Genomic DNA, 57,455 nt, shown 5'->3' with positions numbered 1-57,455 from the left:
CGCTGAACTGCTTGATGAAGTCGCGCACCTGCGGGTACACGAGCTCGCGCCAGCGGCGGCCGCTGAAGATGCCGTAGTGGCCGGCGCCCTTCACCTCGAAGTGCTTCTGGCGCGACTTGGGCACGTTGAAGCAAAGCTCGTGTGCCGCTTCGGTCTGGCCGGAGCCGGAAATGTCGTCCAACTCGCCTTCGATGGTGAAGTGCGCGGTGGTCTTGATGTCTTCCGGGCGCACGCGCTCCAGGTCGCCCTGTTCGCTGATGACGTCCCACGTGCCGTTGACCAGCGCGAACTCCTGGAACACCACGCGGATGGTCTCGAGGTAGTAGTCCGCGTCCATGTCGAGCACGGCGTTGTACTCGTCATAGAACTTGCGGTGCGCCTCGGTGCTGGCGTCGTCGCCCTTGATGAGGTTCTTGAAGTAGTCGTAGTGGTTCGACGCGTGGCGGTCGGGGTTCATCGCCACGAAACCGGTGTGCTGCAGGAAGCCCGGGTACACCCGGCGGCCGGCACCCGGGAAGCTGGACGGAACGCGGTAGATCACGTTGTTCTCGAACCACTCGTAGCTCTTGTTCATCGCCAGGTTGTTGACGGCGGTGGGCGACTTGCGGGCGTCGATCGGGCCACCCATCATGGTCATGGTGAGCGGCGTCACTTCGCCGCGCGAGGCCATCAGCGACACGGCGGCCAGCACCGGCACCGTGGGCTGGCACACGCTGATGACGTGGCAGTTGCCGTAGATGCCTTGCAGGTGGCGGATGAATTCCTGCACGTAGTTGACGTAGTCGTCCAGGTGGAACTCGCCCTGATCGAGGGGGACGGTACGCGCGTTCTTCCAGTCGGTGATGTAGACCTTGTGGTCTTTGAGCATGGTGCGCACCGTATCGCGCAGCAGCGTCGCATAGTGGCCCGACAGGGGCGCAACGATGAGCACGGCGGGCTGGCCCTTGAGCTTGGTCAGCGTGGCGGGATCGTCGGTGAAGCGCTTGAACCGGCGCAGGTCGCAAAAGGGCTTGTCGACTTCCACCCGTTCGTGGATGGCGATTTCGGTGCCGTCGATGTCGAGGTGCGTGAGGTTGAATTCAGGCTTCTCGTAGTCCTTCCACAGCCGGTACATCAGGTCATAGCTGGCGGAGACGCGTTGCGCCAGCGGGTTCTGGCCGAAGGGCGACAGGGGATTGCTGTACAGCTTGGAAGCCGCCTGCGCAAAGTCGGCAAAGGGCTCCATCAGGGAGCGCTGGGTTTCGTAGATCTGATAAAGCATGTGGTCCCGTCCGTGTTGCAGTGCAATATAGCACTTAGTAACAAAGGCTGGTTAGACGTAGAACTACCAATGTGTGAGGGGAACTTACGGTGTGTAAGTTTCTCCGATTATCGTTATAACTATGAACGTTCTCATATGCGACGACGCGATCTGGTGGGTGCGGCGGCTGGACTGGCCGTGGCGGGAGGGTATTTGATGTCGGAAAGCACGAATGCGGCGGCCCTGGGCCAACTCACGCAACTGAAGAAGTCGCCGCGGATGCCGGTGTTGTTCCTGGGCCATGGCAGCCCCATGAACGCCATCGAGGACAACGAATACCGGCGCAGCTGGCAGGCCCTGGGCGCCGAATTCGGCAAGCGGCTGCCGCAGCCGCAACTGATTCTGTGCGTATCCGCGCACTGGATCACCCGAGGCTGGTGGCTGACGGGGATGGACAAGCCGAAGACCATCCATGATTTCGGCGGATTCCCTCAGGAGTTGTTCGACCAGCAATTTCCCGCGCCGGGCGCGCCGGTGGTGGCGCAGGAGATCAGCCGCGGTTTCACGCAGCCGCCGATCGGCCTGGACAACAGCGAATGGGGGTTCGACCACGGCACCTGGTCGGTGCTGAAGCCCATGTTCCCCAAGGCAGACATCCCGGTGATCCAACTGAGCATGGACTATTCGCGCCCGCCGGCCGAGCATTTCGCGATCGGCCAGCAACTGAAGGCGCTGCGCGAGCGCGGCGTGCTGATCGTGGGCAGCGGCAACATCGTCCACAACCTGCGCGCGACGCGGCGCGGAGTCGCGTCGAACCAGGCCTACGACTGGGCGACCGAGTTCGACACGAAGATCGCGGGCCAGATGGAAAAGGGCGATCTGGCCGGGCTGGTCGACTTCCAGAAGCTGGGCCAGGTGGCGCAACTGGCCCACCCGACCTACGACCACTACCTGCCGTTGCTGTATGCGGCGGGCGCCGTGGACCCCAAAGAGCCGCTGCGCTTCTTCAACACCAACTACCAGTCGGCGTCGATCTCGATGCGGTCGGCGGTCTGGGGCTAGAGCACCTTCGCGATCGACGCGCAGACGTAGTCGATGTTCTTGCTGTTCAGCGCGGCCACGCACATGCGGCCGGTGTCGGTGCCGTAGACGCCGAACTCGTTGCGCAGGCGCACCATCTGGTCCTTGGTGAGGCCCGAGTAGCTGAACATGCCGATCTGCTGGGTGATGAAGCTCATGTCCTGCTTCACGCCCGCGCCCTTGAGTTTTTCGACCAGGGCCACGCGCATCTGCTTGATGCGCGTGCGCATGTCGGCCAGCTCCTTCTCCCACAGCGCGCGCAGTTCCGGCGTGTTCAGCACCATGGCGCAGACCATGCCGCCGTGGATAGGCGGGTTGCTGTAGTTGGTGCGGATCATGATCTTGAGCTGCGACAGCACGCGGCCGGCTTCTTCCTTGTCCTGGCACAGCACGGAAAGGGCGCCGACACGCTCGCCGTACAGGCTGAAGCTCTTGGAGAACGAGGTGGACACGAAGAAGTTCTGGCCCGAAGCCACGAACTTGGCGATCACGGCGCCGTCTTCGGCGATGCCGTAGCCGAAGCCCTGGTAGGCCATGTCGAGGAAGGGCACCAGCTTGCGGGCCTTGACGGCGGCGATCACCTGGTCCCACTGCTCGGCCGTGATGTCGTAGCCGGTGGGGTTATGGCAGCAGGCGTGCAGGACGACCACGGTGCCTTCGGGCGCGACGTTCAGCGCCGTCAGCATGCCGTCGAAGTCGATGCCGCGCTTGGCGGCGTTGTAGTACGGGTAGCTCTCGACCGTGAAGCCGGCCTGGGCAAACAGGGCGCGGTGGTTTTCCCAGCTCGGGTCGCTGATCAGCACCTTGGCGTTGGGGTTGAGCCGTTTCAGGAAGTCCGCACCGATCTTCAGGCCGCCGGTGCCGCCCAGGGCTTGGACGGTGGCCACGCGGCCGGACTTGACCGGGTCGCTTTCGGCCCCAAATACCAGGTTCTTGACGGCGGAGTCGTATGCGGCGATGCCGTCGATGGGCAGGTAGCCCCGGGCCTTCGGGTCTTCCATCATCTGCTTTTCCGCGGCCTGGACGCACTCCAGCAGGGGCAGCTTGCCGTTGTCGTCGTAGTACACGCCGACGCCGAGGTTGACCTTGTGGGGATTGGTGTCGGCGTTGAATTGCTCGTTGAGGCCCAGGATCGGGTCGCGCGGGGCCATTTCGACGGCGGTGAACAAAGACATGGAGTTCCTCGGGAAGTTTGTCAGTAGCTTGGGGCGGGTAACCGTGTGCAAGCGCACGGTCGGCCGGGGTTGCGGTACGCTGTCCGGTTGCTCCCATTTTAAGCCGTTACTCCGGGTTTCCCCCGACAAGGTCCATGCCAGAAGTCTCTGAAGTCATACCGGAAAGCAAGCCCGGCGAATTCATCAGCTTTCCCGATTCGCCGTTCGAGCTGTTCCAGCCCTATCCACCCGCGGGCGACCAGCCCGCCGCCATCGACAAGCTGGTTGAAGGTGTCCGGGACGGCGAGGTTTTCCAGACCTTGCTGGGCGTCACGGGCTCGGGCAAGACGTTCACCATGGCCAACGTCATCGCGCGGCTCGGTAGGCCGGCCATCGTTTTCGCGCCCAACAAGACACTGGCAGCCCAGCTGTACAGCGAGTTCCGCGAGTTCTTCCCCAAGAACGCCGTGGAGTACTTCGTCAGCTACTACGACTACTACCAGCCCGAAGCGTATGTGCCGCAGCGCGACCTGTTCATCGAGAAAGACAGCTCGATCAACGAGCACATCGAGCAGATGCGGCTTTCGGCGACCAAGAGCGTGCTGGAGCGGCGCGACACGGTGATCGTCGCCACGGTGAGCGCGATCTACGGCATCGGTGCGCCGGAAGACTACACGCAGATGCGGTTCATCACGCGGGTGGGCGACAAGATCGGGCAGCGCGACATCATCAGCCAGCTGATCCGCATGCAGTACAACCGCAACGAGCAGGACTTCTCGCGCGGCACGTTCCGGGTGCGCGGCGACACCATTGACATCTTCCCGGCGGAGCACAGCGAGCTTGCCATCCGCGTCGAGTTGTTCGACGACGAGATCGAATCGCTGCAGCTGTTCGACCCGCTCACGGGTCGCATCCGGCAGAAGGTGCCGCGCTTCACGGTCTACCCGTCCAGCCACTACGTGACGCCGCGCGAAAAGGTGATGTCGGCGGTGGAGACGATCAAGATCGAGCTGGCCGACCGGCTGAAGGAGTTCGTGTCCGCGGGCAAGCTGGTCGAAGCCCAGCGCCTGGAGCAGCGCACCCGCTTCGACCTGGAGATGCTCAGCGAAATCGGCCACTGCAAGGGCATCGAGAACTACACGCGCCACCTGTCGGGCGCGCCTCCTGGCGCACCGCCGTCTACGTTGACCGACTATTTGCCCAAGGACTCGCTGATGTTCCTGGACGAGAGCCACCAGATGATCGGCCAACTGGGCGCCATGTACAACGGCGACAGAGCGCGCAAGCTCACGCTCGTGGAGTACGGCTTTCGCCTCCCCTCGGCGCTGGACAACCGGCCGCTGAAGTTCGAGGAATTCGAGGCGCGCATGCGCCAGGTCGTCTTCGTATCCGCCACCCCAGCCGACTACGAGAAGACCCATGCCGGCCAGGTGGTCGAGCAACTTGTCCGGCCCACCGGCCTGGTCGACCCGGAAGTGGAAGTGCGCCCCGCCACGCACCAGGTGGACGACGTTCTGCAGGAGATTCGCATCCGCGTCGAAAAGAACGAGCGGGTACTGATCACCACGCTGACCAAGCGGATGGCCGAGCAGCTCACCGATTACCTGTCCGACAACGGCGTCAAGGTGCGCTACCTGCACAGCGACATCGATACCGTCGAGCGGGTGGAAATCCTGCGCGACCTACGGCTCGGCGCTTTCGACGTGCTGGTGGGCATCAACCTGCTGCGCGAAGGCCTGGACATTCCCGAGGTGTCACTGGTGGCCATCCTCGACGCCGATAAGGAGGGCTTTCTGCGCGCCGAACGCTCGCTGATCCAGACCATCGGCCGCGCCGCGCGGAACCTGAACGGCAGGGCCATCCTGTACGCCGACCGCATCACCGAGTCGATGAAGAAGGCCATCGGCGAGACGGAGCGGCGCCGGGCCAAGCAGCTCGCTCACAACATCGAGCACGGCATCACCGCGCGCAGCATCAAGAAGGAAGTGCGCGACCTGATCGACGGCGTCTACAGCGCCAAAACCGGCCGCGAAATGGAAAAGCAGGAACTGCAGCGCGCGATGGTGGAGGACATGTCCGAAAAGGACATCGCCAAGGAAATCAAGCGGCTCGAAAAGCAGATGCTGGAGCACGCGCGCAACCTGGAGTTCGAGAAGGCGGCGCGGGTGCGCGACCAGTTGGTGGTGTTGAAGGAGCAGGCTTTCGGTGCGGTGGTGCACGACAACGTGATTCCGATCCAGGCCGGCGCCAAGGGGTGATGCGATGGCGATCAAGTATTCGGTCTTGATGGCCTGCATGGGAAACATTTGCCGCAGCCCGACGGCGGAGGGCGTTCTGCGCCACCTCGTCCGCGAAGCCGGCCTGGAAGACCAGGTACACATCGACTCGGCCGGCACGCTGGACTATCACGTGGGGTCTCCGCCGGACGGGCGCAGCCAGAAGCACGCGCTCAAACGCGGCTACGACCTGTCGAACCAGCGGGCTCGGCAGGTCAGCCCGCGCGATTTTGAGAAATTCGACCTGGTCCTGGCCATGGACTGGCAGAACCTGGAAGAACTGCGCGAGCTGTGTCCGGCCCAGCATCTGCACAAGCTCAAGCGCCTGATGGAATTCGCCCCGCCGGGCATCTCAGATGTGGTGGCTGACCCGTATTGCGGCGGCCATGACGGCTTCGAAAGCGTGCTCGATCACATCGAAGTGGCGTGCAGCGGCCTGCTGATCCATATCCAGGCCGCGCTGCAGCGGGGCTGATAGGCCGAATGCCCGGAGTACCCGAGCGATCCGGTGGGGTTCTGCTATACTTGACGGAAACACTCAACAACAACTCCAGAGAAACCCTTAGTCATCAATGAGTTAGCTCGTCGGTGGGGCGGTAGGAAGCCGAGAAATGGGCAGGGAAGGGCTTCGGGGCACGCCCCGGAAGTGGATTGAAGGTAGCCAAGCATTAAGGAGCTTGCCATGCGACTCACGACCAAAGGCCGCTTTGCGGTCACCGCGATGATTGATTTGGCTCTGCGCCAGAACAATGGTCCCGTCACGTTGGCGGCGATCAGCCAGCGTCAGCAGATTTCGCTTTCGTACCTCGAACAGCTGTTCGGGAAACTGCGCCGGCATGAGCTGGTGGAGTCCACCCGCGGCCCGGGCGGCGGCTACACCTTGGGCCGCAAGGCCACCGAGATCACCGTGGCGGACATCATCGTCTCGGTGGACGAGCCGATCGACGCCACCCAGTGCGGCGGCAAAGAAAATTGCCAGGGCGACGGCGGCCGCTGCATGACGCACGAGTTGTGGGCGGCACTGAACCAGCGCATGGTGGAGTTCCTGGACTCCGTCACGCTGCAAAAGCTGGTCGATGACCAACTGGCCAAGGGCATGCAGATCGAGGACAAGCCGGCGGTCAAGCGCGCCATCTCGAGCCAGCCGGTGGTCAAGCCGATCCGCGTCAACGCACCGAATTCGGTGTTCGCGCTGGGCAACTCGTACGCCAAGTCCTGAGTTCCGTGAACCGCTTGCGTGCATCGTGGGCGGTCCGGGTTTCCTGAAGCTTCATTGTTTACTTGCACCATGGACATGACCCCGCATTTCCCGATCTACATGGATTACGCCGCCACCACGCCGGTGGATCCGCGCGTCGTCGACGCGATGATCCCCTGGCTGCGCGAGCATTTCGGCAATCCGTCATCCCGCAGCCACGCCTGGGGCTGGGAAGCGGAACAGGCCGTTGAAAATGCGCGCGGCCAGGTGGCCGACATGATCGGCGCGGACCCGCGCGAGATCGTGTGGACCAGCGGCGCGACCGAGTCCATCAACCTGGCCCTCAAGGGCGCGGCGCAGTTCTACAAGACACGCGGCAAGCACCTCATCACGCTCAAGACCGAGCACAAGGCGGTGCTCGACACCATGCGTGAGCTCGAGCGGCAAGGCTTCGAGGTCACCTACATGGACGTCCAGGAAGACGGCCTGGTTGACCTGGAAAAACTGAAGGCGGCCCTGCGCCCCGACACCATCCTGGTCAGCGTGCTGTTCGTCAACAACGAGATCGGCGTCATCCAGGACATCCCGGCCATCGGCGCGATGTGCCGCGAGAAGGGCATCCTGTTCCACGTCGACGGCGCGCAGGCCACGGGCCGCGTCGAGATCGACATGGCGACGCTGCCCATCGATCTGATGAGCATGACGGCGCACAAGACCTATGGCCCCAAGGGCATTGGCGCGCTGTACGTGCGGCGCAAGCCGCGCGTGCGGCTCGAAGCGCAAATCCACGGCGGCGGGCACGAACGCGGCATGCGTTCCGGCACGCTGCCCACGCACCAGATCGTCGGCATGGGCGAAGCCTTCCGCATCGCCAAGGCCGAGATGGCCGAAAGCAACGCCAAGGCGCGTGCGCTGCAGCAGCGGCTGCTGGACGGCCTGAAGGACATCGAGCAGGTGTTCATCAACGGCAACCTGGAAAAGCGGGTGCCGCAGAACCTGAACATGAGCTTCAACTTCGTCGAGGGCGAATCGCTGATCATGGGCATCAAGGGGCTGGCGGTGTCGTCCGGCTCAGCCTGCACATCGGCGTCGCTCGAACCGAGCTATGTGCTGCGCGCCCTGGGCCGCAGCGACGAGCTTGCGCACAGTAGCCTGCGCATGACCATCGGCCGCTTCACGACCGAGGAAGAAATCGATTACGCCATCTCCACCATCAAGCAGAATGTGGCCCGTCTGCGCGAGCTGAGTCCGCTGTGGGAGATGTACCAGGATGGAGTCGACATCTCGACCATCCAATGGTCCGCTCATTGAAGCATTAGAGATTTACGAGGTACCCGAAATGGCCTATTCTGAAAAAGTCGTTGACCACTACGAAAACCCGCGCAACGTCGGCTCGTTCGACAAGGGCGACGAAAGCGTCGGCACCGGCATGGTGGGTGCACCCGCCTGCGGCGATGTGATGAAGCTGCAGATCAAGGTGAACCCGCAAACCGGCGTCATCGAAGACGCGCGTTTCAAGACCTATGGCTGCGGCTCGGCCATCGCGTCCAGCTCGCTCGTGACCGAATGGGTCAAGGGCAAGACGCTCGACGAGGCCGCTGCGCTGAAGAACAGCCAGATCGCCGAAGAACTGGCGCTGCCGCCGGTCAAGATCCACTGCTCCATCCTGGCCGAAGACGCCATCAAGGCGGCGGTGGAAGACTACAAGAAAAAACACACGCACTGATCGTCCGGTAGCAATGAGCATCTCTCTGACAGAAGCAGCAGCACGCCACGTCACCCGATACCTCGGCAAACGCGGAAAAGGCGTGGGCGTACGGCTGGGCGTGAAGACGACAGGCTGCTCGGGCCTTGCCTACAAGCTCGAGTATGTGGATGAGATCGCGCCCGAGGACGTCGTGTTCGAAGACCACGGCGTCAAGGTGCTGATCGACCCCAAGAGCCTGGCCTATATCGACGGCACACAACTCGACTTCGTGCGCGAAGGCCTCAATGAAGGCTTCAAGTTCAACAACCCCAACGAGCGCGATCGCTGCGGCTGCGGGGAATCTTTCAGAGTGTGAATCTTCAATCGAGCGACTTCGAGCTGTTCGGCCTGCCCGAGCAGTTCGCGCAGGACCGGGCCGCCATCGATGCGCGCTGGAAGGACCTGCAGCGTGAAGCACATCCCGACAAGTTCGCCGCGCAAGGGCATGCCGCCCAGCGTGTCGCGCTGCAGTGGTCCGTCCGTATCAATGAGGCGTATCAACGCCTGAAGGACCCGCAGAAGCGCGCCGCCTATCTGTGCGAGCTGCGCGGCTGTCCCATCGACGCCGAGAACAACACGACGATGCCGGCTGATTTTTTGGTCGAGCAGATGGAATGGCGCGAAGAGCTGGACGAAGCACGCAGCATGGCGGACCTCGACGTCCTGGAGGGCGAACTCGACCGGGCACGCAGCGACACCCTCCAGCGGATCGCGCGGATGCTCGACGACCAGGCCGATGCAAGAGGCGCGGCCCAGCAGGTCAGAGCCCTTATGTTCATTGAGCGCTTTGGCCGCGATGTCGAGAATCGCGTCGAGCAGCTGGGACAATAGAACGTATGAAACCCCCACGCTCATTTTATTCGCTGCCCCCCGAGGGGGCGTCAGTGCCCTACGGGCGGCCGGGCGGTCACTGATGGCCTTATTGCAAATTTCAGAACCCGGGCAATCCCCCGACCCGCACCAGCGGCGCATCGCGGTGGGCATCGACCTGGGCACCACCCATTCACTGGTCGCCGCTGTGCGCAACGGGGTGGCCGAATGCTTGCCGGACGGGCAGGGCGGTGTAATCCTCCCTTCGGTCGTACGCTACCTCGAAGGCGGTGGCCGTCAGATCGGCCATGAAGCGCACGCCGCGCAGGCCGACGACCCCGAGAACACCATCGCGTCCGTCAAGCGTTTCATGGGCCGGGGGCTCGCTGATATCGCCAATCGCGACAAGCTGCCTTACACCTTCATCGACAAACCCGGAATGGTGGCGCTGCAGACTCGCGCCGGTGAGAAGTCGCCGGTGGAGATCAGCGCCGAGATTTTGGCGACACTTCGCTATCGCGCGGAAGACACGTTCAACGACGATCTCTACGGTGCGGTCATCACTGTGCCGGCTTACTTCGACGAAGCCCAGCGCCAGGCGACGAAGGATGCCGCCAAGCTCGCCGGCATCAACGTTCTGCGCCTGATCAACGAGCCCACCGCGGCCGCCATCGCCTATGGTCTGGACAACGCCAGCGAAGGCATCTACGCGGTGTACGACCTGGGTGGCGGAACTTTCGATATCTCGATCCTCCGCCTGACGAAGGGTGTGTTCGAAGTCGTCGCTACGGGTGGCGATTCGGCGCTGGGCGGGGACGACTATGACCGTGCACTGGCCGATGCGATGCTTGCGAAAGCCGGCATGCGGGCCACGAACGCCGGCGACAAAGCCGCGATCAAGATGGCGGCGCGTTCTGCCAAGGAAAAGCTTTCCGCGCAGGAGTCGGTTTCAGCGCAGTTCCGCGTGGGCGATGCCGCTGCCGAGGTGTCTATCTCGCGTGCGGAGTTTGAAACACTGACCGCTGACTTGACAGCGAAGACGATGCTTGCTGTGCGCAAAGCCTTGCGTGACGCCAAGCTGGCGAAGGATGAAATCCAGGGCGTTGTGCTGGTGGGCGGCTCCACCCGCATGCCGCAGATTCAGCAGGCAGTGGCGGAGTTCTTCGGCCGCGCACCGCTGACCAATCTGAACCCGGACGAAGTGGTGGCGCTGGGCGCCGCCGTACAGGCCAACCAGCTGGCCGGCAACAACGAGGCAGGAGACCTGCTGCTTCTCGACGTCATTCCGCTCTCGCTGGGCATCGAAACCATGGGTGGCTTGGTCGAGCGCATCGTGCCGCGCAACGAAACGATTCCCACGGCGAAGGCGCAGGACTTCACGACGTACAAGGACGGCCAGACGGCGCTCGCGTTGCATGTGGTGCAGGGCGAACGTGATCTGGTCGCCGACTGCCGCAGCCTCGCGCGCTTCGAACTGCGCGGCATTCCACCGATGGTGGCGGGCGCGGCGCGCATCCGCGTCACCTTTACCGTGGATGCGGATGGCCTGCTCAGTGTCAGTGCGAAGGAGCAGGGCAGCGGCGTCGAAGCGCGCATCGACGTCAAACCCTCCTATGGCCTTTCCGACGACGAGATCGCCCGCATGCTGCAGGAAAGTTTCACCACAGCAGAGCAGGACATCCGGGCCCGTGCATTGGCCGAAGCCAAGGTGGATGCCGAGCGCATGCTGCTCGCCACGCAGACTGCGCTGAGTATCGATGGCGGCCTGCTGTCCGCCGAGGAGCGCGCGCACATCGACGCGCTGATGGACCAGTTGCGCAATGTGGCCGCGGCGAGCCACGATGCCGGCGCGATCGAAGCCACAACCAAGGCGCTGGCGGACGGCACCGAATCCTTCGCCGCCGAGCGCATGAACCACAGCATCCACCAGGCGCTTGCCGGCAGGAACGTGGAAACCCTCTAGAAGAACGACATGGCCATCATCAAGATCCTGCCGCACCCCGAGTATTGCCCCAAAGGCGCTGAGGTCGACGCGCCCGCCGGCACGTCGATCTGCGAGGCCCTGCTGGATCACAAGATCAACATCGAACACGCTTGCGACATGAGCTGCGCCTGCACTACATGCCATGTGATCGTGCGCGAAGGCTTCAGCTCCCTGAACGAGATGGACGAGAGCGAAGAAGATTTGCTCGATCGCGCGTGGGGCCTGGAGCCCAACTCGCGCCTGTCGTGCCAGGCCATCGTGGCGCAGAAAGACCTGACCGTGGAGATCCCGAAGTATTCGATCAACCACGCCAAAGAGAATCACTAGAGCGCCTCTACAATCGGGCGCACCATGCGCCAGATCGTTCTCGACACCGAAACCACGGGCCTGTCCGCCGAAGGCGGCGACCGCATCATCGAAATCGGCTGCGTCGAACTGCTCGCGCGCAAGCTCACGGGCAACAACAAGCATTTCTACCTGAACCCCGAGCGCGACAGCCACGAAGACGCGCTCAAGGTGCACGGCATCAGCAACGAGTTCCTGCGCGACAAGCCGAAGTTCGCGGCGGTGGCTGACGAATTGATGGAGTACCTGGCCGGCGCCGAGATCATCATCCACAATGCGGCTTTCGACGTGGGCTTCCTGAACAAGGAACTCGAACTTCTCGGTAAGCCGCCCTTCAAGACCTGCGTGGGCCAGGTCACCGACACGTTGGCGATGGCCAAGGAGATGTATCCCGGCAAGCGCAACAGCCTTGACGCGCTGTGCGACCGCCTGGGCGTCGACAACTCCAGTCGCACGCTGCACGGCGCACTGTTGGATGCGGAGCTGCTCGCCGACGTCTACATCAACCTCACGCGCGGCCAGGACGCGTTGCTGATTGATATTGCCGACAGCAACACGGCCGGCGGCATCGTGACGCGAGTGGACCTCACCGCGTTCACGCTGCCGGTCTTGCTGGCCAACGACCAGGAAAGCGCCGCGCACGAAGAGGTTCTCAAACAGCTCGATAAGGCCAGCGGCGGCAAGACGGTGTGGCGTATCCAGACCGCGCCCGGGCCTGTGGCATAATTCGAGGCTTTCCTGCAGAGCATCGGCTCGCGGGAAGGGGTGATTAGCTCAGCGGTAGAGCACTGCCTTCACACGGCAGGGGTCGCAGGTTCAAACCCTGCATCACCCACCAGATTGCACAAAGAAAAAGCCGGCCTCGTGGCCGGCTTTTTCGTTTCCGATGAGGGTCGTATTCAGACCTGCGGCGTCGCCACGACAGTCCCATTGCGGAACGCGACGTTGGCCGGCGCGAAGTTCAGGGGGATGCTGCCGATGCGTCTGCCGGACAGAGCAACGACGGCGATCTCGTTGCGGGAAGCATCCGCGACATACGCGTACTTGCCGTCGGTTGCGACGTCCCAAGGGAGCACCCAGCCGGAGCCCAGTTCGCCCTGCACACGGCCGCTCGCGCCAAGCAGGAGAACTTTGCGCAGGCCCGGGTCAGCGACCAGCACGTTGGAGCCCAGGACCGTGAGCCCGCGCGGCGCGCTGAGGGCACCGGCGCCCAGGACGCGCGTGATGCGGCCGTCGAGGGAGAAGCCGACGATGCGCGAATGGCCCGAGTCCGAAACCAGTATCTCGTTCAGCCCCGCGGCGATCCCGTTGGGATAAAGCAATTCGCCTTCGCCGATCAATTTTCGTGAGGCACCGCTGGAATCGAATACCTGGACACGATGGTTGCCGGTTTCCAGGACGTATGCCAGACCGTTGATCACCACAACGCCTGCCGGGAAGTTGAGCTTGCCCTGTGTCTTGCCGACACCGCCGTAGCGCCTCAGCCGGCCATCGGTGCCGGTGATCGCCAGCGAATGCGTGCGGGCCACCGCCCGGAACTGCGGGCCGCTTGTGGAGGCTCGCATGGGCGCCTCGGCGTCGGCGACGGCAACCGACGGCATTTCGTCGTCACCGCCTCCGCCGCCGCAACCAGCCAGGGGGAGCAGGCCCAGTGCGGCAGCACCGCCGCCCAGGGATAAAAAAGAACGCCGGTCAATGGAACTCATTCACAGATTCTAGGTGCCATTCACACCTTGTTTCAAGAACAATTCCGTGGCATGCGTGGATAAGTAACGCTTTTGGCTCCGGCACGGGCGTGCGGCAAATTCGAGTGTGCGCATGGGCAGACATGGCCCGCCTGTTCGCTGCCGGGGTTCGCAGTGCGTGACAATCGCTTCATGAGCCTGCAGGTTGCAACCCTCGCGGGCACCACGCCGCTGGTGCTCGATTCGCCCCATAGCGGCGTGGCCTACCCTGACGATTTCCGCCACGCTTGCGATCCGGCTGCTCTGAGGCAGGCGGAGGACACGCACGTCGAAAAGCTGTACGACTTCGCGCCCGCGCTGGGTGTGGCGTGGGTCGAAGCGCTGTTCCCGCGCAGCTACCTGGACGTCAACCGGAACGTCACGGAGATCGACGTCGCGCTGTTCGAAGAACCGTGGCCCGGCCCGGTCGAAACCGAGGCGAAGGCACTGTCCAAAGTGAGGCTGGGCAAGGGACTCGTCTGGCGGATCACCGATGAGGGTTTGCCGATCTACGACCGGCCGCTGTCCGTGCGGGAGGTGCAAGCGCGCATCGAGCGCTGCTGGCAGCCGTACCACGATGCGGTGCGCGCGGCCATCGACGCGGCGCACGCCCGCCACGGCTACAGCATCCACCTCAACTGCCATTCGATGCCGGCCGTGGCGGGGGACTATTCCACGGACTTCCCGGGGCTGGTCCACGCCGACTTCGTGGTCGGCGATCGCGACGGCACCTCGGCTTTGCCGGCACTGTCGCGCATGATTTGCGATCACTTGAGGGCGCTCGGCTACAGCGTCGAATACAACCACCCCTACAAGGGCGTGGAACTGGTGCGGCGCTACGGCGACCCGGCGCATCACAGGCACAGCATCCAGCTCGAGATCAACCGGCGGCTCTATATGGACGAAGACACTTTGGCCTTGAATTCAGGATACGGACCGCTCAAGCAGAACTTGCGCTCGCTCGTTGAGCTGCTGCTGAACATCGACCCGCGCCGGAAATCCTGATGGACCAGGTCGATGCCATCGTCATCGGCGCCGGCGCCGTCGGGCTCGCCGTGGCTCGCGCATTGGCGCAGGGTGGGCGCGAGACCATCGTGGCTGAAGCGCAGGCTGCCATAGGGCAGGGCGTGAGCTCGCGCAACAGCGAAGTCATCCACGCCGGCCTGTACTACCCACCGGGCTCGCTGAAGGCGCAGCTGTGCGTGCGCGGCAAGGAACTGCTGTATGCGATGTGCGCGAGCCACGGCATCGGCCAGCGCAACTGCGGGAAGCTGGTGGTGGCGAACAGCGATGCCGAAGCGGCGGCGTTGCGCGGCCTGCAAGAACGTGCCGTGGCGAACGGCGTGCCGGTGCAATGGCTCGAAGCGGGCGAAGCGCAAGCGCTCGAGCCCGCGTTGCAGTGCACGGCCGCGCTGTTGTCGCCCACCACCGGCATTGTCGACAGCCATGGGTTCATGCTCGCGCTGCAGGGCGACCTCGAGAATGCCGGGGGCATGGTGGCGTTCGGGTCCGCAGTGGATTCCGCCGTGCTCGGGCGTGGCGGCGCGCCGCACGTCGTCCGCCTGGCAGATGGCAGCGAGGTGGCGGCCCCCGTCGTCGTCAATGCGGCGTCGCTTCACGCGTGCGCATTGGCGCGGCGCTTCGACGGACTCGATTCGCGCTTCATTCCCCGCGAGTACTTCGCCAAGGGCAGTTACTACGCGCTCGCGGGCCGGGCGCCATTCACCCGCCTGGTCTATCCGGCGCCCGCCGATGCCTGGCTGGGGGTGCACCTCACACTCGACCTGGGCGGCCAGGCCAAGTTCGGACCGGATCTCGAATGGCTCGAGGCCGACCGGCCGGAGAACATCGACTACAAGGTCGATCCTCGGCGCGCCGACGGCTTCTACGCCGAGGTGCGCCGCTACTGGCCCGCCTTGCCCGACGGCGCGCTGCAGCCCAGCTACAGCGGTGTGCGGCCGAAGATCTATGGCCCTGGCGAAAAGGCGCCCGATTTCAGAATCGACGGTCCGCAGCTGCACGGCGTCGCCGGGCTCATCAACCTGTTCGGCATCGAGTCGCCGGGCCTCACCAGTGCGCTCGCCATCGCCGAATACGTGGCGGCATTGCTGGAGCCCAAGCGTCAATGAAGCGGGTGGGCAGTTACGCCTTCTGAGCGGCCCCGCGCGGGCCCATGGCCTTGATCGCGCGAGCAGACTGGCTCACCAGGTCCGGGCCGCGGTAGATCAAGCCGGTGTAGATCTGGACCACGTCGGCACCCGCGCGGATCTTGCTCACGGCATCGTCCGCGCTCATGATGCCGCCCACGCCGATGATCGGAAACTTCGGGCCGAGCGCCGCGCGCAACAAGCCGATCACGCGGTTGCTGGCTTCCAGCACCGGGCTGCCGCTCAGGCCGCCCGCTTCGCCGGCATGCGGCAGGCCCTTGACTGCGTCGCGGCTGATCGTGGTGTTGGTGGCAACGACGCCGTCCATCGCATGCCGCTTCAGCGCGGCGGCGATCACCTCGACTTGCGCTTCATCCAGATCCGGCGCGATCTTCACGAAAACCGGCACCTTGCGGCCATACTGGCGCGCCAGAGTCTCGCGCCGCTGCGCGATCGCGCCCAACAAGCCTTCGAGCGCCTCGTCGCCTTGCAGCGAACGCAGGTTGCTGGTGTTGGGGCTGGAGATGTTGACGGTGACGTAATCGGCATGCGGATAGACACCGTCCAGGCCTACGAGGTAATCGCTCGTCGCGTTTTCGATGGGTGTCGCGGCGTTCTTCCCGATGTTGAGGCCCAGGATGCGGCCCTTCTTCCGGAACGACGACCGCTTGACGTTGGCGACGAAGGCTTCCAGGCCGTCGTTGTTGAAGCCCAGGCGGTTGATCAGCGCATTGGCCTTCGGAAGGCGGAACATGCGGGGCTTGGGGTTGCCCGGCTGTGGCAGCGGCGTCACGGTGCCCACTTCGACGAAGCCGAAGCCCATGGCGCCCAGGCCGTCGATGCACCGGGCGTTCTTGTCCAGCCCCGCGGCGAGGCCGACCCGGTTGGGAAATTTCAGCCCCGCGAGCTCGATGGGGTCGTCGACCATGCCGCTGCAATAGGCCCATTCCAGTGGCGTGCCCTGGACGCGCGCGAGCGAGTGCATGGTGAGCTCGTGGGCGGTCTCGGCGTCCAGGCCGAACAGGAAGGGACGCGCGAGCGAGTAGGGCAGCAGGGGCATGGATAATTTGCGGTTGAACTACCCAATTGTCTCAAATGACCTCAATGACCCAGGATGAACTGAAAGCGCTGGTCGGCCAAGCTGCCTTGCAATACGTGGTGGGCGGTGAAATCGTCGGTGTGGGAACCGGTTCGACGGTGAACAAGTTCATCGACGCGTTGGCTACGATAAAGAGCAGCATCCCCGGCGCGGTGTCCAGTTCCGTCGCGTCGACCGAGCGGCTCAAGGCGTTGGGCATCCCGGTGTTCGACGCCAACGACGTCGGCGAGATCGCCGTCTACATCGACGGTGCCGATGAGATAGACGCGCGCGGCAACATGATCAAGGGCGGCGGTGCGGCCCTCACGCGCGAGAAGATCGTGGCCGCGCAGTCGCGCCGCTTCATCTGCATCGCCGACGAGTCGAAGCTGGTGGAGGCTCTGGGCCGCTTTCCCGTGCCGGTGGAGGTGATTCCGATGGCCTCACAGCGCGTCATCCGCCAGTTCCAGGCCATGGGCGGGCAAGCGCGCGTTCGCCTGAAAGACGGGCAGCCCCTGGTCACGGACAACGGCCAGCACATTTTGGACGTGAGCGGCCTCTCGATCACCGAGCCGCTGCAGTTCGAAAGCGATGTGAACCAATGGCCCGGCGTGGTGACTGTGGGCGTATTCGCCCATCAAAAAGCCGCGGTGTGCCTGCTCGGCACCACCAGCGGCGTCAAGACGCTCGCGTTCTGATCAGAACTTGATGCCGGCCGGATTCTCGGCGGGCGCAGGCGCTGGTGTCGTCGCGGCACTGGGGCTCTGAGCCGCCGGAGCGGGAGCGCGAGGCGCCTGCGCTTCCTGCGCCGCGACCAGCGGAGAAGCCGGGCGCTGCACGTAGCCGGCAGGCAGCTGAGAGGTTGCCGGATAGCCGGCAGCATCCAGGAATTGCACCCATTCAGGCTGCGAGTAGCCCGTGATCTGCTGGCCGCCGATGGTGAGGAAAGGCAGGCTCGTGGCGCCCATGCGCTTGAGTGCCTCAATGTCTTCGCGCGACGTGACCGTTCTTTCGGAGAAGGGGACGCCGCGGCCGGAAAGCATGCTGCGCCCAGCGCCGCAAGGCCCGCAATCGGGCGCCGTATACAAGACTACCGGGTACCGGGTGGCGGCTTGGCGAAGGGCAAACGGCAGGGCTGCGACATCGGTGCCGCCGCCGCCGGGCAGGGCCACGGATTTCGCGGCGCTGGCCCGCGTTGCCGGATTGAGGGGCGCCTGGTCCGAAAAGGTCACCTTGCCGTCGGGGCCGACGATGCGGTAGACCTGTTGCGCATTCGCGTCAGCAGCACCCAGGCCGGCCAGCGCGGACAGGCTCACGGCGCCGGCGGCAAACAAGGAACGGGCTTTAATCATCGGTCAAGGCTCCAGTTCAGTAAGGGGTTCAGGCCATTCCCTGGTGCCGAAGCAGGGCGTCCAGGGACGGTTCGCGGCCGCGGAAGGCCTTGAACGACTCTATCGCAGGCCGGCTGCCGCCAGCCTCCAGGATAGCCTGCCGGTATTTTCGTCCGGTTTCAATGCTGGGCAAGCCGTCTTTACCCGCAGTCTCCTCGAAAGCGGCGTAGGCGTCCGCGCTCAGGACTTCGGCCCACTTGTAGCTGTAGTAGCCCGCGGCATAACCGCCCGCGAAGATATGGCTGAACGTGTGCGCCGTGCGGCTGAAGGGTGGCGGCTGGATCACCGCGACCTCCTGGCGCACCTTGGCCAGCAGCGGCATGAAGTCCTGCGCCGGATCATGGTCGGTATGCAGCAGCATGTCGAAGAGCGCGAATTCGATCTGGCGCACGGTGCCCAGGCCGCTCTGAAAGTTCTTGGCCGCGATCATCTTGTCGAACAGTTCGCGCGGCAGCGGCTGGCCGGTGTCTACATGCGCCGTCATGTGGCGCAGCACGCTCCATTCCCAGCAGAAGTTTTCCATGAACTGGCTGGGGAGCTCCACTGCGTCCCACTCCACACCGCTGATGCCCGACACATCGCGCTCGTTGACCTGGGTCAGCATATGGTGCAGGCCATGGCCCGACTCATGGAACAGGGTGATCACATCGTCATGCGTGAGCAGGGGCGGCTTGCCGTCCACGCCCTCCGCGAAATTGCACACCAGATGGGCCACGGGCGTCTGCAGCTTGCCGTTGTCGGGCCGCAACCAGCGCGCACGGACATCGTCCATCCACGCGCCGCCGCGCTTGCCGTTGCGCGCGGCCGGGTCGAGGTAGAACTGGCCCACCAGCTCGGTCGACATGCGTTCGCCGTCGCGGCGTTCGCGCTCGATGCGATAGAACTCCACGCCCGGGTGCCACACCGGCGCAACGTCGCGGCGGATCGTCACCTCGAACAGCGTTTCGATGATCTTGAACAGGCCCGCCAGCACCTTGGGCGCGGTGAAGTACTCCTTGACCTCCTGCTCGCTGAAGGCGTAGCGCTCTTCCTTCAGCTTCTCGCCGATGTAGGGCCAATCCCAGGCTTTGGGGTCTTGCAAGCTGAGCTTCTCGGCCGCAAACGCGCGCATGTCGGCGATGTCTTTTTCCGCGTAGGGCTTCGCGCGCCGGGCCAGGTCGCGAAGGAAGTCGACCACCTCCTGCGGCGACTGGGCCATCTTGGGCACCACCGACACTTCGCCGAAATTGCGGAACCCCAGCAGCTGCGCTTCTTCACGGCGCAGCGCCAGGATTTCCTGGATCAGGGCGCTGTTGTCGAACTTCGGGTCACCCTGGTCGCTTGCGCGGGTCACGTATGCGCGGTACATGCGCTCGCGCAGCGGGCCGCTGTGCGCGAACTGCATCACGGGCAGGTAGCTGGGCATCTTCAGGGTGAGCTTGTAGCCGTCCTTGCCATCAGCCTGCGCAGCCGCCCGGGCCGCCTGTACGACGTCGTCGGGCACACCGGTCAATTCGTTTTCAGCGGCGTAGTACGAGAAGGCGTCGGTGGCGTCCAGCGCGTTCTCGCTGAACTTCTGGCTCAGCTCCGCCTGGCGCTCCTGGATCGCGGCGAAGCGGTCGCGTGCGGCACCGGTCAGTTCCGCGCCGCCCAGCACGAAGTTGCGCACGGCGTTCTTGTGTGCCTGGCGCTGTTCGGCATTCAGCGTCGCGGGATCGATGGCCTTGTACTTGGCGTAGAGGCGCTCGTCGGAGCCCAGGCGCGTCCAGAAATCCGTGACCTTGGGAAGCGCCTCGTTGTAAGCGGCGCGCAGCTCGGGCGTGTCCGCCACGCTGTTGAGGTGGCCCACCACGCCCCAGGCGCGGCCGAGGTTTTCGGTGGCCGTGTCCAGGACCTTGGCGATGTCTTCCCAGCGGTTGGGGAAACCCACTTCGGTCACTGTCTGCAATGCTTTGTCGGCCGCGGCCAGCAGCGTGTCGGTGGCCGGCGCCACGTGTTCCGGCTGGACCTTGTCGAAGAGGGGGAGGTCGGTGAAGTCGAGGAGGGGATTGCTCATGACGCACATTTTGCGTCATGACAAATGACTTCGCTTCGCTCAATGACAAATGACTGAGTCCATCCGCGCTTCATTCGTCATTTGTCATCGCGCCGCGCGCTCGGCCGCTTCCAGCGTATTGACGAGCAACATCGCGCGCGTCATGGGGCCCACCCCACCGGGCACGGGGGTGATCCAGCCGGCGACTTCCTTGACACCGGCAAAGTCGACGTCGCCGCAGAGCTTGCCTTCGTCGTTGGTGTTCATGCCCACGTCGATGACCACCGCGCCGGGCTTGACCATGTCGGCGGTCAGCACGTTGCGCTTGCCGACCGCAGCCACGATGACGTCGGCCTGCAGGGTCATGGCCTTCAGGTCCTGGGTGGCGCTGTGGCAGATGGTGACGGTGGCGTTCTTGCCCAGCAGCATCATGGCCATGGGCTTGCCCACGATGTTGCTGCGGCCGATCACTACTGCGTGCTTGCCGCGCAGGTCGTAGCCGATCGATTCGAGCATCTTCATGCAGCCGTGCGGCGTGCAGGGCCAGAAACCCGGCTGGCCGACCATCAGCGCGCCGGCGCTGGCGACGTGGAAGCCGTCGACGTCCTTGGCCGGCGAAATGGTTTCGATGACCTTGTGCGCGTCCATGTGCTTGGGCAGCGGTAACTGCACCAGGATACCGTGGACGGCCGGGTCTTCGTTGAGTGTGCGGATGCGGGCGAGCAGCTCGTTTTCGGCCATGGTGGCCGGGTAGCGCTCCAGCGTGGCCGCCAGGCCCGTCTCGGTGCTGTCGTTGACCTTGTGCTTCGTGTACACGGCGCTGGCCGGGTCGTCGCCGACCATGATGATGGCCAGTGCGGGTTGGACGCCGCGGGCCTTCAGGGCCTGGGTCCGGCCCGAAACCTCGGCGCGGATCTGCTGGGCAAGCGCCTTGCCGTCGATCAACTTCGCTGCCATCTCAAGCCTTGGGTGCGTTCTGGCCCAGCGCGATCTTCAAGAGGTCGGCGACCGTGTTGGCGTTGAGCTTTTCCATGATGTTGGCGCGGTGTGCTTCCACCGTCTTGATGCTGATGCCCAGGTCGTCGGCGATCTGCTTGTTCAGGCGCCCGGCGACGATGCGCTCGAGCACCTGAGCTTCGCGCGACGTGAGCTTGGACAGCAGGGCATCGCGGCTCGCGGCGCTCTGGTACTCGGCGAAGGCGCCTTTGGCGTGTTCGAGCATGCGCTCGACCAGGCTCACCAGTTCTTCTTCCTTGAAAGGCTTCTGGATGAAGTCCATCGCGCCTTTTTTCATCGTGTTCACGGCCATCGGGACGTCGCCGTGGCCGGTGATGAAGACGATGGGCAGGGGTGACTTGCGCTCGATCAGCCGGTCCTGCAGCTCGAGGCCCGTCATGCCGCCCATGCGTATGTCGACGATCAGGCAGGCCACTTCGCGCGGGTCGTAGCGGGAGAGGAAGGACTCGGCGGAGTCGAAGCAGCGGACGCGATAGTCCTTGCCTTCGAGCAGCCATTGCAGGGAGTCGCGCACTGCTTCGTCGTCGTCGACGACATACACAGTACCCTTTTTGGGAATCAAACTCATGCAGTCACCCCAGCGTCTTTATTTACTATCGAATTCGTAGCGCCGGAGACAGGAATCCAGAAGGAAAAACGGCACCCGGCGACTTCGGTGCCATTGTAGATGTTCTCGGCCTGCATCCGGCCCTGGTGCGACTCGACGATGGTCCGGCACAGGTTGAGGCCGATGCCCATGCCTTCGACCTTGGTCGAGAAGAAGGCTTCGTAGAGGCGGTCCATGACTTCGGGGGCCAGGCCAGCGCCCGAGTCCAGCACCGAAAACTCCACGACCGGCTGCTCGTCCACCTGCTTGGGGATCACTCGCAGCTCCACGCTGCGGCGCGCGGCCGGGCGCTTGGCATGTTCGATCGACTCGGCGGCGTTCTTCAACAGGTTCACCAACACCTGCTCGATCAGGATCGGGTCCACCAGCAGCTTGGGCAGGCGCGCCGCCACGTAGTGCGACAGGCGCACGTTGCGCCGTCGCAGCTCGATCTCCGCCAGTTCGACCGCCTCGTTGACCATCAGCGTCACGTCGGACAGCGTGCGGTTCGGCTCACTGCGCTTCACGAAGCTGCGAATGCGCTGGATGATCTGGCCCGCGCGCTGCGCCTGTCGCGCGGTCTTGTCCAGGGCGGCCAGCAGGTCGTCTTCGTTGATCTGCTTGCCCTTGATGCGCGACACCAGGCCGTTGCAGTAGTTGTTGATGGCCGTCAGTGGCTGATTCAGCTCGTGTGCGACGCTCGACGCCATTTCGCCCATGGTGATGAGGCGGCTCGCTGACTGCGCGCGTTCGGCCTGCGCGGCCGATTGCTCTTCGGCGTGGCGCCGCGGCGTGATGTCGGTGGCGATCACCATTTGCGCGAGGCGGCCGTCCACCCAGTTCAGGTAACGCGAGCGCACTTCCAGCCATTTGCCCAGCTCGGGAACGAAGATTTCCGCATTCTCGGACAGCGCGGCGGTCAGCGCGCCGGTGGGAAGGCCGACGAACGAGTCGACCTCGTCCGACGATTCGTCGGTGCGCGGGTGTTCCGGCACGCCGGCCTGCGCCACCATCTGCAAGTGCCCCGCCGTCTGCACGCCGAACCACAGGCGATACAGCTTGTTGGCGAACAGCAGTTCCTCGCTGCCGAGCGGCGCCACGGACACGGACGCGTCGAGCGCTTCCAGCACGGTGGTGAACCGCTCGTAGGAAGCCGACAGCTGCTCGCGGATGCGATTGGGCTCGGTGATGTCGGTCATCGACGTCATCCAGCCGGTCTGGTGACCCTTGGCGTCCACAAGAGGCGACACGTAGAGCCGCGCGTCGAAGAGCGTGCCGTCCTTGCGCTTGACGCGCACCTGGAAGCCGCCGGGCGTCGTGCGCCCGTGCAGCTCGTCGTCGAGACGCGCGGCGAGTTGCTCGCGGTCGGCTTCCGGCCAGTAGGGGAATGGGGGAGTGCGCCCGACCAGCTCGGCTTCGCTCCATCCCGTCATCTGGCAGAACGCAACGTTGACGTAAGTGATGCGTCCTTGCATGTCCAGCGCACGCATGCCGGTGAGCATGGAGTTCTCCATCGCACGGCGGAAACTCGTCTCGGCCACCAGCGCCTGCTGCGCCTGCATGCGGCGCCGCGTGTGGCGGAAATTGCCGATCAGCATCCACGCGGTCATCACGCTCAGGGTGCCGACCAGCCAGAACAGGCCGCTGCCAATGACGCCCAGCGAGGTGCGATACGCCTGCGCGCGGATGATCAGCCCATTGCCGACAGGAGAGACCGGGATCTCGTATTCGTTCGCCTGCGCGGCCCAAGGCAACAGCTGCGTTGCAGGGTTGCGGGCCGCCACGGAGTTGCCCGCCAGGACACGGCTCTTGCCGTCGAGCAGGGCCACGGCGTATTTGGCGGCGACTTCGGCAGGAACGCCGTAGCGCAGCAGGCCGTCGATGGAGTACTCGCCGAGGATCACGCCGCCGAACTTGCCCTGTTCCGTCAGGGGCACGTGCAACTGGAGGAGCCCCGTGCCTTCACCGCCTGCGGCCGGCTGCGAATAGACCGGCTGCTGCAGGTCGCGCGCCAGGCTGTAGATGTTCTCCGTCTCGCCCGCGCGCAGCACCGTGCCGGCGGGGCGCAGGTGCTGGCTGGCCACACTGGGCGCGGCATAGCTGGCCTTGATGCGGCGGCGCTCGTCGATCCAGGTCAGCGCCTGCAGCTCCGGGTACTGGATCACCATCGATTCCGCGCGGCCCACGAATTCTTCCGCGTCCACTTCCTTGTTGGAAATGTCCCGTGCGATGCGCATGAGCTGTTCTTGCCGCTCGAGCAGGCGCAGGCGCACGCGCTGCTGCGCGTATTCGACGTCGCGCTTCACGGCTTCCTGCTCTCGATCCATCTCTTCCAGCCGCAGGTAACCGAACGCTGCAATGATGGCAGCGAGGAACAGCACCACCGCGGCAAGCGGCGCCAACATGGCAAAGCGGTCCTGGTGGACCGGGGTCTGGCGGCGCCACCAGTGGCGCCACCACGCCACCGGCGCGACGGCGTCCTGAGGGTCGTTGGCGTGGACGGGGTCTTGCATGAAGCCTCAAGTGTAGGGGGTGAGGTTCGGTGCCCCCATGAGACTCAACGTTCCGGCCTCGGCTTGGACTACGCAGTAACCACAATATGAAATGAGCACGCACCATTTGAAATTTGAAAAAAACTATGCGACACTCGAGTCACGGTACGGGGGCACCGTACTAAATTACGTCAGCCCATAAGGCACAACACAGGAGACAACATGTCAGCACAGCCCGATAACCTGTTCGGCTCGGCCGCCAACGATGCGGATGCGCAGGAGACGCGTGAATGGATCGACGCCCTCTCGGCCGTCATCGAAGCCGAGGGGCCCGAGCGGGGCCATTTCCTGCTGGAGCAATTGCTCGAGCAGGCGCGGCAGCAGGGCATCGACCTGCCGTTTTCCGCCACCACGGGCTACGTCAACACGATCGAATCCCATGACGAGGTGCATTGCCCGGGAAACATCGAAATCGAGGAACGGTTGCGCGCCTTCATGCGCTGGAACGCCATGGCCATGGTGGTCAAGGCCAACCGGCACCATCCGGTGGATGGCGGCGACCTGGGCGGCCACATCGGCTCCTTCGCCTCGCTGGCCCACATGTTCGGCGCCGGCTTCAATCATTTCTGGCACGCCGAGAACGAAAACCACGGGGGCGACTGCATCTTCATCCAGGGCCACGTGTCGCCCGGCGTCTATGCCCGCGCCTACCTGGAAGGCCGACTGACAGAGGAACAGCTGCTCAACTTCCGCCAGGAAGTGGACGGCAAGGGCCTCTCGAGCTACCCGCACCCCAAGCTGATGCCCGAGTTCTGGCAGTTCCCCACCGTGTCCATGGGCCTGGGCCCGCTGATGGCGATCTACCAGGCGCGCTTCCTGAAATACCTGCATGCCCGCGGCATTGCCAACACCGAGAACCGCAAGGTCTGGGTGTTCTGCGGCGACGGCGAGATGGACGAGGTGGAAAGCCTGGGCGCCATCGGCCTGGCCGCCCGCGAAAAGCTGGACAACCTGATCTTCGTCATCAACTGCAACTTGCAGCGGCTTGACGGCCCGGTGCGCGGCAACGGCAAGATCATCCAGGAGCTGGAGGGCGAATTCCGCGGCTCCGGCTGGAACGTGATCAAGCTGGTGTGGGGCAGCGGCTGGGACCCGCTGCTGGCGCGCGACAAGGACGGAGCGCTGCGCAAGCTGATGATGGAAACGCTGGACGGCGACTACCAATCCTTCAAGGCCAACGACGGAGCCTACGTCCGCAAGCACTTCTTCGGCCGCGACCCGCGCACGCTCGAGATGGTGGCCCACATGAGCGACGACGACATCTGGAACCTGAAGCGCGGCGGCCACGACCCGCAGAAGGTGTATGCCGCATACGACCGCGCCGTCAAGCACAAAGGCCAGCCCACGGTGCTATTGATCAAGACCGTCAAGGGCTTCGGCATGGGCAAGATCGGCGAGGGCAAGAACAACGTGCACCAGACCAAGAAGCTGAACGACGAGGACATCAAGGCCTTCCGGGACCGCTTCAACATCCCAATCCCGGACGGCCAGCTCGCCGACATCCCGTTCTACAAGCCGGCGGATGACACGCCCGAGATGCAGTACCTGCACGCCCGCCGCAAGGCGCTCGGCGGCTACCTTCCGCATCGCCGCGTGAAGGCCGACGAGAGTTTTACCGTGCCCTCGATCGAGACCTTCAAGTCCGTGATGGAGCCTACTCCCGAGGGCCGCGAAATCTCGACGACCCAGGCCTATGTGCGCTTCCTCACCCAGTTGCTGCGCGACCAGGCCCTGGGACCGCGGGTTGTTCCCATCCTGGTGGATGAGGCGCGTACCTTCGGCATGGAGGGCCTGTTCCGGCAGGTCGGCATCTACAACCCCGCGGGCCAGCAGTACACCCCGGTGGATAAAGACCAGGTGATGTACTACAAGGAAGACGTCAAGGGACAGATCCTGCAGGAGGGCATCAACGAGGCCGGCGGCATGAGCAGCTGGATCGCTGCGGCCACCAGCTACAGCACCAGCAACCGCATCATGGTGCCGTTCTACGTCTACTACTCGATGTTCGGCTTCCAGCGCATCGGTGATCTGGCCTGGGCGGCCGGCGACATGCAGGCCCGGGGCTTCCTGCTGGGCGGCACTTCGGGCCGCACCACCCTGAACGGCGAAGGACTGCAGCACGAGGACGGCCACAGCCACATCCTGGCGGGCACGATCCCCAACTGCGTGAGCTACGACCCGACCTTCGCCCACGAAGTCGGCGTGATCCTGCACCATGGCCTGAAGCGCATGGTGGAGAAGCAGGACAACGTCTACTACTACATCACGCTGTTGAACGAGAACTACCCGATGCCCGGCCTGCAGCCCGGCACCGAAGAGCAGATCGTCAAGGGCATGTACATGTGCAAGCCGGGGGCTGCGCTGCCCAAGGCACCTCGCGTGCAACTGCTTGGCAGCGGCACCATCCTGCGCGAGTCGATTGCGGCGCAGGAGTTGCTCGAAAAGGACTGGGGCGTCGCAGCCGATGTGTGGAGCTGCCCGAGCTTCAACGAGCTGACTCGCGACGGCCAGGACGCTGAACGGTACAACCTGTTGCACCCGACGGAGAAGGCCCGGGTATCTTTCGTCGCACAGCAACTCGAAAAGCACGGCGGCCCGGTCGTGGCCTCCACCGACTACATGAAGGCGTACGCCGAACAGATCCGGCCCTTCATCCCCAAGGGCCGCACCTACAAGGTGTTGGGTACCGACGGGTTCGGCCGCAGTGACTTCCGCAGCAAGCTGCGCGAGCACTTCGAAGTCAATCGCCACTACGTCGTTGTCGCTGCGCTCAAGGCGCTGAGCGAAGACGGCACGGTGCCGGTCGCCAAGGTCGCCGAGGCGATCAAGAAATACGGAATCAAGGCGGACAAGGTCAATCCGCTGTACGCTTGACGGCAAGAAGAAGAACGGAGAACAAGAACATGGCATCGATAGAAGTGAAAGTCCCCGACATCGGGGACTTCGATGAAGTTTCGGTCATTGAATTGCTGGTCAAGCCTGGCGACACCGTCAAGGCAGAGCAGTCGCTGATCACGGTCGAGTCGGACAAGGCTTCGATGGAAATCCCGTCGTCCTCGGCCGGCGTGGTCAAGGAGCTGAAGGTCAAGCTCGGCGACAAGGTCAAAGAGGGTTCGGTGTTGCTGGTGCTGGAGAGCGCCGGTGGTGCGGAATCCAAGCCGGCTGCTGCTGCGCCGGCGCCTGCCGCGCAAGCGGCCGCCAGCCCCCCGCCTGCTGCCCCGGCACCCGCCGCCGCAGCCGCGAAGACCGGTCCTGTCGAAATCCGCGTCCCCGACATCGGCGACTTCAAGGACGTTGCGGTCATCGAGTTGCTGGTCAAGCCCGGCGACACGGTCAAGGCTGAGCAGTCGCTGATGACGGTCGAATCGGACAAGGCATCGATGGAGATTCCGTCGTCGTTGGCCGGGGTGGTGAAGGAGCTGAAGGTCAAGCTCGGCGACAAGGTCAATATTGGTGACCTGATCGCGGTGCTGGAAGGTGCGGCTGGCGCGAGCCCCTCACCCCAGCCCTCTCCCCAAAGGGGCGAGGGAGCAAGTCCCGCTCCTGCAACTGCTGTTGCGCCTGCACCCGCTGCCGAGCGCACGCCGCCCACGGCCGCGCTGCCGCCGCACGAGCCCGGCACGCCCACCGGCCAGCTGCCGCACGCGTCGCCGTCCGTGCGCAAGTTCGCGCGCGAGCTCGGCGTGCCGCTGGAAGAAGTGAAGGGCACCGGCCCCAAGAGCCGCATCACGCAGGAGGACGTGCAGGCGTTCACCAAGGCCGTGATGAAGGGTGAAGCCACCACCAAGGCAGCCGGCGGCAAGGCGCCGGCGGGCGGTGGCGGCGGCGAGGCCCTGGGCCTGCTGCCCTGGCCCAAGGTCGATTTCGCGAAGTTCGGGCCCGTCGAGCGGCAGGACCTCAGCCGCATCAAGAAGATCAGCGGCGCCAACCTGCATCGCAACTGGGTGATGATCCCGCACGTCACCAACCACGACGACGCGGACATCACCGACCTCGAAGCTTTCCGCGTGATGCTCAACAAGGAAAACGAGAAGTCAGGTGCCAAGGTCACGATGCTGGCCTTCCTCATCAAGGCCAGCGTGGCCGCGCTGAAGAAGTTTCCGCAGTTCAACTCGTCATTGGACGGCGAGCAACTGGTGCTCAAGCAGTACTTCCATATCGGGTTCGCGGCGGACACGCCCAATGGCCTGGTCGTTCCCGTCATCAAGGACGCCGACAAGAAGGGCGTCATCCAGATCAGCACCGAGATGGGCGAGCTCGCCAAGAAGGCGCGCGACGGAAAGCTCGGCCCCGCCGACATGTCGGGTGCGTGCTTCACCATCTCATCCTTGGGCGGAATTGGTGGGCGCTATTTCACGCCCATCATCAACGCGCCCGAAGTCGCGATCCTCGGGGTGTGCAAGAGCCTGATGGAGCCGGTGTGGGACGGCAAGGCGTTCCAGCCCCGGCTGATGCTGCCGCTGTCGCTGTCGTGGGACCACCGCGTGATCGATGGTGCCGCGGCCGCCAGGTTCAACAGTTATCTCGGCGCTATATTGGCGGACTTCCGCCGTACCATGCTGTAAGGAACGCGCCGCGTTCCACGCGCGGCAAACTGGAGCCATAAAAAGAATGACGACCGTTGTGGTGGTAAGAAAAGCGGGCCAGATCGCGATCGCTGCGGACACGTTGGTGACCTTCGGCGACACGCGCCTGGCGAACCGGTACGAGGACAACACCAAGATCTTCAAGGTCGACACCGACACCGGCCCCAGCTACCTGGGCATGGCCGGCACGGTGGCGCACTTCCCGGTGTTGCGCAAGGCGATCGGTTCGATGCCGCGAGAGTTGCTCAAACTCGGCAACCGCGACGAGGTCTTCGACACGTTCACCAAGCTGCATCCGTACCTGAAGGAAAACTTCTTCCTGCAGACGAAAGAGGAAGACAGCGACCCGTACGAGTCGAGCCAGTTCAGCGTCGTCATCGCCAACGCCACCGGCATCTACGGCTTGTACAGCTACCGCGAAGTGTTCGAGTTCAAGGAGTTCTGGGGCATCGGCTCGGGCCGGAGCTTCGCGTTGGGCGCCATGTATGCGATCTATGGCAAACCCAAGATCACCGCGCGCGAGATCGCGGAGGCCGGCATCGCGGCAGGCTGCGAGTTCGACCGTAATTCGGCCGCACCTGCCGATGTGTTCACAATAAAAATGAAAGAAGCCAAATGAGTCTGGTCGAAGTGAAAGTCCCCGACATCGGGGACTTCGACGAGGTGTCCGTCATCGAGTTGCTGGTCAAGCCCGGCGACACCATCAAGGCCGAGCAATCGCTGGTCACGGTGGAAAGCGACAAGGCATCGATGGAGATTCCGTCGACGCACGCGGGCGTGATCAAGGAGCTGAAGGTCAAGCTCGGCGACAAGGTGAAAGAAGGATCGGTGTTGCTGACGCTGGAGAGCGCCGATGCCGCAGTTCCCTCACCCCAGCCCTCTCCCGCAAGCGGGAGAGGGAGCGAGCTCCCCGCATCTTCTCCCTCTCCCGCTCCGGCGGGAGAGGGGCGGGGTGAGGGTAGGCCCGCCCCGGTCGCCTCGACCTATGCCGGCGGCGCCGACATCGAATGCGACATGCTGGTGCTCGGCGCCGGCCCGGGCGGCTATTCGGCCGCTTTCCGCGCCGCCGACTTGGGCATGAAGGTCGTGCTGGTCGAGCGCTACGCCACCCTGGGCGGCGTTTGCCTGAACGTGGGTTGCATCCCCTCCAAGGCATTGCTGCACGTCGCGGCCGTGATGGACGAGGTGAGCCATTTCGAATCGCTCGGCATCAGCTACGCCAAGCCCACGATCGAGCTGGACAAGCTGCGCGCGCACAAGGGCAAAGTGGTGGGCAAGCTCACGGGCGGCCTCGCGGCAATGGCCAAGATGCGCAAGGTCACCGTGGTGCGTGGCAACGGTGAGTTCGTCGACCCGTACCATGTCCAGGTCGAAGAGACCACGGGCAGCGGCCAGGAAAAGACCGGCAAGAAGCAGACGATCAAGTTCAAGAACGCGATCATCGCCGCCGGCTCGCAAGCCGTGCACCTGCCGTTCATGCCCAAGGACCCGCGCGTGGTGGATTCCACCGGCGCGCTCGAACTGGGCGGCAGCCCCAAGCGCATGCTGATCCTCGGTGGCGGCATCATCGGCCTGGAAATGGGCACGGTGTATTCGACGCTGGGTGCGCGGCTCGACGTGGTCGAGATGCTCGACGGCCTGATGCAGGGCGCCGACCGCGACCTGGTGAAGGTGTGGCAGAAGATGAACACGCCGCGCTTCGACAACATCATGCTCAAGACCAAGACCGTGGGCGCCGAGGCGACCCAGGACGGCATCCTGGTGAAGTTCGAAGGCGAACAGGCGCCCAAGGATCCGCAGCTCTATGACCTGGTGCTGCAGGCCGTCGGCCGCAGCCCCAACGGCAAGAAGATCGGCGCCGAGAAGGCCGGCGTCACGGTGAGCGACCGCGGCTTCATCCCGGTCGACATCCAGATGCGCACAAACGTGCCGCACATCTTCGCCATCGGCGACATCGTGGGCCAGCCCATGCTGGCGCACAAGGCGGTGCACGAGGCCCACGTGGCGGCGGAAGTGGCTTCCGGAGAAAACGTGGCGTTCAACGCCCGCGTGATCCCGAGCGTGGCCTACACGGATCCGGAAGTGGCGTGGGTCGGGCTGACCGAAGACCAGGCCAAGGCCGAAGGCATTGCGATCAAGAAGGGCCACTTCCCGTGGACCGCTTCGGGCCGCGCCATCGCTAACACGCGCGACGAGGGCTTCACCAAGCTGCTGTTCGACGCGAATACGCACCGCATCCTGGGTGGGGGCATCGTCGGCACGCACGCCGGCGACATGATCGGCGAGGTCGCGCTGGCCATCGAGATGGGCGCGGACGAAGTCGACATCGGCAAGACCATCCACCCGCATCCCACGCTGGGCGAAAGCATCGGCATGGCGGCGGAAATCGCGCACGGCACCTGCACCGACGTGCCGCCGCCGCGCAAGTGAAGCGCAGTAGCCGCGCCTAGCGGCAGCGCATCGGCAGCAGGCCCACCGGAATGTCGGTGCGGTCTGCGCCCGTCACGGTCATCTTGTCCGGCACCGCTGCCTTGGCGCAGATCCACGCCACGGGCACCATGCGGGCATCTTCGACGCCGGCCGGCCGCAGGCTCAGCGTCTTGCCCTTGAGGGCGCGGTTGGCGCTGTTGCCGAAGCGGATGTGGATCACGCCTTCCTGCATCGTGACCGAACTCACCAGCGTGCTGACGATCTTTTCAGGTGGGGGCAGCCCGGCGGCAGCGTTGTCGGCGGGAAGCGGCTGGCTCTGGCTCCAGGCTGCCGCGACGGGCGGTTTCGCAATGTCCGCGAGCGGCAAGGCTTCGGCGATCTGTTCGCGCGCCAGCTTGTCGACGTAGGTGGGTAGGGCGATGAGGGCCAGGATCGCCATCACCGCGATGACCACCATCAGCTCGATGAGCGTGAACGCCCGGCAGTGGGCCCGTTCGATCAGGGTTGCACCGTCGCGGTTTCGGCCGCGGGCGAGAGCCTCAGCACGCGACGCGCACCGTCGAAGCGCTGTTTCCAGTAGCTCTGGCCCATGTCCTCGACCCGTACCTGGGCGCCAGGCTTGGGCGAATGGATGAACTTGCCTTCGCCGACGTAGATGCCCACGTGGCTGAAGGCGCGCCTCATGGTGTTGAAGAACACCAGGTCGCCGGGCTGCAGGTCCTTCTTGTCGATGGTCTGCGTGGCCGCGGCTTGCTCGTTGGCCCGGCGCGGCAGGACGAGGCCAATCGTTTGCTCGTACATCGCGCGGACGAAACCGCTGCAGTCGAAGCCGGTCTCGGCACTGTTGCCGCCACGGCGGTAGGGCACACCGAGGAAACCCATGGCTGTCACCACGAGGTTGGAAGTGCGCTCGGCCACGGTATGGCGCACTTGCTCCAGCTTGGTGATGAAGAGGCCCTTTTCTTCCATGAAGCGGCCGACGTCGTCTTCGGCCGAAACAGGCGGGCTCGCGTGGGCGGTCAGGGATGCCGCGAGCAGGAAAAGGCTGAGCCACTTGAACATTGGCACGCAGGATAACCGGGTCCGATCTTAGAAGTCAAGTGAGGTGTCGATTGCAACTCGTTGATTTATATAAACAACGCATTGACTTACTTGCCCAAACGACCCCGTGCGGGCCGCTTGTGGAGAACAATGCGGGGATTCCAACCCACGTTTGTCTTGTCAGGAGCACCCATGCGCGCCACCGTCCGGAAGGTTCTGTTCGCCACCGCCTTCGCTATTGCCTGCTTGCCCGTAGTGGCCTCGGCCCAAACGCTGCGGGCCGAGGAGGTGGCGATGGGCCTCGAGAACCCGTGGGCGGTAGCCTTCCTGCCGCAGAGCCGCTATCTCGTCACCGAGCGCCCAGGGCGCATGCGGATCATCGACGCCGGCGGGAGGATGGGCACGCCGCTGGCCGGCCTGCCGGAAGTCGCGGCGGGTGGCCAGGGCGGCCTGCTGGACGTCGTTCTGGACTCGGCCTTCGAGCAGAACCGCACCCTGTACTTCTGTTTCTCGGAACCCGGTGGGGCGGGCAACAGCACTGCGCTGGCGCGCGCCCGGCTGTCAAGGGACGCGTCGCGGCTGGAGGACGTCAAGGTGATCTTCAGCCAGAAGCCCAAGGTGTCGAGCCGCCTGCACTTCGGCTGCCGCATCGTCGAGTCGCGTGACGGCTTGCTGTTTCTCACCCTCGGCGACCGTTTCCAGCGCAAGGACGATGCCCAGACGCTGGACAACCACCACGGCAAGGTCGTGCGGCTGACCAAGGAGGGGTCGCCGGCGCCTGGCAACCCGTTTTCCGGCCAGCCGGGGGCGCTGCCGGAAATCTGGAGCTATGGCCATCGGAATTCGCAGGGCGCGACCCTCGGGCCGGACGGCCGGTTCTGGATGCACGAACACGGCCCGCAGGGCGGTGACGAAATCAACGTGCCGCAGGCGGGCCGCAACCACGGCTGGCCCGTCATCACCTATGGCGAGAACTACGGCGGCGGGAAGATCGGCGAGGGCATCACCGCCCGCGCCGGTATGGAGCAGCCCTTGCACTACTGGGTGCCGTCGATCGCGCCATCCGGCATGGCGTTCCTCACCAGCGACCGTTATGGGCCGGCCATGAAGGGCAACCTCTTCATCGGGTCGCTGAAATTCGGCTACCTGGCCCGGCTTGAACTGGCCGACGGCAAAGTGGTGCGCGAACACAAGCTGCTGCAAGGTGTCGGGCGGGTCCGCGACGTGCGGCAAGGCCCGGATGGGTTGCTCTACGTGCTGACAGACGAGTCCAAGGGACGCCTGTTGCGGCTGCTGCCGCAATGAGGGCTAAGGCTTGACCAAGCCCTTGCGCACTGCGTAGAGCGTCAGGCTGGCGATGTCGTTCAGCCGCAGCCGCTCCATGATGCGAGCGCGGTGCACGTCCACCGTCTTGGGCGACAGGCCCAGCTCATAGGCGATTTCTTTCGACGCACGGCCCTGTGCGATCAGCTTGAGGATTTCGACCTGCCGATGGGTGAGCTCATCGTCCACCGTCGGTTCCGACGGCTGCAGCAGGCGCTGCGCGATCGCCGGGCTGAAGTAGCTGCCGGTGGCCATGACGCTGCGCACGGCCTGCTCCAGTTCGAAGGGTGGGGCGTCCTTCATGAGGTAGCCGCAAGCGCCGTTGGCAACCGCGCGCTTGACGAAATCGACCGTGTCGTACATCGAAAGCACCAGCATGCGCACCTGCGGGTGCTTTCCGTGGATTTCGGAGATGGCCGTGATGCCGTCCATGCCGGGCATGGAGATGTCGGTCATGACGACGTCGGGCATCAGGTCTTCGACCAGCGCGATCAACTCCTTGCCGTCGCGCGCCTCCGCGATCACCTCCACGCCGTCGACCATCGACAGCAGGGCCTTGATGCCCGAGCGGACCAGGTCGTGGTCATCCGCGAGCACGACCCTGATTTTTGGCGGCGGGGTGGTTTTCATCGTTCCTCCTTTTTGTAGCTTACAGGACGGCACGCATTGCCACGCCGTGTCCGGGCCGCGTGCGGATGTGCAGCCGCCCCCCGGCAAGCTCGGTGCGCTCGATCATGCCGTAGAGACCGACGTTGCGCTCGCTCGGCTGGCCGTCCAGCAGCACATGTTTGTCGAAGCCCACACCGTCGTCGATGATGAGCACGCCGATCCGCCCGTCGGGCAGGAAGCGCAAGCGCACGGTGATGAGCGATGCCTGTGCATGCCGCACGACGTTGTTGAGCGCTTCCTGCACCAGGCGCAGCGCCACCGACGCGGTTTCGCCCAGTACCTTGGGTTCCTGCCCACGTGAAGTGACGGCAAAGGCCAGCCCTGCCGGTTCGGCGATGCGTTGCACGGCCGATTGCGCGGCAGCCACCAGGCCCAGAAGATCGAGCTGGGCGGGCCGAAGGGAGAAGGAGAGCGTCTTGAGCTGCTTGACAGCGCCCTGTGCCATGTCCATGGCCGTGTCAGTGTGCTTCTGCGCGGTGGCCGGGTCGGCTGTGCGCTTGGCCGCGTGCAGGTGAATCACCATACCGGTAAGCGTTTGGCCCAACTGGTCGTGCAGCTCGCGGGAGATCACGGTGCGTTCGCGTTCCTGCGCGACCACCAGCCGCGCGGACAGTTTCTTGAGCCGCCGGTAAGCAGACTCGAGTTCGCGGCCCAGGCGTTCCTGTTCGAGCACGCGCTGGCGCTCGGTCATCACCCGCTCGATGATTTGCGGCAGCGTTCCCAGCTTGTCTTTGGTGAGGTAGTCCTTGGCGCCGCAGCGCAACACATGCACCGCGGCTTCCTCGCCGATGGCGCGTGTCACCACCACGAGCGGTGTGCCGCAGCGGCGAGCCACCAGGATCTGCAGCGCCGCGTAGGGGGAGAACCGCGGCATGTTGAAGTCGCAGAGGATGACGTCGAAATCCTGCTGCAGCGCTTCCGTGAAACCGGGGGCGTCGTCGACCCGGTGCAACACATAGCGCCGGTGCGGATCGGCACGCTCCAGCGCGATCGCCATCAGTTCCACATCGTCGGGGTTGTCCTCGACGCTCAGCAGCCTGATGGTGGCGGGTTCTGAGGCGTTGGTCACGGCATCATTGGAAGTTGCATCAGTTTACCTGCTGGCGCGCGCTGTGGTGGGTTGTCTGGGTACCTTGTTCTTAAGTCGTCTTCCCTGCTTGACAGATGTATCCATCCGGCCAAACTCTACCGAGACGTTGTTGGTTCGTCACCGCGTACGGGCACAGATCGCGAGCGGTGCGGAGGGTCGTCAAGGCTCTCTCATAAAACACAGGGATTCCTGTAGTGTTGCGTACGTTTGGCCTGCGGGCCGCGCTGACGTTGCTTGTGCTGATCGCCATCGCGCCGGTGTTTGGCATCGTCGTGCAGGCTTCGCTGTCCGAGCAGCGCAGCCGCGTCGAGCGAGCGGAAGGCAGCCTGCGTTCCGTGGTCGACCTGGCGGATGCACAGCAGGAACGCTTCATCGACGGCGCCCGCCAGGTGCTGGCCGCGATGGCGCACTCGCCCCCCTTGTACGGCGAGGACGCGGCGGCATGTGCCGCGTACCTGAAGCGCCTGCAGCAGGAGTATCCCGTCACCTATGGCGCGTTCGGCTTGCTGGACACGCAAGGCCAGCTGACATGCCGCGCCACCGCGCCGGCCACGCCTGTGAATTCGAGCGATCGCCTGTTCTTTCGCAAGGCAATCGAAACCGGTCGATTCAGTGTGGGGGAGTTCACGCTCAGCCGTGCGAGCGGCCGCGCGGTGCTGACATTCGGGCTTCCGGTCTACCGGAACGACGAGTCGCGCAGCCTGCGTGGCGTCGCCTACCTGGCCATGGACGTGGCGCAGGCACATGACCACCTGCGCAAGCTGGCCCTGATGCCCGAGATGACCTTGTTCGTGGCCGACCGCAACGGCGTGGTGATCGCCGCCTCGGGCGCCAAGGAGGTGCGGGTCGGCTCGCCACTCCCCGAGCCGTTCCTGCGGCAGGCCATCGCCCGCGGCCAGCCGCGCTTCGAGCGCGGCACCGGGGCCGACGGCGCCGAGTGGCTTTACGCGGTGAGGCCCGTCGGGCGAGCGGACGAAGGCCTCCTGCACGTTGCCGCCATGGTGTCCAGCGCCGACCTGCTGGCACCGGCGACGCAGCGGCTCCATCAGCAGCTGGGCGCGCTGATCGTCATTGCCTTGTTGGCCGGCGCGGCGGCGTGGGTGTTCGGCGACCGGATCGTCGTGCGGCCCGTTGCGCGGATGCTGCAGCGGGTGGATGCGCTGCGCAGGGAAGAATCCGCGCTGGACGGCTCGGTGCCGCCCGGCGGCTTGCTGGAACTGCGCGAGCTGGAGGAGCGCTTCCAGGACATGGCCCGCGGCCTGGCCGAGCGCTCGATCCAGCGCGATGGGGCGATGGCCGAAATGGCCGCGCAAAAGACCTTGCTGGGATCGATCTTCGACAGCATGGCCGAAGGCGTGCTGGTGGTCGGCCGAGACGGCCGCTTCAATCACATCAACGCAGCCGCGCACGCGATCATGCCGGGCCTCGCGCAGCTCAATCGGCAGGCCGACCCGGTGCGCGCGTCCGCCGAAGAGTGGGGGGTGTACCACCTCGACGGCGTGACGCCGATGGACCCGGAGGGGCGGCCCGCGCTGCGCGCGCTGTCCGGGGAGAACCTGGACAACTTTCGCTACGTCATCCGGGGGCGCTTGTCCGGCGGGCCTGACAAGATCATCCAGGGCCACACGCGCACCTTGATGTCGCCGCAAGGCGAGCGGGACGGCGCCGTGCTGGTGTTTGCCGACATCTCCGCGGCGTACAGGGCCGAGCAGGCGCTGAAAGACAGCGAACAGCGTTACCGCGCGCTGTTCGAGTCGAACCCGCACCCGATGTGGGTCTACGACCTCGAGACGCTGCGCTTCCTCACGGTGAACGACTCGGCCGTCGCCCATTACGGCTATTCGCGGGACGAATTCCTGGCGATGACCATCAAGGACATCCGGCCGGCGGAGGACGTGCAGGCGCTTCTCGCCGCCGTGGATGGCAACGATGGGCTGCGCACGCTGGAGCCCTGGAAGCACCGCCTGCGCGACGGCCGGTTGATCTATGTGGAGATTTCGTCGCACACCCTGGACTACGGCGGGCGCCGCGCGAGGATGGTCCTGGCGCACGACATCACCGAACGGCGGCTCGCGCAGCAGGCGCTGGAGCACATCAACGAGACGCTGGAGCGCCGCGTGGGCGAGCGCACGCGCGAGCTGGACATGTCCAACCGCGAGCTGGAGTCCTTTTCGTATTCGGTGTCGCACGACCTGCGCGCGCCGCTCCAGGTCATCGACGGATTTGGCCGCGCGCTGGTGGCCCGCTATTCGCAGGCGCTGGATCAGCAGGCCCGGCACTACCTGGATCGCATCCGCGACAACACCCGCCAGATGGGCGAGCTCATCGACGACCTGCTGTCGCTCGCGCGCGTGACGCGCACGGAGATCCGGGCCGAGCCGGTGAATCTTGCCCCCAAGGCCACCCAGATCATCGAACGCCTGCGCCAACGCTGGCCCGACCGGCAAGTGGCGGTCGAGATCGACGAAGACATGAGCTGTTCGGGCGACGCGCGGCTCCTGGCCGTGGTGCTGGAAAACCTCATCGAGAACGCCTGGAAATTCACCGCGCGCACGCAGGGCGCGCGGATCCGCATCGGCCGCAAGGCCGGGGAGGCCGGCGAAAACGTCATCTACGTCTCGGACAACGGCGCCGGCTTCGACATGGCGTACGCGGCCAAGCTCTTCAACGCCTTCCAGCGGCTGCACGCGGCCAGCGAATTCGACGGCACGGGCATCGGCCTCGCCACCGTGCACCGCATCATCACGCGCCACGGCGGCCGGGTCTGGGCCGAAGCCAGCCTGGGGCAAGGCGCCACGTTCCAGTTCACCCTGAAAGCAGTCAAACATGAAGAACAGCCGCATCCTGCTGGTCGAAGACAATCCGGACCATCAGGAGCTGACCCTGATGACACTGGCCGAGAACAATGTGCTCAATGAGGTTGTCGTTGCCAGCGACGGCATCGAGGCGCTTGAATACATGTTCGGAACGGGCCGCCATGCGGGGCGCGACGCGCGCGACGTGCCCGCCCTGGTGCTGCTGGACCTGAAGCTGCCCAAGCTGGGCGGGATCGAGGTGTTGCGGCAGATTCGCGACGATGAGCGGACGCGTCATGTCCCCGTGGTCATCCTCACGTCGTCGAGCGAAGAAGAAGACATCGTCGCCAGCCTGGAAAACGGCGCCAACAGCTACGTGCGCAAGCCCGTCGACTTCGGCCGCTTCGTCGAGCAGGTGCAGCGCCTGCAGGTCTACTGGCTGCTGGTTCATGAGCCGCCGGGCGGGCGCAAGTAGGGCAAATTCTTAAACCGGTGCGCCGCATTTGCCTAAGTGCGGTGCGTGTCCGCATGTTTTCATTGTCTCCAAGCGTAAGCCGCACGGCATGCGCAGGAGAGAACGATGACCGCACCCGCCCCCTTGAACACCGATTTCCCGTCCCAACGGTCCGCCGGACCGGTGGCCGCGGCCCCGAGCGACTGGATTTCGCACAGCCTGCGCCACCTGGAGCGGTGGGTGGCCTGGTCGATTGCCGTCTACACCGCGTGGCTGGCCGTCTTTGCATTCCCCGGCGTCCCGGGCATCTGGCTTTTTGTGCTGTATGCGGGGCTGATCGGCAAATGGGCCGAGGCGCGGCCCGCCCGCCATCAATCCGACATGGCCTGGCGCGGCCTCGCGCTGATCGCCGGTGCCTACGTGCTCCACACCCAGACATCGGCTGAGGTCGGCGGCCCCGGAGGCCTCTTTTTCTTCTGGCTTACGATCACCTGCCTCTACTACGCTTTCATGCTGAAGCCCGCGTGGGGTGCTGGCCTGGTTGCGATCGCGGTGCTTGAATTTGCCATCGGATCGTTGCAAGTGCAGAACCCCGCCCCGGTGGCCGACATCCTGGCGCAGGGCGGCTTCCTGTGCATCTTCCCGCTGCTGCTGGCCATGAAGTTCGGCGCCGTGATGCGCCGTCCCGACGAGACCCTGGAGAGCGGCCGCATCGACGGCAGCACGGCCTTGTACAACATGGAGGGCTTCACCGCCCACGGTGACGAGATGCTCGCTGCCTGCAAGCGCGATGGCCGCCCGGTCTCGGTCACCGTCTTCGATTGCTCGGACTTGCTGGAAGTGCGAACCATCTACGGCAGCCGCATCGCGCACAAGCTGCTGGCGCGCATCGTCAGGAAGCTGAACGCGCTGTGCGAAGGGCGTGGCCTGGCCGCCCGCACCGGGCCGGCCGAATTCACCGTCATCCTGCCGGGCATGCATCGCGAGAAAACCCTGGCCGCGATCCAGCGCGTGCTGGGTAACCCGATGCGCATCGAGCTGGACGCGGGCGACAGCGAGATCGTGCTGGTGCCGGACTTCATGATCCAGACGGCCAACGCCGAAACCGCGTCGGTGCAGGAACTGCATGGCGAACTGCGCCGCGCACTGGCGCGTTCGCAGGAGCATGAAGCGCGCCGCCACCACCACATGCAGCGCGATCGCGAGCGGCATTCCCGCCCGATGGGCATCACGGCGCTGCCGCGGCACCACGCCAGGCCCCGCGGCGCCCCGGTGGTGTGCCTGGACGCAACCGGGCCCGCTTCACTCGCCGCGTCTTAGGGTCTTCGCACCCCGCAATAATGGAGGCATTCCAACGAATGCCTTTCATGCTGCTCGACGCCGACGAATCACAACTCGTGCTGGTGGACTACCAGTCCGCCTTGATGCCCTCCATTCACGAGGGCGAAGCGGTCTTGCGCAATGCCCTGCGCCTGGGCCGCCTCGCCCGCATGTTCGACGTGCCCGCCTGGGGCACGGAGGAAAACCCGCAGGGCTTGGGGAGCAGCCCGCCTGAGCTGCGCGAGCTCTGCCGCAAGACGCTCACGAAAATGCACTTCAGTGCCGTCGCCGACGGCCTGACCGAGCTGCTGCGCCCGCCGGCGAAAGCGCGGCAAGGGGGCAACGCCCGCAGCCTGCCCAAACACTTGCAGAAGCCCGCGCCGGAGCCCGAGGAGCAGCGCAACACCGTGGTGATCGCAGGGTGCGAAGCGCACGTCTGCCTGTTGCAGACCGCGTTGGACCTGCTCGAGGAAGAGTTCGAAGTCTGGGTGGTCACGGACGCCTGCAGCTCGCGCACCGAGCGCGACCGCGACGCCGCCTTCGACCGGTTGGCCGGCGCCGGCGCCGAGCTCGTCACCACGGAGATGGTGGCTTTCGAATGGCTGCGCACGGCCGAGCACCCGCTATTCAAGGATGTGTTGAGCCTGGTCAAGTAGGCGCTCCGGCTGCGTGCGCGGCGTCAGCGTGCGGCAAGCCAGGCAGACAGAATGGGCGGGCTGCACAAAGAGGAGACAAGACATGAGCCGCTACGAAGAGTTCCACCGTCGATCCATCGAAGACCGCGACGCCTTCTGGGCCGAGCAGGCCGCGTTGATCGATTGGAAAACCCAGCCGGGAACCATCTGCGACGACAGCCGCCCGCCCTTCACGCGCTGGTTCGCCGGCGGCACCACGAACCTGTGCCACAACGCCGTCGACCGCCACCTGACGGACAGGGCGGACCAGCCGGCGCTCATCTGCGTTTCCACCGAAACCGGCGCCGAGCGCATCTACACATTCCGTGAATTGCACGGCGAGGTGCAGCGGGCGGCCGCGGCGCTGAAGAGCCTGGGCGTGCAAAAGGGCGACCGCGTGCTGATCTACATGCCGATGATCGCGGAGGCCGCCTTCACGATGCTGGCGTGCGCGCGCATCGGTGCCATCCACTCCGTCGTGTTCGGCGGCTTCGCGTCAGTGTCACTGGCCTCGCGCATCGAGGACGCCACGCCGAAGGTGATCGTCAGCGCCGATGCGGGTTCGCGTGGCGGCAAGGTGGTGGCGTACAAGCCCCTGCTGGACGAAGGCATCCGCCTTTCGAAGCACAAGCCCGATTCGGTCTTGCTGGTGGACCGGGGCCTCGCGGCCATGGAACGGGTCGCGGGGCGCGACCATGACTGGGCGCTGCTCACGCAGCAACAGTCCGGCACCCAGGTCGATTGCGAGTGGCTGGACGCCACCGACATCAGCTACACCATCTACACGAGCGGCACCACCGGCCGGCCCAAAGGCGTGCAGCGAGACGTCGGCGGCTATGCCGTGGCACTGGCCGCCAGCATGAAGCACATCTTTCTGGGCGCGCCGGGGGAAACCTTCTTTTCCACAAGCGACATCGGCTGGGTGGTGGGCCACAGCTACATCGTCTACGGCCCGCTGATCGCCGGCATGGCGACGATCATGTACGAAGGCCTGCCGATCCGGCCCGACGCCGGCATCTGGTGGAGCCTGGTCGAGAAATACAAGGTGACCGGCATGTTCAGCGCGCCCACGGCGGTGCGCGTGCTCAAGAAACAGGATCCGGCGTTCCTGAAGAAATACGACTTGTCGAGCCTGAAGGCCCTGTTCCTCGCGGGAGAACCGCTGGACGAGCCGACCGCTCGCTGGATCAGCGAAGGCCTGGGCGTGCCCATCATCGACAACTACTGGCAGACCGAAAGCGGCTGGCCCATCCTGACCATCGCCAATGGCGTGGAGCCCAAGCCAAGCCGCCTGGGCAGCCCGGGCGTTCCGATGTACGGCTTCGACGTCAAGCTGGTGCACGAAAGCACGGGCGAGGAGCTCACCGCGCCGGGCGAGAAAGGCGTCGTCGTGATCGAAGGGCCGACGCCGCCGGGCTTCATGCAGACCGTGTGGGGCGACGACGAGCGCTACGTGAAGACCTACTGGGAGACAGTCCCTGGAAAGACGGTCTACAGCACCTTTGATTGGGGAATCCGCGATGCAGACGGCTATTTCTTCATTCTTGGGCGCACCGATGATGTGATCAACGTCGCCGGCCACCGCCTGGGCACGCGGGAGATCGAGGAAAGCATCTCCAGCCATCCCAACGTGGCCGAGGTGGCGGTGGTGGGCGTGGCCGACCCGCTCAAGGGGCAGGTGGCAATGGCTTTCGTCGTCGCCCGGGACGCCGCCGCGTTGGGCGAGGCTGCGGCCCGCCTCAAGCTCGAAGGCGAGATCATGAAAGTCGTGGACGACACCCTGGGCGCCGTGGCGCGGCCTTCACGCGTCCATTTCGTGAACCTGCTCCCCAAGACCCGCAGCGGCAAGCTGTTGCGCCGCGCGATCCAGGCCGTGGCTGAAGGGCGCGATGCGGGCGACCTGACCACCATCGAAGACCCCTCGGCCCTGCAGCAGATACGGGATTTGATCGCCAACGGATGACTCGCTCCCTCTCCCCATCGGGGGAGAGGGCGGGGGTGAGGGGGTTCCTGAGACGCCCCTCGGGGCCGGTTGCGAGGGCACTGTGCCACGGAACGTGGCACAATCGCCCTCGCAACAAAGGCCCCTTCCATAGCCACAGTCGCATCCGCCATCCGGTTCAGCCGTGTCGCGGAAGGTTTCCTAAACCAGCTAAATGTCTCCTGCAGGGAGACGGAAAGTAGCGCAAGCATGAGTGATCCCGGCACCGTCTACACGGCCTACCAGGGCAATTCCTATCTCTTCGGCGGCAACGCGCCCTATGTCGAGGAGATGTACGAAAACTACCTCGCCAATCCGACCAGCGTCCCCGAGACCTGGCGCGAATACTTCGACGCGCTCCAGCACGTCCCGGCCGGGGACGGCAGCAACGCCAAGGATGTCCCGCACATGCCGGTCATCAACGCGTTCGCCGAGCGCGCCAAGCAGGGCGGCACCAAGGTGGTCGTGGCCAGCCAGGACGCCGAAATGGGCCGCAAGCGCACGGCCGTGCAGCAGCTCATTGCCGCCTACCGCAACGTCGGTTCCCGCTGGGCCGACCTGGATCCGCTCAAGCGCACCGAGCGCGAGAACATCCCCGAACTCGAAGCTTCCTTCTACGGATTTTCCGACTCCGACCAGGAAGCCGTGTTCAACATCAGCAACACGTTCTTCGGCAAGGAGACGATGTCGCTGCGCGAGTTGATCAACTCCCTGCGCGAAACCTACTGCGGCTCCATCGGCGCCGAGTACATGTACATCAGCGACCAGAACAAGAAGCGCTGGTGGCAGCAAAAGCTGGAATCGATCCGCAGCAAGCCCAACTTCGGCGCGGAAAAGAAGAAGCACATCCTCGACCGCGTGACGGCCGCTGAAGGCCTGGAACGCTTCCTGCACACCAAGTACGTCGGCCAGAAGCGCTTCTCGCTCGAAGGCGGCGAGAGCTTCATCGCCTCGATGGACGAACTGATCCAGGGCGCCGGCGCCAAAGGCGTCCAGGAAATCGTCATCGGCATGGCCCACCGCGGCCGCTTGAACGTGCTGGTCAATACGCTGGGCAAGATGCCGGCCGACCTGTTCGCCGAGTTCGACCACACGGCGAAGGAAGACCTGCCGGCCGGCGACGTGAAGTACCACCAGGGTTTCAGCTCGGACGTGACCACCCCCGGCGGCCCGGTCCACCTGTCGCTGGCGTTCAACCCCTCGCACCTCGAGATCGTGAATCCCGTTGTCGAGGGCTCGGTGCGCGCCCGCATGGATCGCCGCGCCGACCCGCAAGGCAAGCAGGTGCTGCCGATCCAGGTGCACGGCGACGCGGCCATCGCCGGCCAGGGCGTCGTGATGGAAACCCTGGCGCTCGCCGAGACGCGCGGCTACTTCACCGGCGGCACCGTCCATCTGGTCATCAACAACCAGATCGGCTTTACCACTTCCGATCCGCGCGACGCCCGCTCGACGCTGTACTGCACGGACATCGTGAAGATGATCGAAGCGCCGGTGCTGCACGTGAACGGTGACGACCCCGAAGCCGTGGTGCTGGCCACTCAGCTCGCCCTCGAATACCGCATGGAGTTCGCAAAGGACGTGGTGGTCGACATCGTCTGCTTCCGTAAGCTCGGCCACAACGAGCAGGACACCCCGTCGCTCACGCAGCCGCTGATGTACAAGAAGATCGCGGCGCACCCCGGCACCCGCAAGCTGTACGCCGACAAGCTGGCCGCGCAGGGCATGGGTGAGTCGCTGGGCGACGACATGGTCAAGGCCTACCGTGCCGCCATGGACGCCGGCAAGCACACGGTGGACCCGGTGCTGACCAACTTCAAGAGCAAGTACGCGGTCGACTGGAGCCCATACCTGAACAAGAAGTGGACGGACGCCGCCGACACCGCCATCCCCATGGCCGAGTGGAAGCGCCTGGCCGAGAAGATCACCACGGTGCCGGCGGACTTCACGCCGCATCCGCTGGTCAAGAAGGTCCTCGACGACCGCGCGGCCATGGGCCGGGGCGACGTCAACGTCGACTGGGGCATGGGCGAGCACATGGCGTTCGCGTCGCTGGTGGCCAGCGGCTATCCGGTGCGCCTCTCCGGTGAGGACTGCGGCCGCGGCACGTTCACCCACCGCCACTCGGTGCTGCACGACCAGAACCGCGAGAAATGGGACATCGGCACCTATACGCCGCTGTGCAACGTCGCCGAGAACCAGGCCCCCTACGTCGTCATCGACTCCATCCTGTCCGAAGAGGCGGTGCTGGGCTTCGAATACGGCTACGCGTCCAACGACCCGAACACGCTGGTGATCTGGGAAGCGCAGTTCGGCGACTTCGCCAACGGCGCGCAAGTGGTGATCGACCAGTTCATCGCCTCGGGCGAAGTGAAGTGGGGCCGCGTCAACGGCATCACGCTGATGCTGCCGCACGGCTACGAAGGCCAAGGCCCCGAGCACAGCTCGGCGCGCCTCGAGCGCTTCATGCAGCTGTCGGCCGACACGAACATGCAAGTGGTCCAGCCGACCACGGCCAGCCAGATCTTCCACGTGTTGCGCCGCCAGATGGTGCGCAACCTGCGCAAGCCGCTGATCATCATGACGCCGAAGTCGCTGCTGCGGAACAAGGACGCGACCTCGCCGTTGACCGAGTTCACCAAGGGCACCTTCCAGACCATCATCCCCGAGAGCCGCGAGCTGAAAGCCGACAAGGTCAAGCGCATCGTCGTCTGCTCGGGCAAGGTCTACTACGACCTGGCCAAGAAGCGTGACGAGCGCGAGGACGACAGCGTCGCCATCCTGCGTGTCGAGCAGCTCTACCCGTTCCCGCACAAGACATTCGCGGCCGAGTTGAAAAAGTACCCCAACGTCACCGACATCGTGTGGGCGCAGGACGAGCCGCAGAACCAGGGCGCCTGGTTCTTCGTGCAGCACTACATCCACGAGAACATGCTCGAAGGGCAGAAGCTCGGGTACTCGGGACGCGCGGCTTCGGCCTCGCCGGCCGTGGGTTATTCGCACCTGCACCAGGAACAGCAAAAAGCGTTGGTGGACGGCGCTTTCGGCAAGCTGAAGGGCTTCGTCCTCACCAAGTAATGTTATTTCGGACGCCGAAGGCGCCGAAATAACTCCGCGCGGTCGAAGCGGACCGAAGGGCCGGTCACCGCGCGGATGCTTACGAACAAGAATCCAGGAAAAGAAAATGTCTATCGTTGAAGTCAAAGTCCCGCAGCTGTCCGAGTCGGTTGCCGAAGCAACCCTGCTGCAGTGGAAGAAGAAGCCCGGCGACATGATCGCCATCGATGAAATCCTGATCGAGATCGAGACCGACAAGGTCGTGCTGGAAGTGCCTGCGCCCGCCGCCGGCGTGCTGGCCGAGATCGTGCAGGCCGACGGCGCTACGGTTGCTGCCGAACAGGTCATTGCGAGAATCGATACGGAAGGCAAGGGCGCTGTTGCTGCTCCCGCCGCCGCTGCAGCACCCGTCGCCGCCGCGCCTGCCGCATCTGCATCCGCACCCGCCGCAGCCGCGGGATCCAAGGCTGGCATCGCGATGCCTGCTGCCGCCAAGCTCATGGCCGACAACAACCTGGCTGCCGGTTCGGTGCCGGGCACTGGCAAGGATGGCCGCGTGACCAAGGGCGACGTACTCGGCGCGGTTGCCGGCGGCGCCAAGCCCGCCGTCGCTCCGGTCGCCGCGCCCACGGGCGTGCCGAAGACGGCGCTGCCGCAAGTCGCTTCTCCGAGCGCCGCGCCCGACCTGGGTCAGCGCCCCGAGCAGCGCGTGCCGATGAGCCGCCTGCGCGCCCGCGTGGCCGAGCGCCTGCTGCAGTCGCAGTCTTCCAATGCCATCCTGACCACGTTCAACGAAGTGAACATGGCGCCGGTGATGGAAATGCGCAAGCGTTTCCAGGAGAAGTTCGAGAAGGAGCACGGCGTCAAGATCGGCTTCATGAGCTTCTTCGTGAAGGCTGCGGTGCACGCGCTCAAGAAGTACCCGGTGCTCAACGCCTCGGTCGACGGCAATGACGTCGTCTACCACGGCTACTTCGACATCGGCATCGCCGTCGGCTCGCCGCGTGGCCTGGTGGTGCCGATCCTGCGCAACGCCGACCAGATGAGCTTTGCCGACATCGAGAAGAAGATCGCCGAATACGGCGCCAAGGCGCGCGACGGCAAGCTGGGCATCGAGGAAATGACCGGCGGCACCTTCTCCATCTCCAACGGCGGCGTGTTCGGTTCCATGCTCTCCACCCCCATCATCAACCCGCCGCAGTCGGCGATCCTGGGCGTTCACGCCACCAAGGACCGTGCAGTCGTCGAGAACGGGCAAGTGGTGGTCCGGCCGATCAACTATCTGGCCATGTCTTATGACCACCGCATCATCGACGGCCGCGAAGCCGTGCTCGGGCTGGTGGCGATGAAGGAAGCGCTGGAAGATCCGGCGCGCCTCCTGTTTGACATCTAAGGAGACATAGATGTCCAAACAATTCGACGTCATCGTCATCGGCGGCGGTCCCGGTGGCTACATCGCCGCCATCCGCGCGGCTCAACTGGGCTTCAACACCGCTTGCGTCGACGAGTGGAAGAACAAGGACGGCAAGCCGGCCCTTGGCGGCACCTGCACCAACGTAGGCTGCATCCCCTCCAAGGCGCTGCTGCAGTCGTCCGAGCACTTCGACCATGCGGGCCACCACTTCGCGGACCACGGCATCTCCATGACCGGCATGACGCTGGACGTGGCGACCATGCTCAAGCGAAAGGACACCGTCGTGAAGCAGAACAACGACGGTATCCAGTTCCTGTTCAAGAAGAACAAGGTCACGTTCTTCCACGGCCGCGGTTCGTTCGCCAAGGCAACTGAAGGCGGGTACGAGATCCAGGTTGCGGGCGCGGCGGAAGAAACCATCGCCGGCAAGCACATCATCCTGGCGACGGGCTCCAATGCCCGCGCGCTGCCCGGCACTCCGTTCGACGAAGAGAACGTTCTGTCCAACGACGGCGCGCTGCGCATCCAGGGCGTGCCCAAGACGCTGGGCCTGATCGGCTCGGGTGTGATCGGCCTGGAGATGGGTTCGGTCTGGCGCCGCCTGGGCGCCGAGGTGACCGTGCTCGAAGCGCTGCCCACCTTCCTGGGGGCGGTGGACGAGCAGATCGCCAAGGAAGCAAAGAAGGCTTTCGACAAGCAGGGCCTGAAGATCGAGCTGGGCGTGAAGGTCGGCGAAATCAAGTCCGGCAAGAAGGGCGTTTCCGTCGCGTGGACCAATGCCAAGGGCGAAGCGCAGACCTTGGAAGTGGACAAGCTGATCGTCTCGATCGGCCGCGTGCCCAACACCATCGGCCTGAACGGCGAAGCCGTGGGCTTGAAGCTCGACGAGCGCGGCGCGATCCTGGTGGATGGTGACTGCAAGACCAACCTGCCGAACGTCTGGGCGGTGGGTGATGTCGTGCGCGGCCCGATGCTCGCGCACAAGGCGGAAGAAGAGGGCGTGGCGGTGGCCGAGCGGATTGCCGGCCAGCACGGCCACGTCAACTTCAACACCATCCCCTGGGTGATCTACACCAGCCCCGAGATCGCGTGGGTCGGCCAGACTGAGCAGCAGCTCAAGGCGGCGGGCGTCAAGTACAAGGCCGGCACCTTCCCGTTCATGGCCAACGGCCGTGCACGTGCGTTGGGCGACACGACCGGCATGGTGAAGTTTCTTGCGGACGCCACGACGGACGAAATCCTGGGCGTGCACATCGTCGGCCCGATGGCCAGTGAGCTGATTTCCGAAGCCGTGGTGGCGATGGAGTTCCGCGCTTCGGCGGAAGACATCGCCCGCATCTGCCATGCACACCCGTCGCTGTCCGAGGCGACGAAGGAAGCGGCGTTGGCCGTCGACAAGCGCACGCTGAACTTCTAGCCGATGCGAGAACACGTGCCGTCGGTTCGCGAAGTCTACGAAGCCGAACTGAAGGCACGCGGCTACCAGAGCGATCCCGCGCAGTTGCGCGCCGTCGAAGCGCTGGACCGCTGTGCGCGTGAATGGGCTGAGTTCAAGGAGCAGCGCTCCAATGTCTTCAAGAAGCTGATCAACCGGCCGGAGATCCCGCGAGGGGTCTACATGCACGGCGGGGTCGGGCGCGGCAAGAGCTTCCTGATGGATTGCTTCTACACGGCCGTGCCGCTCGTGCGCAAGACACGGCTGCATTTCCACGAGTTCATGCGGGAAGTGCATCGCGAGCTCTCCGACTTGCAAGGCACCGTGAACCCGCTGGATGAACTGGGCGAGCGCATGTCGCGCCGCTACCGGCTGATCTGCTTCGACGAATTCCACGTGGCCGACATCACGGACGCGATGATCCTGCACCGGCTGCTGGACGCGCTGTTCGACAACGGCGTGGGCTTCGTCACCACTTCGAACTTCAAGCCGAATGATCTCTATCCGGACGGACTGCACCGCGACCGGATCCTGCCCGCCATCGCGCTGCTCAACGAGAAGCTCGAGGTCATCAGCGTCGACAACGGCGTGGACTACCGCGCCCGCACCATGGAACAGGTAAAGCTGTACCACACGCCGCTCGGTCCCGAGGCGGATGCGCAGATGAACGAGGCCTTCACGCGCCTGGCCGAGTCGCACGACGAGGACCCGGTGCTGCACATCGAGGCACGCGAAATCCGGTCCCGGCGCAAGGCCGGCGGCGTGGTCTGGTTCGACTTCAAGACCTTGTGCGGGGGCCCGCGATCGCAGAACGACTACCTCGAGATCGCGAGCCAGTTCCACACGGTGCTGCTTTCCGATGTGCCCTACATGCCCGTGCGGATGGCTTCGGAAGCGAGGCGCTTCACGTGGCTGGTGGATGTCTTGTACGACCGCCGCGTCAAGCTGATCATGTCGGCAGCCGTGCCGCCAGACGCGTTGTACACGGACGGGCCGCTGGCCCATGAGTTTCCGCGCACGGTTTCCCGGCTGAACGAGATGCAGTCGACCGAGTTCCTCGCGCTGGAGCACCGCACCGTGGACACCCGCCTCACATGAAAAAACTGCTTCTGCTGCTCGCGTTCCTGGCCCTGCCGCTCGCCTCGTCGGCTGACGAGCCGGAAGCCGCCAAGGCCCAGCGCGCGCGAATCGCCACCGAGCGGGGCGCGGCGGAGACGGAGTTTCGAACCGCGGAAAAGGCCTGTTACGGCAAGTTCGCCGTCAACGATTGCCTGAACGAAGCGCGCGCCAAGCGCCGAGGCGTGCTGTCGGACCTGCGCCGCCAGGAGATCCAGCTCAATGACGCCGAACGCCGGCGAAAGTCCGATGAGCGCGTGCGGCTGTCCGAGGAAAGCCTGGCGGCCGACAAGCAGGACGAGGCCGCGCGGCGCGCCAAGGCTGCGGCCGGGCAGCAGGGGCGCGAAACCCGCGCTGCCGAGAAGGCCGCCGACCGCGCTGCGGCTGACGCATCGCGATCGGCCAAGGCGGCCGGGCGCCAGGACGAGGCCGCGCGCAAGAAAGCCGAGTCGCAAGAGGCGAAGCAGCGCCGCGACAAGGATGCGGCCGACGCCGTCAAGCGCCAGGAAAAGCGCGTGGCCGAGGCCGAGGAGCGCAAGGCAGCGCTCGAAAAACGCTTGGCCGATCGCAAGAAGCCGGCTGCCAAGCCGCTGCCCGAGGCGCCGTAAACCGGCGCTCGCGCGCTTGTCAGCTGTCCAGCGGCTCCAGCTTGGCGACCACCAGCGAGAGGTTGTCGCCCCCGCCATGCCCGCGCGAGCGGGCCTTCTCGATGAGGAACTCCGTCGCCTCCCGCGGCGACAGGGACGACAGCACCGACCCCAGCTCGCTGGGGCTGAAGTAGTGCCAGATGCCGTCGCTGCAGGCCAGCAGCACGTCGCCGGGCTTCAGCATCGGGATCAGGTGGTGGTCGGCCGGCGGATCGTCCTCGGCGCCCAGGCAACCCATCAGGATGTTCGACTGGGGGTGGACGTTGGCTTCCTCTTCCGTCAGCTCCCCGCGTTCGACGAGCGTCTGCACATAGGAATGGTCCATCGTGCGTTTGACCAGCTTGCCCGCATGAAAGTGGTAGATGCGCGAATCGCCGGCGTGGATCCAGTGGCAGTCGCCCGCCGGGTTGATCAGGAAAGCGGCCAGGGTGCTATGCGGCTCCTGTTCGGAGGACACGGCGGTGAGCTTGATGACGATGTGCGCCTCTTGCACCATTTGCTTCAGCAGCGAGTGGGCGTCGTCGTGGTCCGGCGAGTAGCGCTCGAACAGCTGGCGCGCCGTCATCATCACCTGGTCGGAGGCCTTGCGGCCGCCGCTGCGGCCGCCCATGCCGTCGGCAACGATGCCCAGCACGCACCCCGTCTGCCGTGGGTGGCTGAGCAGGACGACCTGGTCCTGCTGGTATTCGCGGTCACCCTTGTGGATGCCGGTCGATGCGGTGAGTCGGTAACCCTTGCTGGCCATGCTGTGAATATCGATGACGCCGGTTGGCGGTGCGCTCGATTATTGCCCCTGAAACACGTATTATTGAGCGAACCCGACCGTAGCGGCATGCAAGCAGCCGCAGATTCCTTGGATTCCAACCTCCACTCTCCTGAACGCCGCCTGATCGAACTGAGGATGGAGCATGCCGATCTGGACGCGATGATCGACCGCGCCAGCCTCGAATCGCCCGTGGACGAGTTGATGATGCGCCGCCTCAAGAAGAGGCGGCTCGCGCTGCGCGACCAGATCGCCCGGCTTGAATTGGTCCTAGACCCCAAAGAACCCGCCTAAATGACCTTGCAAGATCCGGTTCGCGACGCCTTCGCGCCCGAAGGCGTTTTGTCGCGTGCTGCCGATCACTTCCATCCTCGCGCCGAGCAGACCGAGATGGCGATGGCCGTCGCGCGCACGATCGAAGACGGCGGCGCTTTGGTCGTCGAGGCCGGTACCGGCGTGGGCAAGACGTTCTCGTACCTGGTGCCCGCCTTGCTCAGCGGCGAGCGGGTGCTGCTGTCGACCGCGACCAAGACGCTGCAAGACCAGCTGTTCGGCCGCGACCTGCCGCGCCTGGTCGAAGCACTGGGCTTGCCGGTGCGCACCGCCTTGCTGAAAGGCCGCGGAAGCTACCTCTGCATCCACCGGATGGAGCAAGCCCGGCACGATGCGGCGCTGCCAGATCGGGGAGCGCTACGCACCCTGGCCAAAATTGAAGAGTGGTCACACGCCACACGCACCGGTGATCTGGCCGAGCTCCCCGGACTGGACGAGCGTTCGCCGCTGATCCCGTTCGTGACCTCTACGCGCGAGAACTGCCTCGGCGCGCAATGCCCGAAGTTCCGCGCATGCCACGTCAATTTGGCGCGGCGTGAAGCGTTGGCGGCCGATGTCGTCGTCATCAACCATCACCTGTTCTTTGCCGACCTCGCGGTGCGCGAATCGGGCATGGCGGAACTGCTGCCCACGGTGCGTATCGCAATCTTCGACGAGGCGCACCAGCTCAACGAAACCGGCGTCCAGTTCCTGGGCGCGTTCGTCACCACCAATCAGCTTCTGGACTTCGGGCGCGACATGCTGGCTGCGGGCTTGCAGCAGGCGCGGGGCTTGGTCGATTGGCAGGCCGCGGCCTCCGCGGTGGAACGCGCTGCGCGCGAGCTGCGGCTGGTGGTGGGCAAGGCGGCGCCCGGCGCCCGGCTGCGTTGGGTGGGCGAGGCACCTGGCGATGTCGATCCGGAAAGCTGGGTCCGCGCCCTCGATGACCTGCATGAAGCCTGCGCGCTTGCCATGGCCGCGTTGTCCACGGTGAGCGAGTTGGCCCCGGACTTCGTGCGTCTGCACGAACGCGCCGAGAGGATGGCGCGTCAGGTAAAAGCCTTTGCCGGCCCCTGCGAGCCGGGCGCTGTGCGTTGGGTCGATGCGGGCACGCAGCTGCGCCTGGTCGAGTCACCGCTGGACATCGCCAAGGCGGTGCAGGAAAAGCTTTTGCGCGCGGGCGGCGAGGAAGCGACCCGCCGCTCGTGGATTTTCACGTCGGCCACACTCGGCGACGACGCGAAGCTGTCGTGGTTTACCGAACCCTGCGGGCTCGACTCGGCCGAAGTGCTTCGTGTCGGCAGCCCTTTCGACTATGCGTCGCAGGCGGCTGTTTATGTGCCGCGGCACCTGGCCAAACCGAATGACCCGGCGCACAGCGGGCAGGTCGCGGCGCTGGCCAGCGAGGGTGCGCAGCGGCTGGGTGGGCGAACGATGGTCCTCACCACCACGCTGCGGGCGCTGCGGGCCATCGGCGAAGAGATGCAGCGCCGCTTCGACGGTTCCGCCGACATCGAGGTGCTGGTCCAGGGCCAGTGGCCCAAGCGGCGGTTGATCGAGCGCTTCCGCGAGGGTGCCTCCGCAGGCGGGCGTGGGTGCGTGCTGGTGGCGTCCGCTTCATTCTGGGAAGGCGTGGACGTTCCCGGTGATGCCTTGCAACTGGTGGTCATCGACAAGCTGCCGTTCCCGCCGCCGGGCGACCCGCTGGTCGAGGCGCGCGCCCAGCGTCTCGAATCTCAGGGCCGCAGCCCTTTCAACGACTATTTCATTCCCGAGGCCGCAGTGGCATTGAAGCAGGGGGCGGGGCGGCTGATCCGGCGCGAGTCGGACCAGGGCGTGCTGGTGGTCTGCGACACGCGCATGGCCACGATGGGCTACGGGCGGCGGCTGATGGCGGCGTTGCCGCCCATGCGCAAGCTGTCGACGAACGAAGAATTTTTGGAAGCGCTGGAGAGGCTGGCGGCTACCAGAGCTTCCACCACGGATCCTGCTTGGACTTGAAGCCGCGGGAGAGGTATTCGCTCTTCGGGTAGGTCTTCTCCATCACGCGCTTGGAGTCGTCGCGCAGCTGGGTCATGCCCAATTCGTCGTACGAGCGCACAAGGATGTACAACGCCTCCTCCAGCGCCGGCACGTCCTGGTAATCGGTCAGCGCGTTCTGCGCGCGGTTGATGGCGGCCACGTAAGCGCCGCGGCTGAAGTAGTAGCGCGCCACGTGCACTTCATATTGAGCCAGCGAATTGACGATGTACGTCATGCGCGCCTTGGCATCGGGCGTGTAGCGTGACTCGGGGTAGCGCGTCACCAGTTCCTTGAAGGCGTCGAACGATTCCTTGGCGGCCTTCTGGTCGCGCTCGGCAAGATCCTGCTTGGACAGGAAGGCGAAAGCGCCCAGGTTGTCGTTGAAGTTGACGATGCCCTTCAGGTACAGCGCGTAGTCGATCGCGGGGCTCGAAGGGTGCAGCTTCATGAAGCGGTCGAGCGTGGACAGAGCCGAAGCCTGGTCGTTGCCCTTGTACTGCGCATAGGCCTTTTCCAGTTGCGCCTGTTGGGCCAGCGGTGTGCCGGCGGCGCGGCCTTCGAGTTTTTCGAACAGCGGGATCGCCTTGTCGTAGGCGGCCGCGTTCATCTCGTCCTTGGCCTCGGCGTAGATCTTGTTCGGGCTCCAGTTCTCGGTCTTGTCGTCTTTCGTCGAGGCGCAGCCGGCCACCAAGGCGGCAACGGCGATGGCCAGCGCGGGGACGACCGATAATTTGGCTCGAAGCATGAATCGCAACTTTCTTGAAACAGGGCAAATTCATTATATCGACCGACCCCTTTGACCCGGCCGAGGACAAGCCTCCAGCCGCTGACACGCAGCCGCTCGACGACGAGGTGCTCGACTCCGCGGAGACCGGTGTCGAGATCGACTTGAGGCCCTTCGTGATCGATGCCGCGCACCATGGCGAGCGGCTGGATCGCGCGCTGGCCGTCCTTGCACCGGAATTTTCCCGCAGCTACCTGCAGCAGCTGATCGAGTCGGGCGCCGTGTCGCTCAAGGGGGCGCCCGCCACGCGTTCGTCGCAGAAGGTGAAAGCCGGCGACGAGGGCGTGATCGAGTTGCGACCCACGCCGCAGAGCCAGTCATTCCGCCCGGAGCCCATGGCACTGGATGTGGTCTACGAAGACGAGCACCTCCTGGTGGTCAACAAGCCGGCCGGCCTGGTGGTGCACCCGGCACCCGGCAACTGGAGCGGCACCTTGCTCAACGGACTTCTGGCCCGCGACCCGAAGGCGATGCTGTTGCCGCGCGCCGGCATCGTGCACCGGCTCGACAAGGACACCAGCGGCCTCATGGTGGTGGCGCGCACGCGGGCCACGATGGACGCCCTGGTGCAGCTCATCGCTGCACGCGAAGTCTCGCGCCAGTACGTGGCACTGGCGCACCGCGACTGGGGCGGGACTGCAGTGCGGCACGTTGACGCGCCGATCGGGCGTGATCCGCGCAACCGCCTTCGCATGGCCGTCGTCGAGAGCGGCAAGGCCGCCACCACGACGTTCGAGTTGCTGCAGGCCGCCGCCGCGGGCTGCTGGGTTCGCGCGACGCTCGGGACGGGTCGCACGCACCAGATCCGCGTGCACATGGCCCACATCGGCCACCCGCTGGTGGCAGACGTGCTCTACGGCGGCGCGCCCGCGGCCGGGTTGGCTCGGCAGGCGCTGCACGCCTTCCGGCTCGCCTTCGCGCATCCCGTCACGGGGAAAGCGGTGGAATTTCACGCTCCGCTGCCTGCCGACCTGCGCGAGGCGCTGGGACTGTGGGGCCTGCGTTACAATGATCTGGAATGGCTTACGAGCCACGCCCCCTAGGCTTCAGCACAGCCTGTGAAAGCACCGGGGCGGCCCGCCCCGCAACCGATTTTGCGACGGGCCCGCGAGACGAATCGCCCCTAATAGCCTTTGTTCAGCCTTTGATTTGCGCGCCAGTGGCGCCTTTTCCCCGGAACGGCAAGACCATGAATACGACGGATGCGAAGCGCGTCCTCGAAACCGCCCTGATTTGCTCGCAGCAGCCTTTGCCGGTGCGCGAGCTGCGCGTCCTGTTCAACGACGAACTGGCTGCCGACACCATCAAGGCGTTGCTCGCGGACCTTCAGAACGACTGGACCCAGCGCGGGGTCGAACTGGTGCATGTCGCCAGCGGCTGGCGCTTCCAGAGCCGCCCGCAGATGCGCGAGTACCTGGACCGCCTGCACCCCGAAAAGCCGCCCAAGTACACGCGGGCCGTGCTGGAAACGCTGGCCATCATCGCGTACCGCCAGCCGGTGACGCGCGGCGATATGGAAGACATCCGCGGCGTGACGATCAACGCCTTGATCTTGAAGCAGCTGGAAGACCGGGGCTGGGTCGAGGTCATCGGCCACCGCGAAACGGTGGGCCGGCCCGCGCTGTTCGCCACGACGCGCCAGTTCCTGGACGACCTGGGCATCGAGTCGCTGGACCAGTTGCCCGTCCTCGAAGGACCTGCCCAGGCCAACTTGCTGGCATCGCTGGGCGCGGGCATCGAGGAACCAGGGCAGCCGGGCCTTGCGATCGAGCCGGACGCCGAGATCCCCGCCCAAACGCCCGCCGAAACCCCAGTCGAGACAGCTGCCGAGGCATTTGCCGATACCACCCCCGTGACATCTGCCGAGCCTTCGGCGGAGACAGATCAAGCAGCAAGCACTATCGAAGCCGCGACCGAGGCTGCGCCCGAAACGCCCGCCGAGGCCGCCGGCCCGGACTCATCCACCCCCGAGGGCGCCGCGGACGATGCGCCGGAAGCCGTCGAGAACTGACCATGAACCAACCCCTGCCAGACGCCGTTCCCATGCCCGCCGCCGACGAAGCTGAGGACAAATCCCTCGCCGATCCGGCGCCGACCGCCGCGCCGCCGGTTCGTGCGTCCGATGAAGACGACGAGGAGCTGTGGGACGACAGCGATGAGGACCAGGACGGCGATGAGGGCGAGCAGGCTGCGCCGGCACCGGCCGAGCCCACCGTGCCCATCCGCTTCGAAGATGTGATCTCCGGCCAGTTCGACGCCGAGGTCGAAAGCCCCGAAGTCACGCTGCCCAAGCGTGTCCTCTCGCCGCAGGCGGATACGCCCAAGCTGCACAAGGTCCTGGCCCAGTCGGGGCTTGGCTCGCGCCTGGAGATGGAGCAGCTCATCACGGAAGGCCGCATCTCCGTCAACAACGAGCCCGCCCATATCGGCCAGCGCATCCAGTTCGGCGACCAGATCAAGGTCAACGGCAAGCCGATCCGCTTTCGCATCGCGCCGCCGCCGGCACGCGTCATTGCGTATCACAAGCCCGTTGGCGAGGTCGTCACGCATGACGACCCGCAGAACCGGCCCACGGTGTTCCGCAAGCTGCCCCGGCTGGTGCAGGGCAAATGGCAGTCGGTCGGCCGGCTGGACCTGAACACCGAAGGCCTGCTGCTGTTTACGAGCTCGGGCGAACTGGCCAACCGGCTCATGCATCCGCGCTTCGGCCTGGAGCGTGAATACGCCGTGCGGGTGCTGGGCGCGCTCAGCAACGAGGAAAAACAGCGTTTACTCGACGGCATCGACCTGGAGGACGGCCGGGCCCAGTTCGGCTCGATCGAGGATGGCGGCGGTGAAGGCGCCAACACGTGGTACCGCGTCACCATTTCCGAAGGTCGCAATCGCGAAGTGCGCCGTCTGTTCGAGGCGCTGGGCCATGCCGTCAGCCGGCTGATCCGCATCCGATATGGCGCAATGATGCTGCCGCGCGGGCTGAAGCGCGGCGCCTGGATGGAGTTGGACGAGCGCGACATCCGCTCGCTGATGCAGGCTGCCGGCGCCGGCAATGGCGAGCGGCCGGAACGCCGCGAAGGCCAGGGCGAGGGCGAGGGCGGCAACAAGGGCGGGCGCAATCGGCGCCGTGGCAACCGCACTGGCGGGCCACGAAGCGGCGGCGGTGGCAACAACAATGCGCAACCGCGCGGCCCGGGGCAAGGGC

General features: G+C 65.1%; 49 protein-coding genes and 1 tRNA gene (1 of these 50 running past the window's edge). 35 read left to right on the top strand and 15 right to left on the bottom strand.

The genetic code is table 11. The features are described 5' to 3' along the window. On the bottom strand, window positions 1-1,261 hold the 5' portion of the coding sequence (locus tag EEB15_RS19150; RefSeq protein WP_141511482.1) for a polyhydroxyalkanoate depolymerase. 98 nt of this gene lie to the left of the window's left edge; the window shows 1,261 of its 1,359 coding nt (coding positions 1-1,261); its start codon is at window positions 1,259-1,261; the stop codon falls past the left edge of the window. Between the two features lie 195 nt (window positions 1,262-1,456). On the opposite strand from EEB15_RS19150, the gene ygiD reads away from it, so the two are divergent. Continuing rightward, window positions 1,457-2,302, top strand: coding sequence for a 4,5-DOPA dioxygenase extradiol (gene ygiD / locus EEB15_RS19145; protein WP_141511611.1), 846 nt, complete (start codon window positions 1,457-1,459; stop codon window positions 2,300-2,302). Here ygiD and EEB15_RS19140 read toward each other — a convergent pair. Next, the gene (locus tag EEB15_RS19140; RefSeq protein ID WP_141511481.1) at window positions 2,299-3,495 is read right to left on the bottom strand and encodes an amino acid aminotransferase; all 1,197 of its coding nucleotides are present in this window, start codon (window positions 3,493-3,495) and stop codon (window positions 2,299-2,301) included. The genes ygiD and EEB15_RS19140 overlap by 4 nt on opposite strands. 134 nt (window positions 3,496-3,629) lie before the next feature. Between EEB15_RS19140 and uvrB the strand changes: the two genes are divergently transcribed. From uvrB to EEB15_RS19085, 11 genes are all read left to right on the top strand, one after another. Then, on the top strand, window positions 3,630-5,732 hold the full coding sequence (gene uvrB, locus EEB15_RS19135) for an excinuclease ABC subunit UvrB (protein ID WP_141511480.1): 2,103 nt from the start codon (window positions 3,630-3,632) through the stop codon (window positions 5,730-5,732). 4 nt (window positions 5,733-5,736) lie between these two features. Then, the gene (locus EEB15_RS19130) at window positions 5,737-6,225 is read left to right on the top strand and encodes a low molecular weight protein-tyrosine-phosphatase (RefSeq protein WP_141511479.1); all 489 of its coding nucleotides are present in this window, start codon (window positions 5,737-5,739) and stop codon (window positions 6,223-6,225) included. A gap of 207 nt (window positions 6,226-6,432) precedes the next feature. After that, window positions 6,433-6,969, top strand: coding sequence for a Fe-S cluster assembly transcriptional regulator IscR (gene iscR, locus EEB15_RS19125; protein ID WP_141511478.1), 537 nt, complete (start codon window positions 6,433-6,435; stop codon window positions 6,967-6,969). A gap of 69 nt (window positions 6,970-7,038) precedes the next feature. Beyond that, complete coding sequence (locus EEB15_RS19120; protein WP_141511477.1) at window positions 7,039-8,259, top strand: IscS subfamily cysteine desulfurase; 1,221 nt, start codon at window positions 7,039-7,041, stop codon at window positions 8,257-8,259. Window positions 8,260-8,287: 28 nt separating this feature from the next. Beyond that, window positions 8,288-8,674 (top strand): Fe-S cluster assembly scaffold IscU, encoded by a 387-nt coding sequence (iscU, locus tag EEB15_RS19115; protein ID WP_141511476.1) that lies wholly within the window; start codon window positions 8,288-8,290, stop codon window positions 8,672-8,674. 13 nt (window positions 8,675-8,687) lie between these two features. Beyond that, window positions 8,688-9,011, top strand: a complete 324-nt coding sequence (iscA, locus tag EEB15_RS19110) for an iron-sulfur cluster assembly protein IscA (protein WP_141511475.1) — start codon at window positions 8,688-8,690, stop codon at window positions 9,009-9,011. Next, a complete protein-coding gene (gene hscB, locus EEB15_RS19105; RefSeq protein WP_141511474.1) occupies window positions 9,008-9,526 on the top strand; it encodes a Fe-S protein assembly co-chaperone HscB in 519 nt (172 codons plus the stop codon). Before iscA ends, hscB begins: the two co-directional genes overlap by 4 nt. 82 nt (window positions 9,527-9,608) lie before the next feature. After that, complete coding sequence (gene hscA / locus EEB15_RS19100; RefSeq protein WP_141511473.1) at window positions 9,609-11,468, top strand: Fe-S protein assembly chaperone HscA; 1,860 nt, start codon at window positions 9,609-9,611, stop codon at window positions 11,466-11,468. Window positions 11,469-11,477: 9 nt separating this feature from the next. Next, entirely contained in the window at window positions 11,478-11,816 is a 339-nt protein-coding gene (gene fdx / locus EEB15_RS19095; protein ID WP_141511472.1) for an ISC system 2Fe-2S type ferredoxin, read from the top strand. Between the two features lie 24 nt (window positions 11,817-11,840). Continuing rightward, on the top strand, window positions 11,841-12,560 hold the full coding sequence (gene dnaQ, locus EEB15_RS19090; RefSeq protein WP_141511471.1) for a DNA polymerase III subunit epsilon: 720 nt from the start codon (window positions 11,841-11,843) through the stop codon (window positions 12,558-12,560). Between the two features lie 37 nt (window positions 12,561-12,597). Then, window positions 12,598-12,672 (top strand) — tRNA-Val (locus tag EEB15_RS19085). A gap of 61 nt (window positions 12,673-12,733) precedes the next feature. On the opposite strand, the gene EEB15_RS19080 is transcribed toward EEB15_RS19085, so the two are convergent. Further along, window positions 12,734-13,540, bottom strand: coding sequence for an NHL repeat-containing protein (locus tag EEB15_RS19080; protein ID WP_141511470.1), 807 nt, complete (start codon window positions 13,538-13,540; stop codon window positions 12,734-12,736). A 171-nt stretch (window positions 13,541-13,711) separates the two neighbouring features. On the opposite strand from EEB15_RS19080, the gene EEB15_RS19075 reads away from it, so the two are divergent. Then, a complete protein-coding gene (locus EEB15_RS19075) occupies window positions 13,712-14,563 on the top strand; it encodes an N-formylglutamate amidohydrolase (RefSeq protein ID WP_141511469.1) in 852 nt (283 codons plus the stop codon). Next, complete coding sequence (locus EEB15_RS19070; RefSeq protein ID WP_141511468.1) at window positions 14,560-15,687, top strand: NAD(P)/FAD-dependent oxidoreductase; 1,128 nt, start codon at window positions 14,560-14,562, stop codon at window positions 15,685-15,687. The genes EEB15_RS19075 and EEB15_RS19070 overlap by 4 nt, the downstream gene beginning before the upstream one ends. A gap of 13 nt (window positions 15,688-15,700) precedes the next feature. Here EEB15_RS19070 and EEB15_RS19065 read toward each other — a convergent pair whose 3' ends face one another. Further along, window positions 15,701-16,765: a quinone-dependent dihydroorotate dehydrogenase gene (locus EEB15_RS19065; RefSeq protein WP_141511467.1), complete on the bottom strand. Its 1,065-nt coding sequence runs from the start codon at window positions 16,763-16,765 to the stop codon at window positions 15,701-15,703. A gap of 44 nt (window positions 16,766-16,809) precedes the next feature. Between EEB15_RS19065 and rpiA the strand changes: the two genes are divergently transcribed. Beyond that, entirely contained in the window at window positions 16,810-17,481 is a 672-nt protein-coding gene (gene rpiA / locus EEB15_RS19060; protein WP_199236575.1) for a ribose-5-phosphate isomerase RpiA, read from the top strand. Here rpiA and EEB15_RS19055 read toward each other — a convergent pair whose 3' ends face one another. The 5 genes from EEB15_RS19055 to EEB15_RS19035 form a co-directional block, all read right to left on the bottom strand. Beyond that, on the bottom strand, window positions 17,482-18,135 hold the full coding sequence (locus tag EEB15_RS19055; RefSeq protein WP_141511465.1) for a glutaredoxin family protein: 654 nt from the start codon (window positions 18,133-18,135) through the stop codon (window positions 17,482-17,484). Between the two features lie 28 nt (window positions 18,136-18,163). Next, on the bottom strand, window positions 18,164-20,209 hold the full coding sequence (locus EEB15_RS19050) for a M3 family metallopeptidase (RefSeq protein ID WP_141511464.1): 2,046 nt from the start codon (window positions 20,207-20,209) through the stop codon (window positions 18,164-18,166). Between the two features lie 84 nt (window positions 20,210-20,293). Beyond that, window positions 20,294-21,145: a bifunctional methylenetetrahydrofolate dehydrogenase/methenyltetrahydrofolate cyclohydrolase FolD gene (folD, locus tag EEB15_RS19045; RefSeq protein ID WP_141511463.1), complete on the bottom strand. Its 852-nt coding sequence runs from the start codon at window positions 21,143-21,145 to the stop codon at window positions 20,294-20,296. A 1-nt stretch (window position 21,146) separates the two neighbouring features. Then, window positions 21,147-21,773 (bottom strand): response regulator transcription factor, encoded by a 627-nt coding sequence (locus EEB15_RS19040; RefSeq protein ID WP_141511462.1) that lies wholly within the window; start codon window positions 21,771-21,773, stop codon window positions 21,147-21,149. Next, window positions 21,770-24,304, bottom strand: a complete 2,535-nt coding sequence (locus EEB15_RS19035) for a PAS domain-containing sensor histidine kinase (protein ID WP_141511461.1) — start codon at window positions 24,302-24,304, stop codon at window positions 21,770-21,772. The genes EEB15_RS19040 and EEB15_RS19035 overlap by 4 nt, the downstream gene beginning before the upstream one ends. Window positions 24,305-24,505: 201 nt before the next feature. On the opposite strand from EEB15_RS19035, the gene aceE reads away from it, so the two are divergent. The 4 genes from aceE to lpdA (EEB15_RS19015) are packed head-to-tail and all read left to right on the top strand — an operon-like array spanning window position 24,506 to window position 31,359. Then, complete coding sequence (gene aceE / locus EEB15_RS19030) at window positions 24,506-27,217, top strand: pyruvate dehydrogenase (acetyl-transferring), homodimeric type (RefSeq protein WP_141511460.1); 2,712 nt, start codon at window positions 24,506-24,508, stop codon at window positions 27,215-27,217. 29 nt (window positions 27,218-27,246) lie between these two features. Next, window positions 27,247-28,908, top strand: a complete 1,662-nt coding sequence (aceF, locus tag EEB15_RS19025; protein WP_141511459.1) for a dihydrolipoyllysine-residue acetyltransferase — start codon at window positions 27,247-27,249, stop codon at window positions 28,906-28,908. A 46-nt stretch (window positions 28,909-28,954) separates the two neighbouring features. Continuing rightward, the gene (locus EEB15_RS19020) at window positions 28,955-29,548 is read left to right on the top strand and encodes an MFS transporter (protein ID WP_141511458.1); all 594 of its coding nucleotides are present in this window, start codon (window positions 28,955-28,957) and stop codon (window positions 29,546-29,548) included. Then, window positions 29,545-31,359, top strand: a complete 1,815-nt coding sequence (gene lpdA / locus EEB15_RS19015; RefSeq protein WP_141511457.1) for a dihydrolipoyl dehydrogenase — start codon at window positions 29,545-29,547, stop codon at window positions 31,357-31,359. The genes EEB15_RS19020 and lpdA (EEB15_RS19015) overlap by 4 nt, the downstream gene beginning before the upstream one ends. 16 nt (window positions 31,360-31,375) lie before the next feature. Here the strand turns inward: lpdA (EEB15_RS19015) and EEB15_RS19010 are convergent, their stop codons facing one another. Both EEB15_RS19010 and EEB15_RS19005 read right to left on the bottom strand, forming a co-directional pair. Continuing rightward, window positions 31,376-31,858, bottom strand: a complete 483-nt coding sequence (locus tag EEB15_RS19010) for a pilin (RefSeq protein ID WP_255466354.1) — start codon at window positions 31,856-31,858, stop codon at window positions 31,376-31,378. Further along, window positions 31,858-32,421: a C40 family peptidase gene (locus EEB15_RS19005; RefSeq protein WP_141511455.1), complete on the bottom strand. Its 564-nt coding sequence runs from the start codon at window positions 32,419-32,421 to the stop codon at window positions 31,858-31,860. The genes EEB15_RS19010 and EEB15_RS19005 overlap by 1 nt, the downstream gene beginning before the upstream one ends. A gap of 171 nt (window positions 32,422-32,592) precedes the next feature. Between EEB15_RS19005 and EEB15_RS19000 the strand changes: the two genes are divergently transcribed. Next, window positions 32,593-33,705, top strand: coding sequence for a PQQ-dependent sugar dehydrogenase (locus EEB15_RS19000; RefSeq protein WP_141511454.1), 1,113 nt, complete (start codon window positions 32,593-32,595; stop codon window positions 33,703-33,705). A 3-nt stretch (window positions 33,706-33,708) separates the two neighbouring features. On the opposite strand, the gene EEB15_RS18995 is transcribed toward EEB15_RS19000, so the two are convergent. Beyond that, on the bottom strand, window positions 33,709-34,353 hold the full coding sequence (locus EEB15_RS18995) for a response regulator transcription factor (RefSeq protein WP_141511453.1): 645 nt from the start codon (window positions 34,351-34,353) through the stop codon (window positions 33,709-33,711). 19 nt (window positions 34,354-34,372) lie between these two features. Continuing rightward, a complete protein-coding gene (locus tag EEB15_RS18990) occupies window positions 34,373-35,461 on the bottom strand; it encodes a histidine kinase (RefSeq protein ID WP_141511452.1) in 1,089 nt (362 codons plus the stop codon). A gap of 215 nt (window positions 35,462-35,676) precedes the next feature. On the opposite strand from EEB15_RS18990, the gene EEB15_RS18985 reads away from it, so the two are divergent. The 10 genes from EEB15_RS18985 to EEB15_RS18940 all read left to right on the top strand — a co-directional run bounded on the left by EEB15_RS18985 (window position 35,677) and on the right by EEB15_RS18940 (window position 50,336). Beyond that, entirely contained in the window at window positions 35,677-38,400 is a 2,724-nt protein-coding gene (locus tag EEB15_RS18985; RefSeq protein WP_141511451.1) for a PAS domain S-box protein, read from the top strand. After that, a complete protein-coding gene (locus EEB15_RS18980; RefSeq protein ID WP_141511450.1) occupies window positions 38,309-38,752 on the top strand; it encodes a response regulator in 444 nt (147 codons plus the stop codon). The genes EEB15_RS18985 and EEB15_RS18980 overlap by 92 nt, the downstream gene beginning before the upstream one ends. Before the next feature lie 105 nt (window positions 38,753-38,857). After that, window positions 38,858-40,051 carry a GGDEF domain-containing protein gene (locus EEB15_RS18975; RefSeq protein WP_141511449.1) on the top strand — a complete coding sequence of 398 codons (1,194 nt, stop codon included), beginning with the start codon at window positions 38,858-38,860 and terminating at the stop codon, window positions 40,049-40,051. A gap of 47 nt (window positions 40,052-40,098) precedes the next feature. After that, window positions 40,099-40,707: an isochorismatase family protein gene (locus tag EEB15_RS18970; RefSeq protein ID WP_141511448.1), complete on the top strand. Its 609-nt coding sequence runs from the start codon at window positions 40,099-40,101 to the stop codon at window positions 40,705-40,707. 28 nt (window positions 40,708-40,735) lie between these two features. Then, entirely contained in the window at window positions 40,736-42,688 is a 1,953-nt protein-coding gene (locus EEB15_RS18965) for a propionate--CoA ligase (RefSeq protein WP_255466353.1), read from the top strand. 228 nt (window positions 42,689-42,916) lie between these two features. Next, complete coding sequence (locus tag EEB15_RS18960; RefSeq protein WP_141511446.1) at window positions 42,917-45,784, top strand: 2-oxoglutarate dehydrogenase E1 component; 2,868 nt, start codon at window positions 42,917-42,919, stop codon at window positions 45,782-45,784. Window positions 45,785-45,890: 106 nt separating this feature from the next. Continuing rightward, complete coding sequence (gene odhB / locus EEB15_RS18955) at window positions 45,891-47,156, top strand: 2-oxoglutarate dehydrogenase complex dihydrolipoyllysine-residue succinyltransferase (protein ID WP_141511445.1); 1,266 nt, start codon at window positions 45,891-45,893, stop codon at window positions 47,154-47,156. Between the two features lie 10 nt (window positions 47,157-47,166). After that, a complete protein-coding gene (lpdA, locus tag EEB15_RS18950; RefSeq protein WP_141511444.1) occupies window positions 47,167-48,594 on the top strand; it encodes a dihydrolipoyl dehydrogenase in 1,428 nt (475 codons plus the stop codon). Between the two features lie 3 nt (window positions 48,595-48,597). After that, window positions 48,598-49,710 carry a cell division protein ZapE gene (gene zapE / locus EEB15_RS18945; protein ID WP_141511443.1) on the top strand — a complete coding sequence of 371 codons (1,113 nt, stop codon included), beginning with the start codon at window positions 48,598-48,600 and terminating at the stop codon, window positions 49,708-49,710. Then, a complete protein-coding gene (locus EEB15_RS18940) occupies window positions 49,707-50,336 on the top strand; it encodes a hypothetical protein (protein ID WP_141511442.1) in 630 nt (209 codons plus the stop codon). The genes zapE and EEB15_RS18940 overlap by 4 nt, the downstream gene beginning before the upstream one ends. Window positions 50,337-50,355: 19 nt before the next feature. Here the strand turns inward: EEB15_RS18940 and EEB15_RS18935 are convergent, their stop codons facing one another. Further along, the gene (locus EEB15_RS18935; protein WP_141511441.1) at window positions 50,356-51,120 is read right to left on the bottom strand and encodes a PP2C family serine/threonine-protein phosphatase; all 765 of its coding nucleotides are present in this window, start codon (window positions 51,118-51,120) and stop codon (window positions 50,356-50,358) included. Between the two features lie 108 nt (window positions 51,121-51,228). Here EEB15_RS18935 and EEB15_RS18930 point away from each other — a divergent pair, with 108 nt between their 5' ends. Then, window positions 51,229-51,432, top strand: coding sequence for a YdcH family protein (locus tag EEB15_RS18930; protein ID WP_141511610.1), 204 nt, complete (start codon window positions 51,229-51,231; stop codon window positions 51,430-51,432). Further along, window positions 51,433-53,451 carry an ATP-dependent DNA helicase gene (locus EEB15_RS18925; protein ID WP_141511440.1) on the top strand — a complete coding sequence of 673 codons (2,019 nt, stop codon included), beginning with the start codon at window positions 51,433-51,435 and terminating at the stop codon, window positions 53,449-53,451. It abuts the gene before it with no gap. On the opposite strand, the gene EEB15_RS18920 is transcribed toward EEB15_RS18925, so the two are convergent. Further along, on the bottom strand, window positions 53,414-54,217 hold the full coding sequence (locus EEB15_RS18920) for an outer membrane protein assembly factor BamD (RefSeq protein ID WP_141511439.1): 804 nt from the start codon (window positions 54,215-54,217) through the stop codon (window positions 53,414-53,416). The two genes, EEB15_RS18925 and EEB15_RS18920, sit on opposite strands and share 38 nt — an antisense overlap. Window positions 54,218-54,231: 14 nt before the next feature. Between EEB15_RS18920 and EEB15_RS18915 the strand changes: the two genes are divergently transcribed. The 3 genes from EEB15_RS18915 to EEB15_RS18905 all read left to right on the top strand — a co-directional run. Next, on the top strand, window positions 54,232-55,299 hold the full coding sequence (locus EEB15_RS18915) for an RluA family pseudouridine synthase (protein WP_370283717.1): 1,068 nt from the start codon (window positions 54,232-54,234) through the stop codon (window positions 55,297-55,299). 146 nt (window positions 55,300-55,445) lie between these two features. Beyond that, complete coding sequence (scpB, locus tag EEB15_RS18910; protein ID WP_141511438.1) at window positions 55,446-56,267, top strand: SMC-Scp complex subunit ScpB; 822 nt, start codon at window positions 55,446-55,448, stop codon at window positions 56,265-56,267. Between the two features lie 2 nt (window positions 56,268-56,269). Then, window positions 56,270-57,455: pseudouridine synthase (locus EEB15_RS18905; protein ID WP_233259545.1), on the top strand; the 1,186-nt coding region annotated here is incomplete at its 3' end.

The sequence above is a fragment of the Ramlibacter sp. WS9 genome, from assembly GCF_003797765.1.
In the GTDB taxonomy this organism is placed as follows: Bacteria; Pseudomonadota; Gammaproteobacteria; order Burkholderiales; family Burkholderiaceae_C; genus Ramlibacter.
The sequence above is the reverse complement of the archived record's forward strand: the minus strand, read 5'-3'. Positions and strand labels throughout refer to the sequence as shown.

What these genes read in the sequence shown, in the direction of transcription:
- ygiD (WP_141511611.1), top strand. Translation starts at nt 1,457, where the DNA reads ATGTCGGAAAGCACGAATGCGGCGGCCCTGGGCCAACTCACGCAACTG.
- EEB15_RS19140 (WP_141511481.1), bottom strand. Translation starts at nt 3,495, where the DNA reads ATGTCTTTGTTCACCGCCGTCGAAATGGCCCCGCGCGACCCGATCCTG.
- uvrB (WP_141511480.1), top strand. Translation starts at nt 3,630, where the DNA reads ATGCCAGAAGTCTCTGAAGTCATACCGGAAAGCAAGCCCGGCGAATTC.
- EEB15_RS19130 (WP_141511479.1), top strand. Translation starts at nt 5,737, where the DNA reads ATGGCGATCAAGTATTCGGTCTTGATGGCCTGCATGGGAAACATTTGC.
- iscR (WP_141511478.1), top strand. Translation starts at nt 6,433, where the DNA reads ATGCGACTCACGACCAAAGGCCGCTTTGCGGTCACCGCGATGATTGAT.
- EEB15_RS19120 (WP_141511477.1), top strand. Translation starts at nt 7,039, where the DNA reads ATGGACATGACCCCGCATTTCCCGATCTACATGGATTACGCCGCCACC.
- iscU (WP_141511476.1), top strand. Translation starts at nt 8,288, where the DNA reads ATGGCCTATTCTGAAAAAGTCGTTGACCACTACGAAAACCCGCGCAAC.
- iscA (WP_141511475.1), top strand. Translation starts at nt 8,688, where the DNA reads ATGAGCATCTCTCTGACAGAAGCAGCAGCACGCCACGTCACCCGATAC.
- hscA (WP_141511473.1), top strand. Translation starts at nt 9,609, where the DNA reads ATGGCCTTATTGCAAATTTCAGAACCCGGGCAATCCCCCGACCCGCAC.
- fdx (WP_141511472.1), top strand. Translation starts at nt 11,478, where the DNA reads ATGGCCATCATCAAGATCCTGCCGCACCCCGAGTATTGCCCCAAAGGC.
- dnaQ (WP_141511471.1), top strand. Translation starts at nt 11,841, where the DNA reads ATGCGCCAGATCGTTCTCGACACCGAAACCACGGGCCTGTCCGCCGAA.
- EEB15_RS19080 (WP_141511470.1), bottom strand. Translation starts at nt 13,540, where the DNA reads ATGAGTTCCATTGACCGGCGTTCTTTTTTATCCCTGGGCGGCGGTGCT.
- EEB15_RS19075 (WP_141511469.1), top strand. Translation starts at nt 13,712, where the DNA reads ATGAGCCTGCAGGTTGCAACCCTCGCGGGCACCACGCCGCTGGTGCTC.
- EEB15_RS19065 (WP_141511467.1), bottom strand. Translation starts at nt 16,765, where the DNA reads ATGCCCCTGCTGCCCTACTCGCTCGCGCGTCCCTTCCTGTTCGGCCTG.
- rpiA (WP_199236575.1), top strand. Translation starts at nt 16,810, where the DNA reads ATGACCCAGGATGAACTGAAAGCGCTGGTCGGCCAAGCTGCCTTGCAA.
- EEB15_RS19055 (WP_141511465.1), bottom strand. Translation starts at nt 18,135, where the DNA reads ATGATTAAAGCCCGTTCCTTGTTTGCCGCCGGCGCCGTGAGCCTGTCC.
- EEB15_RS19050 (WP_141511464.1), bottom strand. Translation starts at nt 20,209, where the DNA reads ATGAGCAATCCCCTCCTCGACTTCACCGACCTCCCCCTCTTCGACAAG.
- folD (WP_141511463.1), bottom strand. Translation starts at nt 21,145, where the DNA reads ATGGCAGCGAAGTTGATCGACGGCAAGGCGCTTGCCCAGCAGATCCGC.
- EEB15_RS19040 (WP_141511462.1), bottom strand. Translation starts at nt 21,773, where the DNA reads ATGAGTTTGATTCCCAAAAAGGGTACTGTGTATGTCGTCGACGACGAC.
- EEB15_RS19035 (WP_141511461.1), bottom strand. Translation starts at nt 24,304, where the DNA reads ATGCAAGACCCCGTCCACGCCAACGACCCTCAGGACGCCGTCGCGCCG.
- aceE (WP_141511460.1), top strand. Translation starts at nt 24,506, where the DNA reads ATGTCAGCACAGCCCGATAACCTGTTCGGCTCGGCCGCCAACGATGCG.
- aceF (WP_141511459.1), top strand. Translation starts at nt 27,247, where the DNA reads ATGGCATCGATAGAAGTGAAAGTCCCCGACATCGGGGACTTCGATGAA.
- EEB15_RS19020 (WP_141511458.1), top strand. Translation starts at nt 28,955, where the DNA reads ATGACGACCGTTGTGGTGGTAAGAAAAGCGGGCCAGATCGCGATCGCT.
- lpdA (WP_141511457.1), top strand. Translation starts at nt 29,545, where the DNA reads ATGAGTCTGGTCGAAGTGAAAGTCCCCGACATCGGGGACTTCGACGAG.
- EEB15_RS19005 (WP_141511455.1), bottom strand. Translation starts at nt 32,421, where the DNA reads ATGTTCAAGTGGCTCAGCCTTTTCCTGCTCGCGGCATCCCTGACCGCC.
- EEB15_RS19000 (WP_141511454.1), top strand. Translation starts at nt 32,593, where the DNA reads ATGCGCGCCACCGTCCGGAAGGTTCTGTTCGCCACCGCCTTCGCTATT.
- EEB15_RS18995 (WP_141511453.1), bottom strand. Translation starts at nt 34,353, where the DNA reads ATGAAAACCACCCCGCCGCCAAAAATCAGGGTCGTGCTCGCGGATGAC.
- EEB15_RS18980 (WP_141511450.1), top strand. Translation starts at nt 38,309, where the DNA reads ATGAAGAACAGCCGCATCCTGCTGGTCGAAGACAATCCGGACCATCAG.
- EEB15_RS18975 (WP_141511449.1), top strand. Translation starts at nt 38,858, where the DNA reads ATGACCGCACCCGCCCCCTTGAACACCGATTTCCCGTCCCAACGGTCC.
- EEB15_RS18970 (WP_141511448.1), top strand. Translation starts at nt 40,099, where the DNA reads ATGCTGCTCGACGCCGACGAATCACAACTCGTGCTGGTGGACTACCAG.
- EEB15_RS18960 (WP_141511446.1), top strand. Translation starts at nt 42,917, where the DNA reads ATGAGTGATCCCGGCACCGTCTACACGGCCTACCAGGGCAATTCCTAT.
- odhB (WP_141511445.1), top strand. Translation starts at nt 45,891, where the DNA reads ATGTCTATCGTTGAAGTCAAAGTCCCGCAGCTGTCCGAGTCGGTTGCC.
- lpdA (WP_141511444.1), top strand. Translation starts at nt 47,167, where the DNA reads ATGTCCAAACAATTCGACGTCATCGTCATCGGCGGCGGTCCCGGTGGC.
- zapE (WP_141511443.1), top strand. Translation starts at nt 48,598, where the DNA reads ATGCGAGAACACGTGCCGTCGGTTCGCGAAGTCTACGAAGCCGAACTG.
- EEB15_RS18940 (WP_141511442.1), top strand. Translation starts at nt 49,707, where the DNA reads ATGAAAAAACTGCTTCTGCTGCTCGCGTTCCTGGCCCTGCCGCTCGCC.
- EEB15_RS18935 (WP_141511441.1), bottom strand. Translation starts at nt 51,120, where the DNA reads ATGGCCAGCAAGGGTTACCGACTCACCGCATCGACCGGCATCCACAAG.
- EEB15_RS18925 (WP_141511440.1), top strand. Translation starts at nt 51,433, where the DNA reads ATGACCTTGCAAGATCCGGTTCGCGACGCCTTCGCGCCCGAAGGCGTT.
- EEB15_RS18920 (WP_141511439.1), bottom strand. Translation starts at nt 54,217, where the DNA reads ATGCTTCGAGCCAAATTATCGGTCGTCCCCGCGCTGGCCATCGCCGTT.
- scpB (WP_141511438.1), top strand. Translation starts at nt 55,446, where the DNA reads ATGAATACGACGGATGCGAAGCGCGTCCTCGAAACCGCCCTGATTTGC.